The sequence below is a fragment of the Bacillus sp. BSL6 genome, from assembly GCF_052928345.1.
This window is the reverse complement of sequence record NZ_JAVGCW010000008.1, coordinates 115344-173014: the sequence shown is the minus strand read 5'-3', so window position 1 is coordinate 173014 and position 57671 is coordinate 115344. Positions and strand designations below refer to the sequence as shown.

The following is a 57671-nucleotide window of genomic DNA, read 5'->3' as shown; positions in this document are numbered from 1 at the left end:
TAATGCATCTTCAAATTCATTCCAATTAATATCACGAATACTTTGTGCCATTAAACTACCTACAATAATTAATGAAGGAGCTGTAATAGCGGCTACACTTGATAAAGAAGCAATAACAGGGCTAAAGAATGCCGTTATAATCGTTAGGCCGACTACTACAATACCTGTTAATCCCGTTTTACCACCTGCAGCAATACCAGCTGAAGATTCAATCGTCGCTGCTGTTGGGCTTGTTCCAAAGATAGAGCCTGTAGTCCCACCAATTGCATCTGCAATAAATGCCTTACCAAAACGTTTCTCAGTATTATCCGTAATTAAACCCGCTTGTTTAATTAATCCAAGTAATGCACCTGTCGTATCAAATAAAAGTACAAGTAGAAATGAAAACACAACACCATATAAGCCGTACTCAATTACATCTGAAAAGGCATTGATTGGGTTTGAAACGATAATACCCTCTGGTAAATGAGGCATCGCAACAATTTTATCCGTGAACTTCAGTTGCCCTGTAAAGAAGGCGATAACTCCTGTCACAATCATACTAATAAATAATGCACCGCTCACATGCAATGCCATTAATACCGCCGCTAATATTAAACCAATTAGAGTTAAAATAACGGCTGGAGAATGAAAATCACCAATCGTAACTAAGTTAGATGGATGATCAACAATAATTCCAGATAGACGTAATCCAATAAAAGCAATAAATAACCCAATTCCACCTGCAATTGCATGTTTTAAACTGTCAGGAATTGCGACGATTAGCTTTTGCCTAAATGAAGTGAAAGATAATAAAAGAAAAATAATCCCTGTTACAAATACCGCTGAAAAGGCAATTACATATGTAATCCCTTCTGCTTTCTGTACAACAGAATACGCAAAGTATGCGTTCATCCCCATAGCTGGAGCAATAACAATTGGATAATTAGCAAAAATTGCCATACCAATTGTTCCAACAACAGTTGCAATAATTGTTGCTGTAAACGCTTGGTCAAATGGTACACCTGCATCAGATAATATTTTCGGATTGATGACAAGAATATACGCAAATGTAAAAAAAGTTGTGATGCCAGCTAAAAACTCTTGCTTCACAGAAGTGTTATATTTTTGTAATTGAAACATGCTTATGTACCCTTCCTACACCTGAATTATTATCACACATTCTCTTCTTACTAGTATGCGAGAAAATATAATACTTAATCTTAACAATCAATAAAAAGAAGAGTCAATATATTCTCTAATAGTTCGAATTTTAAGTTTAAGTCTGACAAGTCTAGATGTAGTACAGTTCATTATGATTATTTTTGTAGCATAACAGATAGAAATGTTTTATAATTTGAAATAGTTAAATATTTAGTAAACGCATTCAAACATCGTTCACTCTACAAGGGGGATTCTTCTTATGCAACACTCAAACAAATCTGGAACTTTAAACCGCGGTTTAAAAGAACGACATATTACTTTAATGTCACTCGGTTCAGCTATTGGCGTTGGACTATTTTTAGGATCTGCTTCTGCTATTAAACTAGCTGGGCCCTCTATTTTACTAGGATATATGATTGCTGGACTCGTTATTTTTTTCATTATGCGAGCGCTCGGAGAAATGGCAATTGAACAACCTGTTGCCGGCTCTTTTAGTAAATATGCATATGATTATCTCGGACCGCTAGCTGGTTATATTACAGGTTGGAACTACTGGTTCTTATGGGTTGTTACTTGCATGGCTGAAATTACAGCAGCTGGAATTTACATGCAGTACTGGTTCCCAGATATTCCGCGTTGGACTTGGGCATTACTCGCTCTATTATTAATGAGTGCTTTCAACTTCTTATCCGTAAAAGTATTTGGAGAACTTGAATTTTGGTTTGCTCTCATTAAAATTGTCACAATTATCTGTATGATAGTAGTTGGAGCTGGTATTATTTTATTCGGATTTGGAAACGGTGGTATCGCTACTGGCATTTCAAACCTTTGGTCACATGGTGGCTGGTTTCCAAATGGATTTTCTGGGTTACTACTCTCCATGCAAATGGTATTATTCGCTTATTTAGGCGTTGAATTAATCGGTGTTACAGCTGGTGAAGCTCAAAACCCGAAAAAAACACTCGCAAAAGCAATCGATAACGTATTTTGGAGAATATTACTGTTCTACGTTGGAGCTCTATTCGTTATGATGGCAATTTATCCATGGAACGAACTGGGTGAGAAAGGAAGTCCATTCGTATTAACATTTCAACAAATCGGTATTGCAAAAGCAGCAGGGATTATTAACTTTGTCGTATTAACAGCAGCCCTTTCATCTTGTAATGGTGGTTTATTTAGTACAGGCCGTATGCTGTATACATTGGCTCAGCAGAAGAAAGCACCTGAAAGATTCGGTCGTTTAAATAAAAATGGCATTCCAAGTCAAGGAATTGTAGCAACTGCGATCGTTTTACTCATTGGCGTTATATTAAACTATCTCGTACCTGCAAAAGTATTTACATGGCTCACTAGTATTTCCACTTTCGGCGCGATTTGGACTTGGGGAATCATATTAGTCGCTCAAATTAAATTCCGTAAAAGTTTGCCAACGCAAAACAGACAAAAGTTATCGTATAAAATGCCCTTATACCCATTAAGTTCATATTTCTCACTTGCTTTCCTTGTACTAGTATTAGGTATAATGGCGTATTCAGAAGATACACGAATCGCATTAATCGTCGGTCCTATTTGGCTTATCGGCTTAGCTATCGTGTACTACATGAAAGGGTTTCATAAGATTGATGAAACACCTAATTCAAAAATTAGTTAAACAAAACATCCCTTCCTTATTACTTGGAAGGGATGTTTTTATATCTATATAAATATTTCTCAACAAAATTCACGGTATTTTTACAAATTTTTAATATTTTTTATGTTTTCCGTCTTTATTTTTACAGAAAAATAAATTACATTATTAAAGCACATATATTTATTATTAGGGGGATTCTTCTATGAAGAATAAAAAATGGATTACATTTTCTTTAGCAACAGCAATTACACTAAGTATAGGGGCTTCGTTCATACCATCTACTTATGCCGAAAGCTCTGTAGACCCAGCTCCTGAAATTGCTGCAAAAGTTGTAAATCAAAACAATGGGAAGAAAGTATTATTCGATAATACACACGGTCAAACGGCTGGGACAGCTGACTGGGTTATTGATGGTGGCTTTTCTGATTTCGGAAATGGTATCGCTCAAAACGGCTATCATGTAAAAGAACTACGTAAATCAACACCAATTACATACGAAGATTTAAAAGACTACAATGTGTTTATCGTTCCAGAGGCAAATATTCCTTACAAAAAATCTGAGCAAGATGCTATGTTACAATACGTGAAAAATGGCGGTAGTATTTTCTTCATTGCCGATCATTATAATGCAGATCGTAATAAAAATCGCTGGGACTCTTCTGAAGTATTTAACGGATATAGACGCGGTGCTTGGGATAATCCAGCAAAAGGAATGTCTAACGAAGAAGCCAATTCACAAGCTATGCAAGGAGTAGAAAGCTCTGATTGGCTATCTGACAACTTCGGTATTCGCTTCCGCTATAATGCAATTGGCGATGTTGCAGCTAAAAATATTGTGTCGCCTGAACAATCATTCGGAATTACAGAAGGGGTTTCATCTGTAGCAATGCATGCTGGTTCTACTTTAGCAATTACAAATCCAAAACTAGCAAAAGGACTTGTTTATCTTCCAGAAAACCCGTCAAAATGGAATAACGCTGTTGATAGCGGTGTTTATAACGGCGGTGGTGTTGCAGAAGGTCCTTATGCTGCTATCGCAAAAGTCGGACTTGGAAAAGCTGCCTTTATCGGTGATTCTTCTCCTGTTGAAGATGCTACGCCAAAATACGTTCGTGAAGATTCTGGTCAAACAAAGAAAACTTACGATGGATATAAAGAAGAAAACGATGCTATTTTACTAGAAAACATCGTAAATTGGCTATCGAATAAAGAAACATTTACAAGTTTAGACCAAGTAAATGGTTTACAACTTGATTTACCTACCACTTTACAAACATTTGAACAACCAAGCTTATCAACTGAGCCACAACCTGAACCTTGGAGTGCGCCAAATGCAGGTTATCAATGGTTTAATACAAATACTTTTAAACCTGGTTCATATGGCTATAACGGTGCAGTAACAGCAAATGACTACGTAGTTACACACCCTAGCACTCTACCAAACAATGAAGTGTTCCAAATCAAAATTCAAGTAAATAACTTATTACCAAACACAACATACGATAATTATTCTTTAGGTATCTTCACTACTGGCGGTACACAAGTAGCAAAAGTTCAAAATACAAATGGTACTTGGCCATCTACTTTCGGATATAGCAGTGCTTTTTCTTTCACAACAAACAGCTTAGGTTCTGCTGAAAAAATTGTGAACGTACAAATCAATCCAAATACAACTGGACAAGCAACACTTCGTCTACGCCAAAATACGACAGCGAAATATAGTGAGACTGTAACGATTAATAAGAAATAATGAAAAAGGCAATCCGGATATGGATTGCCTTCTTTTCACTTCTCTTCTTTTGAGAAAAACATTCTTGAAATAACGATACCTATACTACCTACGATTAAGAATAAAACTGCCCTAATCATCATCGATACTTCTGGTAAGTCTAGAAGAAATAGCTTCCCTATCGTTACGACTAACACGACTAATCCAGCATACAATATTTCATTCATATTTTTATTTCGTCCAAACCACACTGCAAATAACGCATATACCATCCATAATAATGATACAGATACGCTTATTATACTTCCATCTGTGGACAAAACTTCACCGATTCTAGTAATTGTAATAAATACAATCACCATAAACCAATAGAGTACTATAGAATACACATACTTGCCAAAGCTCGCTAATACTTCTTTCGCTTGTCTCATGCAATAATAGAGCGTGCCAATTAAAATAAGATGAGCAACAAAGCCTGCCGAAATAAATTGATCAAACGGGCTAAAAATCGTCTGTATCATTCCAATTGCGTAAACCGTCGCACTAACATACAATTTTATCTGTTGTTTTACTTTAATAGAAGTCACCATACCGAGGAAGCCTTGTAATAATAGTACAATCGCTGCATTCACTAAACTATACTCATATAAAATCGCTAAACTAAAGGCCCCCATTGCGAAACCAAATAAAAGATTGGTAAATGTAGAATGTCTATTCTTCCTATATTCAAACACGAACATAATAGCGTGCACGAGTGCACTTATCATTAATCCCCATGTTGTAAATTCGTGTATTTTTGAAATGGCTAATATAAAGAAGACTGCATTCGCACTAAATATCGCCAAGCGTGGCTCTACTATAAAACTTCTCTCCGTAAACATATGCCAAAATAATAGTAAGTGAATTAAACCATAAACTACTGTTAACTGGACTTGCAAATCCTCTACTAACATTGACATAACAGCAAAGAAGACAAAAAGAACAATAGCAGCAACAACATAAGAAATCATATATAAATACTGATAACGATTTTTCAACGCATACCATAATAAGCTGAGCGTTAGTATCGTCTCATATCCAAAGAAAATATACGGATTAGGAGTCGTACTATTTAATAAGAACGGCACGAAGAAAGCTCCTACCGCTACAAAGATAGTAAGATATTCCGATTGATACCTCTTCGCTATATAAATACCTAAAATGACCCATGCGATATTACATAGAAACGCGACACTCGCTGGAATAAATCCATATAAATAATGTGCCGCAAATGTCGTTAAAACTATACCTGTAATGCTTCCTCCTGCTAGTACTAACCCTAATGCTTGCCGCTCGCGTTTAATTTGAATATCCCCTATATAATAAAAACCGATTGATAGGACAATACCAAACACAATTCGTATTGCTGGTGTTAATAATCCCGCATCTACCCCTGCTTTAAATAACCAAATTACTCCAAGCAACATAATACCGACAAATATGCGCGGTAACCACGTTTGGCAAAACTTAATAATATTAAATGGTTCTCGTTTAAAAGCGGATATATCCACTTGTTTTACCTCACGTTCTTGAACAGGTTCTTTTATTGTAACTACTTCTTCTTTTTGTTTTTCTTCCGTCACCGTTTCAATATATTCTTTCTTTTCCTTACTAACATGTTGCTTAGCATTTTCTGCTTCTATTTCTCTTTGTTTTGCTTTCAATTCAAAAAGTGCTTCTTGAATCGTTTCAATTGCCGTTTCGAGTGCTTCTATTTTCTTATTCAAATCCTCTTTCATGAGCTCCCTCCTCATCATCCGTTCGAAACCTATATATTACCAATTACCTTTATCATACTCTTAGTCTATTCATTTTCAATACTATTTTTCCAAAAAAGAAAGGTGTTTTCCGAAATCGGAAAACACCTTTTACCTATTTATTCTTATTTATAACAATACTCACGATAACACCAATACAAGCACCTATAATAGCTGGAACAATCCATCCTACACCTTCTGTATAAAACGGAATGTACTTTAATACTGATGTCCATTGATTCAACATTACATTTTTATTGAAAATATCAACTGCACTAAACACCGCTACAATTCCAACAGTTACTGTATATACGTATGCATACTTTCCAATATACTTATGGAATAACCCTAAAATAATAAGCGTTAGTGCAACTGGATAAATAAATCCAAGAATTGGTACTGATACTTTTAAAATTTGTGTTAATCCTAAATTAGCTAAAATCATACTAACAAAACTTAAGATAAATGCCCACACTTTATACGCTACTTTTGGAAATGCACTTGCGAAAAATTGACTACACGATGTAACAAGTCCGATTGAAACACATAAACATGCGATTGTAAAAATAAGTCCTAATAAAACGACTCCGCCTTGTCCAAATAATGTAGTCATCACTTGTGCTAACACTTGCGCGCCATTATCAAATGTCCCCAATGAACCACTCATTGAACCGATATATCCAAGTATGACATAAATAATAGATAATAATAGTCCTGCACCAATTCCAGCAATACTCATATATTTCGCTAAACCTTTATCATCTTCAATACCTTTTGCACGAAGAGCATTTGCAATCACAATCCCAAAAATTAAAGCTGCTAATGCATCCATCGTTAAATATCCATCTAAAAACCCTTGGAACATAGGCGCTTGTCCATAATTTCCAGCAGCCTCTTTCACACTACCTATTGATGTAAACATGCTTTTTATAAAGATAAGAGCAATCATACCTAATAATAACGGTGTTAAAACTTTTCCGAACAACCCCATTAATTTAGACGGTGATAAACTTAACCAGTACACAATACTAAAGAAAATAACTGTGTAACATAATAAGACTACGCTACCCGCTTCTGGAAATAGTTGACCCGGTCCCATTTCAAAAGCTAGACTTCCTGCACGCGGAATACCAAGGCCTGGTCCAATAAATACATACACGATACACGGAAAAATAATGGCGAATGAAGAATGAACTCTACCCGCTAGCGTTTGAAAACTTCCTGCTTTTGCAATCGCAATAACTCCCAATATCGGAAGACCTGTTGCTGATATAATAAACCCTACTAATGAAATCCACACATGTTCTCCTGCTTCATACCCAAGGAAAGGTGGAAATATAAGATTCCCCGCTCCAAAGAACATCGAGAATAACATAAGACTAATAAGTAAAATTTCTTTTTTTTGTAACAATTTCATTTCTTTCTCCTTCTTTAATTTCATCTTTTATGAAATCAATTTCACATATAAAAAAGTGCAATAAACCGCTTCTTTACAAGGAAAACATAGTCCATAGTCTAACATAAAAGAAACACTCATTCTATAGCTATATCCCTTTTCCAATTTCTTCTGAAAAATCAACCTTTATTGACTTATAATAGTTAATAAAGTAAAATATTAAATGTACAAAATTATTAACTTTGTTTTTGTTTGTGTCAGGAGGAAAATAACATGGAATCAGCGATACAACTAGAAAGAGAACAACAAAGAAAAAAGAAACATCCTCCAGGTTTATACTTACTCTTCTTTACAGAAATGTGGGAAAGATTTAGTTACTATGGATTACGAGGATTATTAACATTATATTTAACGACAGCTTTAGTAAGCGGTGGTCTTGGGTTTAGTCCTGCATGGGCACTCTCCATTTACGGATTTTATACTGGAGCCTGTTATTTCACACCAATGATTGGTGGATACTTAACAGACCGTTTTCTAGGTAGACGAAAAGCGATCACAATTGGTGGTATAACAATGGCAATCGGTAACCTTACACTATTTGCCTTGCAAAACCAAGTCGGCCTATACCTCGGATTAGCGCTTATTATTATCGGTAATGGATTCTTCAAACCGAACATCTCTACACTGGTTGGGGAATTATACGAAGAGAACGATCCAAAACGTGATAGTGCATTTACCATCTTCTATATGGGTATTAACGTTGGGTCATTTTTAGCTCCACTCGTTTGCGGATTTTTATCAGAAAATTTATTCAAAACAACGGTTGATGGCGTTGTACATTACGGATTCCGTTACGGATTCTTAGCCGCTTCAATCGGAATGATCATTGGACAAATTTTATTTACAACACTATCCAATCGCTTCCTTGGTGATATCGGTAAAAAACCAACTCGCGATTTACAAACAACAGATGGACAACCATCAGTAGGAGATACACCTTTAACAAAAAAAGAAAAACAACGTACTGCAGTTATCGTCATTTTAACATGCTTCGTTGTCTTCTTCTGGGCTGGCTTTGAACAAGCTGGTAGTTCATTAACATTATATACAAACAAATTTGTAGACCGCTCTGTGTTCGGATGGGAAGTTCCAACATCTTGGTTCCAATCGGTCAATCCATTATTTATTATTTTACTTGCTCCAGTTATTTCGGCATTATGGGCAAAACTTGCAACTCGCAAGCGTGGAGATTTAAAAATCCCAACTAAAATGGGACTTGGTATGATCTTGCTCGGTATCGGTTATATCATTCTCGTTATTGCTACATTAAAAACAGGTAGTGATGAACATAACATTACAGAAAAAGCAAACTTACTATTTATCGTCTTTACGTATCTTTTCCATACGTTAGGTGAGCTATTCTTATCACCTGTTGGACTATCAATGGTTAGTGCGCTTGCCCCAGTAAAACTTGCTTCTTTATTAATGGGAGTATGGTTAGCAAGCTCAGGAATCGCTAACATTTTAGGTGGACAACTTGCAAGCTTCACAACTTCACTTGGATATGCTGAAGTATTTACAGTAATTGGCGCTGTAGCAATTGTATTAGGCTGTGTTTTATTACTAATTTCTAAGAAGTTAGTGAAATGGATGGATTAAAAAAGATGAGGGGAAATCCCTCATCTTTTTTATGCATTCTTACCTTTTTCTATCGCTTGTTCGTACAGATTTTTATGTTCTTTATATTCACTTGGCACAAAATTCTTATAGAAGAATGCAAGCCAACTGTCTCCTTTTTTATATCCTTCTTCTCTAATTTCTGCTGCTTTTTTATTTGATTTAAATCCTTCAATAAACCATTTCTTTAACGATTCATTTTTTTCATATTTAGCAGGAACTTTCAAATCATAGTTTTCAAATGCATACTTATAGCCAGCCTTTTCTACTGCTTTTTTTGTAGATTTATAACCCTTTTCATAAGCTGTTTCATACGCCTTCACGTACACATCTTTCTCTCTATTTCCAGGGTTCTTTCCGGCTAATTCCTTACCTGCCTTTTCCCCTAGTTCAGCTTGCTCTTTTTCAATTTTTTCTGTTCTTTCTTTATTCCCTACTTGGAAACCTTCTGCAAAATTCGGCTTAAACTCTGGAGCAATTTGACTATCTTCCATCGTCTCTTGTGCTAAACCTTGCTCTTTTCCTTTTTCAAAATGCGTTTTCTTCTGCTCTTCTAAAGACCAAGATGCAGCATAAGCAGTTTTGAATGCTTCTTTATATGTATCTGATTTCCCAGCTAAATGTGATTCCGCATCATTTTTTCCTGCTTTAAAATCAGTCTCTCCACTTTTTTGTCCCCCAAACTGCCCTTTTTCCATATCAGCTTGACGCTGTGCTTCCTCTCGTTTACGTGCCTCTTCTGCTTTTCTTTGCTCTTCCGCTACACGCTGTCTTTCTTCTTCAGCTTTACGCTGCGCCTCTGCGGCACGTTGTTTTTCAGCTTCAGCATTGCGCTGCGCTTCCGCTTGTCTTTCAGCTTCTACAGCACCATTATTATTTTGACTAGGAGCTGGACTTGTTGCACCACTACTAGAAGCTGGCTTATTGTGATAATGATATTCCCCGTACTGCAATCCCCATTTTTCACAATTTGTACGACACGTATGTCCCCCATTAGCATCTGTACGTCCTGGATGCGCATAGGCTGAAATTGGAGCTACCAATAACGCTACACTTGTTGTTAAAAGAAGTTTCTTCACCTGTTGTTTCACTCTTGTTCCTCCCAAAACCTTGAATTCTAACTTTATTATACATAAATAGAAAAATACTTAAATACCAACTAAAATATTCTATTATTTCTCAACATTAGTAAAAAAGAAGGTCAACTCTTTAGAGAGTTGACCTTCTTTTTTATTTCTTCGCCTTTGTTCCTACTAAATCACCAGCAACAACATAACGTTTAGAATTATCTTTTACAGATACACATGTAATAAGCGTTATCTCATCTTTCCCATGATCTTCAACAACCTCCCATTTATCAGGAGTTACTTCAGATACACCAGTAACCGCATATTCATATTCGTTTTCATTATCATACAAATAAATTTTATCGCCTTTTTTTAGAGACGCTATATCACTAAATAAAACACCTTTTTTAGACATGTTATGTCCTGCTAATGCATAATTCCCTTTTCCCATTACTTGATTTTCTTTTACTGTTGCTGCACCTGATAATAGGTTTTTCTCAGTAGAAGACTTTAAAACAGGAAGTTCTAATGAAACACTCGGAATCGAAATACGACCAATTACTTGTTTCTTATCTAAAGATGCGTTCGCTACTTCTGCCAAGTCTGGTTGATTAATTTTTGAAGCATCTACAAATTCCGTCTCATGTTTTTCATAATCCATTTTTTGAACAGCCTGTACATTTTCAGTCTGTTTCTTTTCAGCTTGATATCCATCATAAAATGGTTTGCCGATTAATACACCACCTACAACAAATAGGAGGATTGCTACTATACTATAAATTCTTTGCTTATTCATATACAATTCCTTTCCGTTACAAAATCTTACTCTATTTAAAATGATAAGATAATATTGCTATATGTACAAGTGTAAGCTGAAAAGAAACCTTCTTGCTGATGCAAGAAGGTTTCTTTTTAAGCGATTTTATTTCGATATAAAGATACGTGGAAAATTGTCATTTGAATAAAGAAAATACTAAATGCAATATATATTGGATATGCAGGAACATATAGATTAGCAATTGGAGAAAGCGTTAAAAAACCAACCGCACAAGGCAACACGTACCATAGTGACATAAATGTAGTACGACAAGCCTTTTCTGTAATCGCCTTTTCCCGCTCGTCTTCTTGAGGAAATAACAGTGGAAACATCCAATATGATAGCTCTTTATATTTTTTCTTTTGAATTTTATAAAGAACAGTCGATACAATACCAAATATTAAAAGCAATCCTATTGGCATTAAACTCACCGAAACTTCAAATGGTACCCTCTTCGTTTGAATAAAATTAGCAACTTCGATAGTAAAATAATACAACTCAATAAATGCCCAACCTGCTAATACCATTAAGAGTACATTCAACATATAGGAAAATACAAGTCTATTCATCCTCTTCCCCCTCCTTATTTAAAACAAACACATCTTCCATCTTGAGCTCGAACACATCGCAAATCGTAAGCGCTAATAACAATGAAGGAACATAATCCCCTTTTTCAATTGCCGCGATTGTTTGTCTCGTCACTCCAACCTTTTCTGCTAATACACTTTGCGAAAAATTAAATCGAGCTCTTAATTCCTTCACTCTATTTAAAATGGTCAAATTTACCACCTCTCACCATCATTGTATGCTATCCTTAACAAAATGTAAACTCAACTTAACATTGTTTTTATAAAAAATCCAACTCTACGTATTGTAAAGTTGGATTACGTGTTAGTTTAAAATTGTAACTTTAACGATTTTTCTTCCCCATTGACTAGAAGACCCTTTATCAGGCATTAACACATCAATTCTGTTACCTTTAATCGCTCCACCAGTATCTGCTGCAATTGCGACTCCATAACCTTCAACATTTACAGTTTTACCTAATGGAATAACTTTTGGATCTACAGCAATTAATTTCATTCCTGGATTTGCAGTTAAATTATAGTGTCCCCATGCAGAGAATACTTGTTGACCTGGTGCATAACCATTTTCCGCTGGATCAGCTGTATAAGCTGTAGCTTCTACATAAATTTCTTTCCCACCAGCAGTTGGCTTAGGAGATGGTTCAGGTTGTGGAGGTTCTACCTTCGAATTATTATTAGTAACTGGTTCAGCTGGTTTATCAGCTGGTTTACTAGCTTTTGCTTGCTTTTGCTTTTCAGCAATTTCCGCTTGCGCTTTCGCTAAAGCTTCTTGCTCAGCCTTTGCAGCTGCCTCCGCTTTTGCACGCTCTTCTGCTGCAATTCTTGCTGCTTCTTGCTCACGAGCAATCGTTTCTTGTACTGCCTTCATGTTTGATTCGATTTTAGCCTTTTCTTCTGCAGCTAAATTAAGTTGGCTTGCAACCTGATTATATTTAGCTTGAACTGTTTGTAAGTTAGCTTGACGCTTTTTCAAGTTATCTTGCAAATCAGCTTGTGCTTTTGCTAATTTTTGTTTGTCTACTACTAAAGATGCTTCTTTTTCGTCAATTGTTTTCTTGTCTGCTTCAATTTGACGAAGATCTTGTTCCTGTAGACGTAAAATTTCTTTATCAGCTTCTAAAATAGTAGAAACTGCGTTCATACGTTGTAAGAAATCTGCAAAGTTTTTTGACTCTACTACAACTTCTACTACTAAACTTGTATTTGAACTGTTTTGAACAGAAACCATACGTTTTCTCATAATATCTTTACGAGCAAGGACTTTATCCTCTAAAACGACAATTTCTTCCTTTTTTTGCTCAATCTGCTTATGTGTTTCATCAATTTTACGTTGAATAGCAGCTTGATCCTCTTTATTTTTTGCAATTGTATTATTTAAATTATGTAGTTCGTTTTCGATACCTTGAATTTCTTTACTAACAGCTTGCTTCTCTTGCTCTTTCTTTTGCATTTCTGCATCGTTTTGCTGCAATTGCTGTTGCATGTTGTTAAGTTTCTCGTCGTTTGACTCTGCTTTAACAGCGACTGTACTAGAAAGACCTATAATTCCTGCTAATACTAGACTACTGATTCGCTTAAAATAGTTCATAATCCGACTCCCTTCTTATACAGTTATACATGATTTATTTTACAGTTTGTTTACAATACCATTAAATACAGTTTATTTTTCATGACGAAAAAAAGGGAAGTATGCATAAAATGTAATAGATTCTTAAATATTTAACAATTCCTATATTTAAAAATTATAAAAGATGCTAAAATCCAAATATAGAGAAAATATAACTTCTAAAGGCGGTTGAAATAAATATATGTTTACTCAAAAGAAATCACTCCAACATAAAATTGATCAATTAGAAAGTCGTATACAAGAACTAGAAGCAGAATTAAAACAAAAGGATATCGAACAACAAGAGACTATTTCTTCTATCCACGATCGTGTACAAAGCGTTGTTCAAGAGCATCAACTTGTAAATAACCAGCACAATACACTTCAAAATTTAGTTCAACAATTAAGCTCATGTTTCGAAAATGTTTCAACGCGTACGACACATTCCAATGAATTAAATAATGAAATGTTACAAAAAGAACAAAGCTTAATTCAATCTATTGAAGAAATCATTGACTGCTCTAATGAAGGAAAAGAATCTGTTCACCGTTTACTTATTGTAATTAACAAATTAGGCGAACAATCTCAACGTACGTCTAATAGTATGAATCATTTAAGTGAACGCTCAAAAGAAATTGAGCAAATTGTAGAAGTCATCCAAAACATTGCAGCACAAACAAATTTACTTGCTTTAAATGCAAGCATTGAAGCTGCACGTGCTGGTGAACACGGTAAAGGATTCGCTGTCGTTGCCAATGAAGTAAGAAAATTAGCTGAAAGTACAGCTGAAAGTACAAAAAACATTGGCAACTTAACGAAAAAAATTCAAGAAGAAATTGAAAAAGCATACGATAATACAAAAGATAATTTGCATTTAGTCGATGAAGGTGTAGAAATGAGTGCCGATACAAACGCTAGAATTGAAAATATTTTAATTATGATTCAAACGTTACAAAACGGTGCTACTAATGTTATTAAAGCTATTGAAAACCAAAAGTCTTGTAATGATGATATATTACGAGAATTCGCTACTACACAACAAATGTTCCAAAAGTTAAATACTACTATTATGAATCACATTCATGATGCTGAGAAAGTCGATGTTCAATTAACGAAAAGTCTTGAAGAAACAGCAGTTTCTCATTAATAATAAAAATCCCTTATACTGCTATAAGGGATTTTTATTATATTTCGAATATTTATTTCTTCTCAATATTCATCCGTATCTTTGTTATAATGGACAAGTTGTTTCTTTCGACTATTAAACAAGGAGGTTATTATGGAACAATTTTACTACATTTTAAAATATTTAATTCTTGGTCTGTTCCAAGGACTAACAGAACCGATTCCGATTTCTTCAAGTGGTCACCTCGTTTTAGCACAGCATTTGCTAGGACTAAAAATCGAAGGGTTTAGCTTTGAACTACTTGTTAATTCAGCTTCATTATTAGCTGTATTACTTATTTATAGAAATGATTTAATTCGTCTAACGAAGAATGGTCTATCTTATATATTTACAAGAGCAGAAGATGCAAAATCAGATTTCTTCTTTATTATTTATCTTGTTATTGCGACCATTCCAGCAGGTGTTATTGGTGTTTTATTTAAAGATTACATCGATCAATACTTAAAAGGTGTGAAAATGGTTGGGATTTCCCTTCTTATTACCGCTGTCGGTCTTTGGATTATTAGAAACTTGCGTGGACGTAAAAATGATGGCGACCTTTCTATGAAAGACGCAATTATTGTCGGCCTAGCACAAGCTTGCGCACTAATTCCTGGAATAAGCCGATCAGGTGCAACAATCGTAGCAGCGATGTTACTTGGTATGAAGCAAGAAACGGCTCTTCGTTTCTCATTCTTACTATATATCCCTGTTAGCTTAGGTGGTTTATTACTAAGTATTACAGACATTGCAAAAGATCCAAATCTAGATACACTATTCGTACCATATATCGTTGCATTTATCGCAACATTTATCATGACGTATATTTCATTAAAATGGTTTATGAACATTATGGCAAAAGGAAATTTAAAATATTTCTCTTTCTATTGCATTATCGTAGGTGTACTTACTCTTATTTTCTTATAAGGTGAAACTTACAAATCAAAAAGCGAGTCATTCTATTACAATTACACTAGAACGACTCGTTTTTTTATGCATATACTTTCTTTTCTTGACAATACAAACGAATAACATGTTTATTTTGTTGAAATACATCATGCGTTAGGCGGATAATAATAAAATTTCGTTTTATTTGATCATCATGAACAAAAATCTGTTCTCCCTCTTGAAAACGCCATGCACTTTCAAAAGTTGTAATATGATCCCCACTTACAGAAAAAAGCTCATATCGCATATTTTGTACCCTCTCTCAACTTATAATAATCATAATATCATTATATTAAATTTAGTATAACTTAATTCCGTTGAAATTTGTAATTTTTTCTATTTCGAAATATTTTAATTTTGTTTTACGCTTCTTTTAACGTTATAATGATAAACGAATTTTCATTGAAAGGAGCTACATTTTGACTGCATATATATTTCCAATAAAAACAGCATTTATTTTATTTCCTATTTTAGCAATGTTCCTCTTAATACCTTTTTTAATATTTAACTACCGAAAGTACGGTTATTTAAATAAATGGCGTTCATTTATTTTGTACTCATTATTACTTTACTTATTAAATGCCTATTTTCTTGTGATTTTGCCGTTACCACAAACATATGATACTTGTAGCCTACAACCGGCTAATACACAACACATGCAACTATCACCATTTTATTTCATACAAGAAATTAGTAATCATACTTCGGCAATTTTAACGAAACCAGCTACTTATTTCTACCTATTAAAAGAATCTGCGTTTTTACAAGTAGCATTTAACGTTCTATTAACCGTTCCATTCGGTATTTACTTACGGTATTATTTCCGACGTAGTTTCTTACAAACAATTTGTATTTCTTTTTGTCTTTCACTCTTTTTCGAGCTAACACAAGTGACTGGACTATACGGTATATACAATTGTGCGTACCGCTTATTTGATATAGACGATCTGTTTTTAAATACATTAGGCGGCGTAATCGGCTTTATCATTGCACCAATTTTTACGTACTTCCTTCCGAAAGCAAGCGAATTAGATAGTCATATTGATTTGGAAACGAAACCAGTCGGATTCGTTCGTCGCTTTATCGCGATGCAAATTGATTGGATTTTCTTATCCATCGTTGTACCTGTCATTAAAAACAAAGGAAATTCTTTCTTTGTTTCTAATATTCAATCTTACACTAACATATACGAACTCATTTTCATAACGTGTTCGATCTTTATTTACTTTATTATCATTCCATACTTTACGAATGGAAAGACAATCGGTAAAGCATTGCTTCGTATTTACGTGAAAGGACAATCAGATCGTATTACGTTGAAGGAACTATTCATCCGTTATGGTATATTCTATTTCGTTTTAGGTGGAATCAATTATATTCTTTCTAGTAGCTCTATCTTAAATCTTAAAGAGCCTTTAGTATTAGTAGTTATATTATTATTCCAACTCGTAATTAACGGTCTATTTATTATTCATGTTTTATTACATGTATTTAGTCGTGATAAGTTACTATTTTACGAGCGAATTAGTCAAACAAGAAATGCGATCGTACTAAAAAAAGCTGACAAGTAATACTTTGTCAGCTTTTTTTCATAATCGTAAATAACTTTTCTGTGTAAGGATTTGAAAACATTTCTGCTTCATCTAATAATTTCCTCACCTTTAGAAACGAATGCAATTCTGGATATATATTTTGTAATTTTTCATACGTTAACGTATGCATTTTCCCCCAATGCGGGCGTCCTTCATACTTTAGAAAAATTTTCTCCACCTCACCAAAATATGCAGCATACTTCATACCTTTATACATATGAACAGCTATATACGCAGAATCTCTTCCATACGCTGGACTGAGCCATATGTCATCCCTTTTCACATAACGGCATTCAATTGGGAAGTGTACCTTATACTTTTTCTTTTCAATAAGATTTGAAATTTCTTCTACAACGGCCTGCATATACTTTGAAGGAACACTATACTCCATTTCATAAAATGGAACCGCACGCGATGTAGCAAATACTTCATAACTCGGACCAATTATTTTTGTATTCGGTACAGCTTTAGCTGATAATCGACTTACTCCTTTACTTATAGAAGGAAACCATTTACATCCTTTAGATAACAAAGAAAACATCTTATTTTCTATTAACTCTACCTTTAGTTTATGCCATTTCAAATCACCTTTTTTGCCCGTTGTTTCGTTTGTGACTTTCACTTGCACTTCATCTGAATAAGGAAAAACAAAAAATTCAAAGTGGCGATTCTTCTTATATTCTTCTAGCTTGTTCATTACAGTAGATAATGACTTTTTTTCACTTTTATAAACGAGTGAATAGGCTGGAATAACCTTCAGTTTTATTTTTACAATGATACCTAACATTCCAAGCGACAACTGAAAAGCTCTCCAATATTGTACATTCTCCGTTTCCGAACAAACTATACTCTCACCTGTAGATAAAACTGCGGTAATCTCTATAACTTGTGTTGATAAACTTCCAAAGGTAATACCCGTTCCATGCGTCCCCGTACTAATTGCTCCTGCAATAGATTGCGAATCAATATCCCCTAAATTTTCTTGCGCATAACCTTTTTCCTCAAGTAACTTCCCTAGCTCATGTAACTTTGTTCCTGCCCATACTTCGGCAACCATCTTCTCTGCATCAACATTCACAATACCTTTCAATTCATCTAAAGAGACTAAAATTTCTTCCGTCTGCACAAGAGGGGTAAACGAGTGTCCTGAACCGACAACGCGAATTTTCTTCCCTTCTTTTCGTGCAAGCTCTATAACTTCTACTACATCTTGTATACTTTCTGGATACATCGTATAATGCGGTGTTCCTTCTACATTCCCTGTCCAATTTCTCCATTTTTGTCCCTTTATAGAAAGCATTGGCCATCCCCCCGATATGTTGAATACTCCCCAATAATCTCTCCTTCTTTCACACGATATAAAAACGGAAACCGCTCACATAATTCTCCAGCTTTACTATGGCGAAACAAGATACAATCTCCTATTTCTACTCGTTCCTCACCGTTATAGAAAATTGGTGTTTGCACTTCACCAGCGCCTTCTAAAGCTAATAGTTTTGCACCACCCGGCCTCCAAATCTCAGGTTCTTTATCTTTCCCAATTGCGCCTGAGGCCATATATCCACCACCTAGACAAGTGTAAATTGTTGGGGCTGGTTTACGCACAACTGGTAAAGCAAATCCGACAGCTGGATGAAATTGCACCTCTTTATAATAATCAAACAGCTTCGGGGCATAAAAAGCCGAACCTATTGTAATCTCTGAAACTGAATGATCTTGCTCAGTTGTTTTTATACTTCCTGTGCCTCCCCCATTTACAAACCTTAGTTCAATACCTAGATTTTGTATTTCTTTTACGATATGTCCTCTTCTTTCTTTAACTTCTAACACTGATTTCTTCTTTAAATATGAAATCACTTTACTTTTCGCTCGTTGATTCGGTATGTGATCTCCTACCCCAGCAATTTGGGCTTCATATCCCATTACACCATCTAGTATTAAAAATGATGATTCTTTCAACCTTTTTACTATTTTCAAAGCACCTTGCACATCTTTTACCGGTGATCTTTTGACCCCAAAATGGAACTTAAAAAAAAGACTACTCATATCAATATCTAAGCAAACACGAAAACATCCTTTAGACTTCTCAGCAATTTTTTCTAAATAAACAATATGATCTTCACAATCCACCATACAAGTTATAATGAGCCCTTGCTTTGTTAGCAAACTTATTTCATGTAACGCTCTTTCATCATAAGCAGGATATCCGAGCAATAAATCATTGAATCCTTGTTCAATTAAAAACAAAGCTTCCCTAGGTGAAAAACACATGATACCTTGAAATCGATCACTTGCAGCCAAAATCCTTTGCATAACCGGAACAGAACGTAACGATTTACTCGCTATACGAATCTTCTTATTTCCACTTAATTCTATAATCGATTGAATATTTCTATCTAAAGCCACTTCATCCAAAAATGCACACGGTAATGGAACTTCTTTAAAAATTCCTCGATCCACATTTTTTCTCTCCTCTTCTCTATATGTCTTATACATATTGGAAAGAAAGTTGGAATCTCCTCTACAAAATAAAAAAGTTTCTTCCTATTTAAGAAGAAACTTTTTTAGGACTACTTCATAGAAATAGTTGCTGCTACTGGATAATGATCAGAATAATCATCATACGTATATTTTTTGAGCCATGATGTAACAGTCCACTGTGGAGATTTCGGCTGTAACACTTTATTCTCTACAAATGACGGGTTCGCATGGTCTTTACTTGCAATAATATAATCTAAATACTCGGCAGGGCTATCAGGGAATTTATATTTCGCAATACTGTTTGTCGTTGCATCCCAAGTTGCTGTATGTCCTGTATAAGATGGAATAGAAGCGTGCAATGTTTTGAACATTGATGCGTATTCTGAGTCACTATTGTTCTCAGCATTTATTTTATTCACATTCATATCACCACCAAATAGGACGTACTCGTCATTTGGTATATTTTTATTTTTAATAAAATCTTGAATTTCTTTTAACTGGTTTGTACGTACAGATGCAGGTGAAGTTTTTCCGCACATACTATCTTCAGCCTGCAAATGCGTCCCAATTACATGAACGAAACGATCATTTTTCTTAATTTTCGTGTATACAAATCCTTTATTCGATAAATTATCCGGCCCGCATCCATTTGCAAATACATATTGAACCTTTTCAACGATCGGCCATTTGCTCACAATTGCAACGCCCCCATCTTCAGGAGTTGAAGATGAATAACTACCTAACGTTTTATCCCATTCATTTCCGTTACTACGACCTAATACAGCTGTTTGATTTGGGTATTCTTTCTTCAAATTTCCTAAAAGGCGATCTGAAGCACTATTATCAAACACTTCATTTAATATGACAATGTCTTGATTCTTAATATAATCTGCCGCCCCAATTAAATCAGCACGCTCACTTTGTCCCCAATTCGGATATAAGTTAGTTGATAGCATGTACACGTTATGCGTCATCACTTTTAAAGTGTTGTTTTGATCTGTAGACGTATCTGCTTGAGCTGAAGATCCTCCGTATAAAACTCCTAAACCAATCCCAAGGCTAAGTACACCTTTTAGCAATTTACCTTTCACGTTCCATACCTCCATGTGTATATTAATAAAAAGGTCAAATACTCTATTGTGAGATTTGACCTTTTTTAAATACTTAACGATCTCCGTACGTATCAAACCAAAGCTGAATGTATCCAGCAGTAACACGTTGTGCATCCATTAATCGCTTACCTGTCATTGGCGTAACTTCAGCGCGCCATTTATCTGCATATTCTTGTGACACAGCTGCTTTTACGAACCAATCTTTCGTATTATCATTTACAATTCCAGAGTAATCTTGTTTCGCCACTACTGCCGCTCCATGGATCCAATCTTCTGGATTTGCACCTTTCCAATTCCAATATCCATTTCCATCCGTTACTTTATAATTATCTTTTATCGTATCTACAAAGTTTTCATATTTAGAATGGAATCCTTGTGGATACGAAAGATTTGTAAAGTTTGCTGCATGCATCGGTTGGTTTACATCTCCTAAATAATGAAGAGATAATCCTAAATAGAAGAATGCTTGTTTCATATCTTTATTTTTATATGATTCACCAGCTAATTTAAAATATTTAGCTCCAGTTTCTTTTGCCTGCTTTGCAAATGGAATATATGTTTTTCCATTGTCTGGATCATAGAAATGTGAAGCAAATGTGCTATTATCATAATAAGGATTTTCATAGTCAGCAGCATAAATACCGTTCTCTAACTCCGTACGCCATTCATTTAATTGTGCAACTCGATCTTGTTTTACAAGTGTTGTATTGCGAGACATAATATCAATCGCACGGTTTACAATCCATAAATGAGAATTTACACCTTCTTTATGTTTATCTTCAGCAGACCAGCGGTGAACTATTTTTATTTTACTTCCCCCATCGTTTTCATGAGCAAATGCAACGCTTTGTAACGGAGCTACTACTGTAATAGCTGCTGCTAAAGCAAGTACTTTCTTTTTCATCTGAAATCCTCCATTTTATAATCGAATTATTGTAAACTTTTTGTTAGGATCCTATGATGTCGTCCGGTTAACCTATGACTAGAATATCCCACCTTTCACGAAATTTCTATCACTAAATTAAAATATGCAAATGTTCATATCATTATAACTTTATACACAGTGAATATAATGAATGAATACACTTTCATTTTAATAAACTATTATTAAGGCTTATCTAAACTAATGTAAAAAAAGAGTAAAGCATCCACATGCTTTACTCTTTTTTTCTATTCGATAATATACTCGGCAGTTGTACATTAACTGCCAACTTATGAATAAATCCAAATACTAATCCAATCCCAATAAATATGTATAAGATTGTAAATATCTTTCCAAAGTCAGTTTGCGGACTAAAATTAGCATCACCGACAGTCGTCAACGTAACCACACTAAAATATAAAGCGTCAAGAGGACGTAATCCTTCAACTGTACTATAAAAAATCGTACCAGATGTTAATGTTAAAAATGTTAATACGAATAATACTTGAAATTCTTTATCTTTCCACGCTCGTAAACAAGCTTTTAGCATCCGTTTCAATGTCAACATAAATGAAAGCATTAGACTTCCCCTTCCAAACAAAATACCTGTAGTTACAGGAAAGTCTATCACCTTTCTGTATAGAAAAAAAGTAGCCCTCTTCTATTTCTAGAAAAGAGCTACTTTTTACTATTCTATATTATTTAGGTGAAACAAGAATTTTCACTTGTGTTTTATCTTTTACAAGTGCTTCAAATCCTTCTTCAACAACTTGATCCACTGTGATTTTTTTCGTAATTAATTTCTCTGCTTGAATTTGACCAGAGCTAATTAATTTAATAACAGCTGGGAAGATATGACGGTATCCTAAAATACCAACCACTTCTTTTTCTTTTAGTACAAGATTGTTTGGAGTAATTGTTGCGTCTTTTTCCCATACACTAACAATTACAGTTTGTCCTTCGAAACTTGTACTTTCAATCGCTTGACGAAGTACTACTTCAACGCCTGTTACTTCAAAGCTCACATTTACACCTAAACCATTTGTTAAGTTACGAATTTCTGCTAATACATCTTGAGTAGCTGGATTTAATACGTAATCCGCACCTGCTAATTTTGCTAACTCTTGACGCTCTTTAGAAAGTTCAACTGCAATAACAGGAGTTGCTCCTGCTGCTTTAGCTGCTTGGATAACAAGAAGTCCAATTGGACCACAACCAAATACTGCTACTGCTTCCCCTTCTTTTAATTTACTTTGACGTACTGCATGAACCGCTACTGCTGCTGGTTCTACAAGAGCACCTTGTTCATACGTCATTTCATCTGGAATATGGTGAACCATATCTTCTGGTACTACTGTATATTCAGAGAAACCGCCGCCTTCTCCGCCAAGACCGTGGAAAACAAGTTGTTCACAAACATTGTAATGTCCATGTTTACAAGCTTCACATTTACCACAAGAATAAATTGGTTCTACAACGACGCGGTCTCCCACTTTATGAGATGTAACACCTTCACCGATTTCAACTACCTCACCGCTAAACTCATGACCTAAAATAACCGGTGCTTTTACATGTGTTAATGGATGCTCTTCTGTCGGAATAAAAATAGGTCCTGCTAAATATTCATGCAGGTCTGTCCCGCAGATACCACACCATTTAACTTTAATCTTAACTGCTCCTGGTTTTACAGTTGGTTCTGGTACTTCTTCTACTCTTACATCACGTTGATTATGCCAAAGTAATGCTTTCATTTTATACATCCCTCTCTATGTATATACTTAACCTGGTGAAGTTTACAAATCTATTATAATACTTCTATCCATATATTTCAAAAAAACAATCTCATTTCCACTAAATTTTAACAAATAACGTTCAATATTTTGTCACTTTGTACTTTTTTCCACATCTGTTAATTCAATTTCATTGCGGTTGAAATTAGCATTATGCCATAATAGCATAGGAGAGGTGAATATCGCTTGAAATATTTTATTTACTTTATTGTTATCGTAGCGTTTCTAGATACATTTTCACAATTACCTATTATGAGTACGTTCGCTCAAAGTCTTGGAGGATCCCCTCTTATTATTGGGCTAGTTGTCGGCATGTACTCATTTGCTAATATGATCGGTAATATTATTGCTGGCGCTGCTGTCGATAAATTTGGTGCAAAAAAAATACTTTATATAAGCATGGGACTTACGAGTTTCATAGTCTTGTTATACACTGTTGTTCAAAGTGGTGAACAACTATTAGTTGTGCGCTTTATGCATGGCTTTAGTGACGGATTTTTAATTCCTGCTGCCTTTACGTTTTTATCAAAACAAACAAATGTAGCAAAGCAAGGTAAGGCAATGGCTCTATCTGGGGCTGCAGTTGGAACAGCGGCAATTGTAGGACCTGCTTTCAGTGGGATTATGAAAGCAACTGCCGGTATAGAGTGGGTGTTCATTACCATTTCTATTTTAATGGTTCTTGGTACAATCGTATCTCTCTTCTTCTTACCAAATAACGTATCAAGAAAAGATACTTCAAGAACACAAATGATGAACAAAGAAGATATGTTTGAACTATTGAAATCAGAACCTTTATTACAGGCATATATTGGTGCTTTCACACTCATGTTTTCACAAGGAATTGTCACGTATATGTTACCAGTGAAAGTTGAGGCATTGGCACTTAAAGCATCTACAACAGGCATGATGTTAAGTGTATTCGGCATTACCGCTATCCTCTTCTTCTTACTGCCAACAAATCGTATTTACGATCGATTTAATCGTTCAAAACTAATGTTAATTGGTATTGCAGTAATGGCATTAGCATTATCTTTACTTGGATTATTCGCAACAAAAGGCATGCTCTTTATCGTTATGATGATTTATGGCATTGGATTCGCTATCCTTTTCCCATCGATAAACGCATTACTGGTTGAAAATACGACAGATGATAAACGTGGAAAAGCATTCGGATTGTTTTATGCTTTCTTCTCATTAGGAGTTGTTGCTGGATCCTTTACAGTTGGAGCAATCGGGGCATCCCCTAGCGTCAGCTTCGTTATTGGAACTGCATTCTTATTAACATTTGCCGGTATGATTTACGTAAGAAGCAAAGTAAAAGGCAAAGACAAAATAAAAAAGACAATGATAGGATAATTCCATCATTGTCTTTTTTTAATGATAAACTTCTATTCAACTTTTAACTTTCAATAAGCCGTATTTAATAAACAAAATGGCATTATATTTTTCATAGAGATAATACAATGGATAACAAAACAAGAAGAAAATAAGTACAGTTGGTACATCGTCTATAATAGAAAAATACTTTACTAATAATTCCTTAATACTCTCTCCAATTATAATAAACAGTGGGATTATACAAATTGCTGCTAATATTAAGCACGGTGTGATCCTCATTTCTTTTAGCCTCACTTTACAATGTGGACACCTGAATGAAAAAGGATGCGGGAGATCCATAATATGTTGCGCAGTAATATTCCCTTCACACTGTGGACATTCAATTACTTCTTTCATTTTACTCACTCCTTTCTATTCATAAAAAGAGCACTATCCAAGTAGCGCTCTTTTATTGCCGAATATATTACTTTTGTGTATAGCCAAGTAACAATGTAAATAAATTAAACTGTAAAGGCAATACTACATTTCTTCTTTTACAAAAAAAGTGTATCAATACCAACGATACTTCGACAATTTCCTCGGAAATATTTCCTTTCCCTACATAATTTGATACACTACATATAAACAGACACTTGTATTACATAAGCTAAAATAATAACTTACTGTACAAATTCAAAAGCACATTCTTCATATGAAGAATGTGCTTTTCTGTTATTAACGTTTAATCCAAACAGCGCCTGCTGATTTATCCTCTGCCTGTCCAACAACTTGGAATTTAAGTCCAAGATTCGGAACTTTTCTTCCTGCGTCTGCAATTTGTTTGTTACTATATACTTTTGAATCATCAAAAGTTGTAACGCCTTGTAATTCAGAATAGTTAAACTGTCCACGTGTTAATGAATTTACACTCCATGCTGGTGTTTGATCAAATGAAAATGCTGCGTCTGCAATTTGCATACCTGTATTACCGTAAGTTGGTTTTCCGTTTAAATTGCCAACAAGTGCCTCTGGATGCGAATCTACAACACCAAGGAATCCTTCACCTGGATGCACCCCAACCCAGTTATCTTTAAAGCTATCATCTGCATACCAAACGACAAGACCTGTATTATACACTGGACCTTTTCCTGCTTTTAATCCATTATCTGACCCTGCATAATTTCTCCACTCTAAGTAGTAATAATGAGCTTTTTTCTCTGTCCCATCAGAAACAACAAAACCATTTACATTCATTTTAGCTGTTCCTTCTGCATCATCAGAAAATACTACTTGTCCATCAACTGTTACATTTACATTGTCCATCGCAAAACCTTTATATGTTACAGCCGGATCTGTAATATAGTCGAATTGTAGTTTCACTTTTTTCCCTTTAAATTGACTTAAATCATATGATTTATCAATCCATTTTCCATCTGTTGTATCTTTATCTCCTTGGACTACTTTTTCTCCAAGTCTATCAATTAATGTTTTCGTTCCATCTTCTGTTACTGCATGAACTTCAACAAAATCGCACTCTGCTTCTAACTCATAATTTGCTTTATAATCAAACTTTGCATTTGTTCCTTTTGTTAAATCAAAGAACGGTGTTTCTAATGTTGTATGCATATCATCGCCTCTTGTACTATAATATGCATGCTTTCCAAACTCCGGTTTAATCGTTTCAACACTTTTGCCTGGTAAGTTAACACGTACAACGCCTGGACGATTTGATTTCGTAACACTTTGATCAATATATGTAGGAACTCCTACACCACGCTTAATTTTATCATAATCTACTTCTAAAATTTTTGCCCAGTTGCCCCCCATATTCTTTTGTAAGAAATCTTTATTTTGTGGTGAAAAACTAGTTGGCTCTGTTCCTGCAATTTTCCCTGTCCAACTACCTCCACTCATTAATGACCAAGCTTCGACAGGTGAACCAGTTCCAGTATATTTCGTATCATATTCATCTGGTAAGCCAAGATCATGTCCAAATTCATGCGCAAATACACCTACTGCTCCATCTTCTGGTTCAATTGTGTAATCATGTGCTGCTACTTTGCCACCAAAGTAATCTACCTTTGATTTTGTCCCTTCAATTGCTACTGGATCTATTGCTAATTTTGAACGATGTGACCAAATAGCATCATCGCCTAATTTACCACCACCAGCTTCTTGACCAACACCAGCATGGATTACCATTAAATGATCAATTACACCGTCAGGTTCATTTTGATTTCCATCACTATTTGTATCATATCTATCAAACTGATCAAATTGAGATAAATCTAAACCTTTCTCAGCAGCTGCATGTAAAGCTTCTTTCACTAAATCACGTGCGCCTTTTGGACCTTTGTTATCATGACCACTGCTACCATCAGCACCGTAGTCAGATGCTTTTCCTGGAACAGTTAACCATTCTGTTACATATCCATCAGTCGTATAACTACCGCCAGACTGCTCTTCATAATATTGTTTAAACGTTTTTACTTTTGAACCATCAAATAATGTGTACGGCTCATTACCAAATAACATCTTTTGATAATGCTCTCTACTAAAGTCATTCGAATACATATACCCTGGTGTTTGATCGATATTATTATGTTTATAATCACTAAATTCAACGAGTAATACTAATACTTTATCCGTTCGAACAGACCCCTTATATGGCGCTTGCTTTGCTTTAGATGTTGGAACTTGCCCATTTAATTGCTTTTTATTTGGTTCTGGCTTTTGCTCAGGGCTAACATTTTTTTCAGGTTTCTTTACTTTCTCCTTTTCTTCCATTTTTTTCTCTTTTACTTTTTTCACGAAATCAGATGCCTCTTTAGCAGTATCAGCTGGAAGAATTTCTTTATTTGCCTGATCTCCTTGTTTCTTTTCAATATATTTCTCTACAGCCTTTTTCGTCTCTTCTTTAGAAGATGCTGGATTAATTGTTCCTCTTTCTTTCAGAGCTTCCGCTAGACGATCTTCTTGAATTAAATTGTAATCAATTGGTGTTGTAGACACATTTTCTTTCTCTTTTGCTGGCGTTTCTGCATACGCTAATGGAGCACTCATTACAGATGTACATCCGATAATTGCCGCAATTGCTAATGACGATAACACTTTAAGTGGCGCTTTTCTTCTCATTCTATTTCTCTCCTTTTATAAAACTTAAAATTCAGATAAAGTGAAACTTAAATCAGTGGGGTTTTCTTCATCCCCCACTGATTATTAGTTGAACCAATCGGACTTTTATGGGCAGTTGATCCCTCACCTAACTTTTTTGCTTTCGCTGAATTTTGAGGTGGGGGTCTTACTGCCCATTAAAGTGGGATAAATAAGTGCATTTAAATCAAAAGCTCTACTTTCTGCCCTCCCTATATAAAAAGGCATAATTCTATAAACATTAAGCTTTCTGTTATAGAATCATGCCCTCCAGTTTTCTGGTCAGACTCTCTATCTGTCTATATCAAAATATGAAAAATAAAGAGTGATTTGTATATATTAAATAGTTTATATAACAAATTTAAAAGACAATATGCAAAATTGCATGAAAATTCTTTTAAATGCAAAAAAAGAATCCTAGTCACTTAAACTAGGATTCTTGATTTTCTATTATTTCTCTTGTGTTTTTTCCCAATCAGCTAAGAATTTCTCAATTCCTTGATCTGTTAGTGGGTGCTTCACTAATGAAGCAATTACGTTTGCTGGGATTGTTGCAATATGTGCACCATTTAATGCTGCGTCAGTTACGTGAACACTGTGACGTACAGATGCTGCGATAATTTCTGTTTCGATGCCATGAATTGCAAAGATTTCTGCGATTTGGCGAATTAAGTCCATACCGTTATGACCGATATCATCTAAGCGACCTAAGAATGGTGAAACATATGTTGCACCAGCACGAGCTGCAAGTAATGCTTGAACTGCTGAGAACACTAATGTAACATTTGTACGAATTCCTAAGTCAGAGAACGCTTTTACTGCTTTTAAACCTTCTGTCGTCATCGGAACCTTTACAACAACGTTTGGAGCAATTTTCGCTAGCTCTTTTCCTTCTTCGATCATTTTATCCGCTTCTAAGCTAATTACTTCTGCACTTACAGGTCCTTCTACAACGTTGCAAATTTCACGAATACGCTCGTGGAAGTCTACGCCTTCTTTTGCTACAAGTGATGGATTTGTCGTTACTCCAGCTAATACGCCTAATGCATTTGCCTCTTTAATTTCGTTAATATTTGCTGTATCAATAAAGAATTTCATTTGTTATTCTTCCTTCCTAATTTTCAATTTATATTTATTTATTTTTCTTAATAAGCTCTAATTCAATCGGAATAGATTTGTCCACTTTTTTACCTTGCGTGATCTCTTTTGCTGTTTGCATCGCCTTCTCTCCGATTAATTCCGGTTTTTGAGCAACTGTTGCAGCCATACGCCCATCGTTAACCGCTTTCACAGCATCTTCAGTTGCATCAAATCCAACCACCACTACATCTGTTTTTCCAGCAGACTTCAATGCTTCAAGTGCACCTAATGCCATCTCGTCGTTATGGGCAAACACGGCTTTAATATCACCATTTGCTTGCAAAATGTTTTCCATAACAGATAATCCTTTCGCTCTATCAAAATCAGCCGCTTGTTTAGCAACTACTTTTAAAGACTTATCGGCTACGTTATGGAATCCTTTCCCACGTTCACGAGCTGCAGAAGAACCAGGGATTCCTTCTAACTCAGCAACGTTTGCTCCTTCGCCGACTAATTCACGAATGTAATCACTAGCCATTTGACCACCTTCAATATTATTAGAGGCAATGTGAGAAACAACTTTACCCGAATTCGCAACGCGGTCTACTGTAATAACAGGGACATTCGCTGCATTTGCCGCACTTACTGCTGAAGCAACAGCATCTGAATCGGTTGGATTAATAACAACTACATCGACACCTTTTTGAATTAAATCTTCAACATCATTTGTTTGCTTTGCTGCATCATTTTGTGCATCAACAGCAATCAATTCAATGCCGCTTTCTTTCGCTTTCTTTTCTGCCCCTTTTTTCAAAGTTACAAAAAATGGATTGTTTAAAGTTGAAACAGAGAATCCAACTTTAATAGTTTTATTTCGACCTTTATCGCTAGAATCCTTTGCCCATTCTGGTGGTTCCATTGAACAACCAGCAGTAATGACCATCATACATGCAACGAGTATAAGTAACCATTTCTTCATAAACTGTCCCTCCATTACGCTTCTTTTCGACGATCAATTAATACAGCTAGTAAGATTACAAGTCCTTTTACAACTTGTTGGAAGAAAGAAGATACACCTAATAAATTTAAACCGTTATTTAGTACACCGATAATAAGTACACCGATGAATGTACCAACAATCCATCCTCTTCCCCCAGAAAGACTTGTTCCACCTAATACAACTGCTGCAATTGCATCTAATTCGTAAGAAGTACCTGCAGTCGGCTGTGCAGAATCTAGTCGTGATGTTAAGACAATACCTGCAAGCGCTGCCAAAATTCCGGAAAGACCGTAAATCATTACTTTAATTCTCGTAACATTAATACCTGATAATGCTGCTGCTTCTTCATTTCCACCAATTGCAAATGTACGGCGACCAAATGTCGTTTTCTTCAAAATGAAGTACAGTACTGCGAAAGCGATCATCATTGTAACAGCTGGTACTGGAATACCGAGAAAATAACCGCGGCCAAACATTTGGAACATTAAATGATCACCAAGACCAGTGATCGGACGTCCGTCCATATAAACAAGCGTCAACCCGCGAAAAATAGTCATTGTTGCTAAAGTCGCAATAAATGGAGCTACTTTTCCCTTCGCTATGATGATACCGTTTACAATTCCCATTACAAGACCAGCTAATAATCCAACTGCCATCGCAAGGAACGGGGCCATGCCACTTGCCATCATTCCAGCAACAAGTGCACTTGATAATGCTAAAATAGAACCTACCGATAAGTCAATACCCCCTGTTAAAATTACAAAGGTCATTCCGAATGCAATAAGCGCATTAATCGATACTTGACGCAGTATATTAAATAAATTTGGAATTTCAATAAACGCTGGATTCAAAGCCGTAATTACTACAATAATTAGCGCTAGTCCAATTAAAGACCCAAGTTGTTGTAATACATTCCCCTTCTTAGCCATCCTTACTCTCCCCCTGTAGCTAGTGCCATAATAGACTCTTGCGATGCCTCATCTTTCTCTAAAATGCCGCCGACTTTTCCTTCATGAATAACAAGAACGCGATCACTCATCCCTAAAACTTCTGGAAGCTCAGATGATACCATAATAACGGCATCTCCTTCTTCGGTAAGCTTATTCATAATAGAGTAAATTTCTTTTTTCGCTCCAACATCAACACCCCTTGTTGGCTCATCTAAAATGAGTAATTGCGGGTGGATACCTAACCATTTTGCAATAACAACCTTTTGCTGATTTCCACCAGAAAGAGATTTCACAGCTTGCTCTCCACTAGATGCTTTCACATTAAGAAGTTTCATCATGTCCGCTGTAAACTGTTGTTCTAGTTCGTTACTTAAGACGCTTCCCTTTGAAAGACTTTCTAAATTCGGTAAAGCTAAATTTTCTCGAATTGAGAAATCTAGCACTAACCCTTCAGATTTTCTATCCTCTGTAATGAATGCGATTCTTTGTCTAATCGCATCTATCGGACTATCAATCTTTACTTCTTGCCCATTTATCAAAATTTGGCCAGAATCTAAAGGTTCGTATCCAAATATCGCTTTCATAATATCTGTACGGCCAGCTCCCATCAAGCCAGCTACACCAAGGATTTCACCTTTTCTAACTTGAAACGAAACATTTTCAAACTTCCCTTTTTTCGTTCCATTACGCATTTCAAAAATCACATCGCCAATTTGACTATTTCGTTCTGGGTAACGTTCACCAATACTGCGCCCCACCATCATACTCACTACCTCATCAAACGATGTTTCCGGAATGGATCTCTTTCCGACGTATTCCCCATCACGTAAAATCGTAATGGCATCGCATATTGAAAAGATTTCTTCCATTCGGTGTGAGATATAAACGAACGAAACGCCTTCTTTACGTAATTTATTAATGACGGTAAACAACGTTTCAATTTCACGATCTGTTAATGCAGCTGTAGGTTCATCCATAATAATAACGCTCGCGTTTGTCATTAATGCTTTTGCAATTTCGATAATTTGCTGTTGTCCAACCGATAACTCTCCTGCCAACATAGCGCCTTTTACATGTAATCCTAACTCCGCTAGTTGCTGCTGCGCAATCGCGTTCATTTGACGCGTACGTAAAATACCTGTCTTTCCATACATTAACTCTTTACCGAGAAACATATTTTCAGCTACTGTTAAATTCGGTAATATGTTCAATTCTTGATGTATAAATGCAATACCGTACTCTTCAGCTTCTTTCGCATTTTTAAAAGTTCGTTCTTGTCCATCAATCGTGATCGTTCCACCATCTCTTTTGTATACACCTGTTAAAATCTTCATGAGCGTTGATTTACCCGCTCCATTTTCCCCCATCAATGCATGGACTTCTCCTGTTTCAATCATAAACTGTGCATTTTTCAAAACAGGATTGCCATTGAACGCCTTTGAAATATTTTTCATTTCAATACGCATTCCCATCACTTCCCTTTATTAAAAAATCACGCCTGCATGTAAAATTACATTAGCATAAGGCGTAGCCTCACCTGTACGAATAATAGCTTTCGCTTTCTTTGTATGCTCTTTAAATTGTTCATGACATACATATTCAAACACTGGTTCTATTAATTTTAGTTCAATTTCTTTATTTATTTCCGCATTGTTGTTAATGACTTCTTCTGCTAACGTCACTTTTTCAATTGCCATATCATCCGCTACCACTTGCAATACATCTAAAAAGCTAGGTTTTCCTATTTCAACAGCTAGATCAATTCTCTTTACTCCGTCAGGAATTGGTAAACCGCAATCAGCGATTACAATCGTATCCGTATGCCCAAGTGAAGCAAGCACTGCTGCAATCTCACTGTTTAATACGCCGTGCTTTTTCATCCGACAATCACCTGCACTTCACGTACTCTATCTCTCGTTGGCATACCGCCTTGCGCCCCGAGCTTCGTTACAGAAAGACCACCAGCAATATTCGCAAAACGAATTGCTTTTTGAAGTGTTTCTCCTTCAGAAAGCGCAACTGCTAATGCACCATTAAATGTATCACCAGCTCCAGTCGTATCTACTACATCAACAGCAATGCTAGGAACACGTACAATCTCCGTACCATTATGGAAACGTACACCGTTAGAACCTTCTGTCATCAATAGTTTATTTGGATATTTAGCCAGTAAATCTTCAATTGGCGATGTGAAATCATCTAATACGATGCGGCACTCATGTTCATTTGGTGTAATATAAGTTGCCTTTTCTAAAATATCTTCTGATAACACTTGTGCTGGTGCTGGATTTAACATAACCGGGATTTTGTGTTCCTCACAAATAGCCAATACATATTTTACTGTTTCAAGCGGAATCTCTAGTTGAAGCACAACCATATCAGCTTTTATAAGAAGATCTTTTGAACGATTTACAACCGACTCATTTACAAGAGCATTCGCCCCTTGTACGACAACAATACTGTTATCCTCTTCTGCTAAAACGATATGAGCAATTCCTGTCGCCGCATCTGTAACCGGTACCACATAGTCGATAAAAACGCGTTCGTTCTCTAAATTTTTCTTCACTACAGTTCCATAATTATCGTCTCCTACCGCTCCAACCATCGCTACATTTGCGCCTAATCTAGCTGCAGCAACTGCCTGGTTAGCTCCTTTTCCTCCTGGAATTGTATGAAATGCTTCACCAATTACTGTTTCTCCTGCTTTCGGACGTTTTTTTGAAACGGCCACTAAGTCCATTGAAATACTACCTACTACTGCAATATTTGGCATCTATTTCATCTCCTTACTTCGTTGTATTTCGTTCTATAATTTCAATCGGTAAACGATAGTGTTTCTCTTCTAATACGTTTCCTTCCATCTGCTCTAACAACAGTTCTGTTGCAACTTTCCCCATTTCATAAATTGGCTGTGCAACAGTTGTAATAGATGGATACATCATTTCTGTTAAAGAAATTCCATCGAATCCGATAATTTGTAAATCATCCGGAATAGAAATCCCCTTTTGAAGCGCAGCCTTTACGATACCTATTGCAATTAAATCATTCCCAGCAACAATTCCATCAATATGCGGGTATTCTTCTAATAGTTCCACCGCTACACGCTCACTATTAGCTGGATCAAATGTACTCTCTGCAATCATATAAGAAAGATTATTTTGTGTAATAACGTCTACAAAACCTTCAAAACGTTCATTAGCCGTGCTTACGTCACGCGGTCCACGAATATGTGCAATATGTTTACAGCCCTTATCTATTAATAACTGTGTCGCTCCCTGACTTCCCGCATAGTTATCTGCATACACAGCAGGTATACGCTCATTAAACATACGGTCAATTGCAACGACTGGTACTGACAAGTTCATGTAATTCACACTATTTTGTGGATTTGTCGCTACAATAAATCCATCTACATTATTTTGCCTAAGTACATCAATATATTGCTTTTCTTTCTCTAAACTTTCATCAGAGTTACAAAGTACAACTGTATACCCTTGCTTATGCGCTACATCTTCTACGGCACGTGCAACTTCTGGAAAGAATGGATTCACGATATTTGGAACAACTAAGCCAATTAAACGAGATTTTTTATTATACAGTGAACGCGCTACTGTACTAGGCTTATAGTCTAGCATCTCAATCGCTCGTTCTACTTTCTTTAACGTATCTTCATGAACATATCCATTTTTATTTAACACTCTGGAAACGGTCGCAACAGATACTCCCGCTAATTTTGCAACGTCTTTAATCGTACTCATTCTCTTCTCTCTCCATTTCATGTAACCGTTTACAGAAAATAATATAACGTATTTCTAGAAATACGTCAATCATTTCTCACGAAAAAGCTTTTAAGGTTATACTCAAAAAAGCATCGCCATAAGGCGATGCTTTTTCATTACGAATAGGATACAGTTTGTTCTTTTTCCTCTGCAGCTGGCTCTTCAGCATCCTTTTTACGATCTGACAGTTTAATCTTCTGTAAGAAAATCGTAAAGATAGCACCCACTACAATGAATACTAATCCTGTTAAGAATACAGTATGAAGAGAGTCTACTAAAGAGTTTTTCAAAATTGGTACAATGCTGTTAGCGAATGCTTCTGGCATTTGTTTTAATGCCTCTGGGCTAAATAGCATTGAATATAAGCCTTGCGGATCTGTATGAATCATATCTTTAAATTTCGTTACCATTTGTCCCGCTTCTTTCGGGAACGTATCTAATACAGGTACTAAATTTTTTGTTAATGTTGTACCTGAAGTGTTATTCATAATTGATCCTAAAATTGTAATACCAAATGTTCCACCGATTTGACGGAAGAACTGACTTGATGATGTTACGACACCAAGATCTTTTTTCGGGAAGCTTTCTTGTAACGCTAACGTTAATGTTGGCATTACAAGACCCATTCCTAAACCGATAACCATCATATAAGAAGTAGCAGTCAATTTAGTTGTGTGCATATCCATCGTTGTTAATAACCAGAATCCTCCAGCCATTATAAGCATTCCTGTAATAATTTGTGGTTTTACACCCACTTTTAATACAAGTTGCCCGCCGATAATACTCATCACAATCATTGTAATCATCATTGGCGTCATGATCGTTCCTGATTCAGCAGCACTTACTCCTACAATTCCTTGCATGAAGAATGGGACGAACATAATCGCACCGAACATTCCAATACTCATAAAGAATCCAATCGCATTTAGTAATGTAAATATACGATTTTTAAAGAAATGCATCGGTAAAATGGGTTCTTCTGCTTTCGTTTCAACGATAACAAAGCTAACTATACCAATTAGAGCTAATGCAAATAACCCGATAATTTGCCAAGAATCCCATGCGTAATCTTTCCCGCCAAACGTTAATGCAAGTAATAAACTTACAACACCGAGAATCATCGTAAAGATCCCAGCGATATCAATTTTAATTGGTCCTGTTTGTTTATGTGATTTTAATCCCATTGCAATAAAGATTGTTGCTAAAATACCAACTGGTAAGTTAATGTAGAATACCCATCTCCAGTTTACTGCGTCTACAATCCAACCACCCACTTGTGGCCCAATTACAGAAGCAAGACCGTATAACGCACCAAAAATACCTTGCCATTTCGCACGTTCTTTCCCCGTGAACATATCTCCAATAATAATCATAGCCATCGGCATCATAATACCGCCGCCAAGACCTTGAATACCACGGAAAATAATTAATTCTGTCATACCATTTGCCATACCACATAATGCTGAGCCAACCATAAAGATAACTAGCCCTGTTATATATACGTTACGACGGCCAAGTAAATCCGCTAATTTACCTGCGATTGGTACAACTGTCGTTGATGTTAACATATAAGCTGTTGTTAACCACGTCATTAAGCTTAATCCGCCTAGTTCACCGACGATACGCGGCATTGCTGTACCAACGATTGTTCCATCTAAGGCAGCAAATAGCATCGCAATGATTAAACCGATTAACAACAACTTTCTATTTATATTTTCTTGTTGCTCCATGTAATCTCCTCAATTCCTCTTAGTTATTCTCTTTTTTCTCTTGTGTCCCGCAAATAATTGTTTCTAACTTCTCAAAGAGGCGTAACAAATCTTCTCTTTCTTGTAACTCTAAATGTGAGAAATATTTTGCAATGTGCTCATTACGAGCGGTCATTGCCTCTTCTACTCTAGCTTTCCCCTTTTTTGTTAACTCAATGACGACAACACGACGGTCCTCTTTGTCGTGATAACGCTCTACAAGCTCTTGGTCAATTAAGCGATCGATCATCACTGTAATTGCACTAGGCTTTACATACATCTTTTTTGCTAATTTTGTCGCCCTTGAAGCTCCATAATGATCTAAAATCTTTAAAATATAAAACTGCGGTGGTGTAAGTCCTGTTGCTTGCATTTGTTCTAATAACTCTGTCTGCATTTTCTTTCCAATCGAAAAGGCAAGAGCTTGAATTTTATCGATATGCGTCATATCATTTGGCATGTTATCCACCTCTTATTTAAACAATAAAATATTTAACGTATTTAAATATTAATCCGACGAACAAAATCCGTCAACACTTTTTATTTATAAAAACGTTTACATTTTTGTCACAAAGTTGTATAATTTTCGACGAAGTTAATATTGACAGTCACGGAGAATCGGAGTATACGGCTATGAATCATAAAAAAGGAAACTTTTTTATATTTCATGGCCTTTTTATATTCTCTCTGACTTACGACACTTCGAATTAATTTGGGGAGGATTTTCATTTTATGTTTTTTACACAATTCTTTAAACCCGCGCCCCACGCGGAACGCTTACCAGCTGACCGCGTTGATAGTGAATACCGTAAATTACGTTTACAAGTATTCTTAGGTATCTTCATCGGCTATGCAGGTTACTACTTTGTTCGAAAAAACTTTTCACTAGCAATGCCATACTTAATTGAACAAGGCTTTAGTAAAGGGGAGCTTGGGGTTATCCTTTCAGCAGTTTCTATCGCTTACGGATTAAGTAAATTTCTTATGGGTATCGTATCCGATCGTTGTAATCCTCGCTACTTTTTAGCAGCTGGGCTATTTTTATCAGGTATCATTAATATTATTTTCGGCTCATTTTCTTTCATTACAACGAGCATTATACTTATGTTTGTACTTCAGTTTTTAAACGGATGGGTGCAAGGTATGGGATGGCCTCCTTGTGGGCGTACGATGGTTCACTGGTTCTCTATTAGTGAACGTGGTACAAAAATGTCTATTTGGAACGTCGCTCATAATGTCGGCGGTGCACTTATGCCTTCCCTTGTAACATTAGGGTTATATTTCTTTGCAAATGACTGGAAAAGTATTTTTTACTTCCCAGGTATTCTTTCAATTTTAGTTGGTATTTATGTATTAATTACGATGAGAGATACACCTCAATCTTGCGGATTACCTTCTATTGAAGAACATACTGGAGAATATCCACCAGATGAAAAAGTACAAGATCGCGAACGCGAACTTTCGGTAAAAGAAATTTTATTTACATACGTACTAAACAATAAATTTTTATGGTACATCGCGATTGCGAACGTTTTCGTATATTTCGTACGTTACGGCGTTGTAGACTGGGCTCCTACTTATTTAGTAGAAGAAAAAAGCTTTACTCATAGTAGTTCACGTACAGCTTATGCTCTATATGAATGGGCCGGTATTCCAGGTACACTTCTTTGCGGCTGGATGAGTGATAAACTATTTAAAGGACGCCGCGCACCTGCTGGTATTTTATTTATGGTTGGTGTATTTATCGCCGTTCTTGTGTACTGGTTAAACCCTCCTGGTAATCCAATGGTTGATAGTATCGCACTTGTTGCAATTGGATTTTTAATTTACGGACCTGTTATGTTAATTGGTCTACACGCTCTTGACTTAGCACCAAAGAAAGCGGCTGGAACTGCAGCGGGCTTAACTGGCTTCTTCGGTTACTTAGGCGGAGCAGCTTTCGCTAGTGCTGCTATGGGCTTTATCGTCGATGCATTTGGATGGGATGGCGGATTCATCTTATTACTTGCATCTTGTGTACTTGCAATGTTCTTCCTTGCTCTTACTTTAAAGACAGGATCTGCAAAAACAAAGCAAGCTTAAGCACTAATATTATTCTTATCAAAAAAAGAGAGACTGTTCTTTCGAGAACACCTCTCTTTTTTCTACATATAATACTTTTTTCTTACAAAAGATTTATTTCCCTCTCTTATATATGTTAGCGTTTTCAAAGCACTTCAACTACTTATATACATGCATCCAATCTCTATATAAAAAGATTTTTGAATATTTTCTCAACTTATGCTTGTCAAACATTGTCAATTTATATTAAAATAACAACAACATACAAAATATTTAGTCTTTTCAGAAAGATGGAGGGATAGCCATGAAGAATCCACTTCTTCGCATTGAAAACTTACAGACTTCCTTTCGCATACAAGATCAATATCATGCCGCAGTTGATGATGTTTCGTTAACTGTCCATGAAAATGAAATTGTCGCGATAGTTGGTGAATCAGGTTGCGGAAAAAGTGCACTTGCCCTTTCCATTATGCGACTGCATAATGAAGCAAATACAAAATTACAAGGGCAGCTTAACTATAGAGATAAGGATTTACTAACGATGTCAGCCGCAGAGATGAATAAAGTACGCGGATCAAACATCGGTATGATTTTCCAAGAACCTCTTACAGCACTCGATCCTCTTATGACAGTTGGAAAACAAATCGAAGAAAATTTAGACTACCACACAAGCCTTTCAAAAGTTGAAAAGAAAGAACGCACCTTAGAACTACTTCATCAAGTTGGTATTCCAAAACCAGAACTTACATATAAACAATACCCACACGAATTATCTGGCGGAATGAGACAAAGAATTGTTATCGCAATTGCAATTGCTTGTAACCCAGCACTTATTATTGCAGATGAGCCAACAACGGCTCTTGACGTAACCATCCAAGCACAAATTTTAGACTTACTAAAATCTATTCAAGAACAAACGAAAATGGGCATTATTTTAATTACTCACGATTTAAGTGTTGTCGCAGAAACAGCTGATCGTATCGTCGTTATGTACGCTGGACAAGTTGTAGAAACAGGAAAAGTTGAAGAGATTTTTAACAACCCTCTTCACCCATATACTCGTTCTCTATTAAACTCCATTCCATCTGCGTATGCTGAAAAAGAAAAATTGCATGTAATTCAAGGGGTGGTTCCTTCGTTAGCGAAGATGCCTCGCACAGGTTGCCGCTTCCAAGCTCGAATTCCATGGATTAGACCTGATCAGCACGAGGAAAATCCAATTTTACATGAAGTAAAACCAGACCACTGGGTGCGTTGTACTTGCTACAAGCATTTCAACTTCCAAGATAAGAAAGGAGATGACGTAACTCATGGCACTGCTTAAAGTAGAGGATTTAAAAGTACATTTCCCAATTAAAGGTGGTTTCTTCGGTCGCACATTAGATTACGTGCGCGCTGTCGATGGTGTAAGTTTTGAATTACAACCGGGTGAAACATACGGGATTGTTGGTGAATCAGGAAGTGGTAAATCAACAACGGGTAAAGCAATTATGCATTTAACGAAAGCAACAGAGGGTAGCATTCATTTTAATAATAGAGATTTAACAAAGTTAAGTCGCTCTGAGTTACGTGAACAACGAAAAGATATTCAAATGATTTTCCAAGACCCATATTCATCATTAAATCCGAAGAAACGTGTTCTCGACATTATTGCTGAGCCTCTTCGAAATTTTGAGAAGTTCTCACCTGATGAAGAACGTAGAGCAGTTCAAGAATATCTTGATAAAGTTGGTCTAAATCCAGAGTCTATTTATAAATATCCACATGAATTTTCCGGTGGTCAAAGGCAGCGGATTGGTATTGCACGAGCTCTTACTTTAAAACCGAAGCTTATTATTGCGGATGAGCCAGTATCTGCGCTTGACGTCTCTGTACAGGCACAAGTATTAAACTTCTTGCAAGATTTACAAGCTGAGCTCGGACTAACATACTTGTTCATTAGTCATGATTTAGGTGTAATTCGTCATATGTGTGACCGTATCGGTGTTATGTACCGGGGACGCATTGTCGAAGAAGCAACTAGTACAGAAATTTATAATAATCCGCAACATATTTATACGAAGCGCCTAATATCAGCAATTCCTGATATTCGTCCTGAAAACAGAGAGAGACAGCGCAAGCTCCGTCAACAAGTAAGCTCTGAATACGAGAAATCATACGAAAATTATTTCAATGAAAACGGTCGGGCTTATGACTTAAAAGCAATCTCGCCAACGCATCGGGTGGCATTACCATAAGGGAGTGATAAAACATGTGGAAGTTTATATTACGGAGATTTTTAGTAATGATCCCGCAATTATTCGTGTTAAGTGTACTAGTCTTTTTACTAGCTAAAGCGATGCCCGGCGATGCATTAACAGGCAGAGCAATGAATCCGAAAGCGGATCCAAAGGTGATTGAAGAACAACGTGAAAAGCTTGGATTAAATGACCCAGTTACAACACAATATGTTCGCTGGATTAAAAATGCAGTGCAAGGTGACTTCGGTATTTCCTATGCACATAAAATGAAAGTAACTGATTTAATTGGAGAACGACTTGGAAATACAGTATCTTTAGCACTTGTTATTCTTATTCTTACTTATTTAATTGCCATACCACTGGGAGTTATAAGTGGGCGTTGGAACGATACATGGGCTGATCGACTCATTACCATTTACAACTATCTAGGTTTTGCTACACCACTATTTATATTTGCATTAATTATGCTCTTCCTATTCGGATTTAAGTTTGCAATATTCCCAACTGGTGGTAGCGTAGATCCTCAAGTTGCAACAGGTACATTCGCTTACTATTTAAGCAAATTAAATCACATGCTACTACCAGCTTTATCTGGCGCACTTATTGCAACAGTTGGTACTGTACAATATTTACGAAGCGAAATTATTGATACGAAACATAAAGATTTTGTACGTACAGTACGAGCAAAAGGTGTTCCAGAATCAAAAATCTATTCTAGACATATTTTACGAAATTCATTCTTACCAATTGCAGCCTTCTTAGGTTATGAAATTACAGGATTGGTTGGCGGTGCCATCTTCTTAGAAAGTATTTTTAGCTATCCAGGAATTGGACAACTATTTATACAATCTATCTCTCAACGCGATTTTAGTGTAATAACTGCACTCGTTATGTTTACTGGATTTGCAACGTTACTTGGAACTCTCCTTTCAGATATTATTCTAAGCATCGTCGATCCACGTATTCGTATTGATTAAAGAAAGGAGCAGACGTTATGTTAGCAAACCCTGAAAAACAAACTGAAGTTGTTCATTACGAAAAAAGCCCTTCTGGTTTCTCTATTATGTGGCGAGAACTTCGTAAAGATAAATTAGCAATGTTTTCACTTGTTTTCCTAGCAATCTTATTACTAGCGGTCTATGCAACATCTTTTATTATGAAACAAGAAGATATTGTACGAGTTGATTTATTCGCTATTTATGCTCCTCCCTCTGCTGAACATTGGTTAGGAACAGATTATGGAGGACGCGATATTTTCGGCCAACTTATTATTGGTACACGTAACTCTTTTACAATTGGATTAGCAATTACTATTCTTTCTTGTTTAATTGGCCTTTCAATTGGATTAATTGCTGGTTATTTTGGAGGAGCAATTGATAATATGATTATGCGCGTTATCGACTTCGTTATGGTTTTACCATTTTTAATGCTTGTAATTGTATTTATTACACTTGTTCCTACATTCAATATCTTTACTTTCATTTTAATTATGAGCGTGTTCTTATGGACAGGAAAAGCAAGATTAATTCGCTCAAAAGTATTAACTGAAAAAGAACTCGATTATGTCTCTGCATCAAAAACATTAGGAACACCAAACTGGAAGATCATTCTTTTCCAAGTACTACCTAACTTAAGTTCCATTATCATTGTTAGCGTTACATTAAACCTTGCTGGAAACATCGGTATTGAATCTGGGCTAACTTTCTTAGGATTTGGTCTACCAGAAAGTACCCCAAGCCTTGGCACACTTGTTAGTTATGCTAGAAATCCAGATGTATTACAAGAAAAATGGTGGATTTGGTTACCCGCATCAGTCATGATTTTAACATTGATGCTGTGTATAAATTTTATTGGTCAAGCGCTACGCCGTTCGGCCGACGCAAGACAAAGAAAAGGATAAGGGGTGGAAGAAATGACAAATAAGCCAAAGTTTTTCAAAGTATTAAGTACACTTGCAGTTTCAACATTACTACTTTCAGCATGTGGGGGCAGTGGTGGTAGTGAAAAAACGAGTAGCACAAAAAAAGTAGATACAAATAAATTTAGTACAAATGTTAAAAATGATAAAAAGGAAGTTAAAGATGGTTCATTAACATATGGTCTTGTTTCTAACACACCATTTGAAGGACTTTTGAACTTTGCTGTATATGAAGGAGATCCTGATAACCAAGTCATTACCATTTTCGATGAATCTTTATTATCAAATGACGAAAACTGGGAATATACGAATGATGGCGCTGCTACATATGAAATTTCTAAAGATAAAAAGACAATTACATTAAAAATTAAAGATAATGTAAAATGGCATGATGGAAACCCTGTTACCGCTGAGGATTTAGAATACTCTTATCTGGTGATTGGTAGCAAACAATATGCTGGTTCTCGCTATGATTCTCAAATGCAAATGATTGAAGGTATGGAAGATTATCATAATGGAAAAGCCGAAAAAATTTCAGGTATAAAAGTAACGGATCCAAAAACAATTTCGATTACGTTTAAAGAACCAAATCCTTCAGTGAAAACTGGGCTTTGGACATACCCTCTTCATAAGAAATACTTAGGAGATGTACCAATCGATAAATTAGCAGAATCTGATAAAATTCGTAAAAATCCAATTGGTTTCGGACCTTTTAAAGTGAAGAAAATTACTCCTGGAGAATCCGTTGAATTCGAACGTTTTGATGACTATTATGGCGGAAAACCAAAACTGAAAAGCATGGTTTTAAAAGTTGTTAACCCTTCTGTTGTTAACGCGTCCTTAAAAAATGGTGATATTGACATTGCTGAAGTAAGTGCAGATCAATATCCAAATGTAAGTAAATTAAAAAATGCACAATTAGTCGGTAAAACCGATTTATACTATAGTTATATCGGCTTTAAATTAGGCCATATGGATAAAGAAAAAGAAGAAGTAGTAATGGATAAGGATAAATTTAAAGATGTTCGTGTACGTCAAGCGATGGCGTATGCTATTGATCGAAAAGAAATTGGTGAAAAATTATATCATGGCCTACGTTATCCAGCTAACTCACCAATTCCACCATCTCTACCAAAATATCATAACAATAAAATTGGTGCCTATGATAAAGATGTAGAGAAAGCTAAAAAGTTATTAGATGAAGCTGGCTATAAAGATACGAACGGAGATGGATTCCGTGAAGATCCAAATGGTAAAGAATTTAAAGCTAATTTCTTATCAATGAGTGGTAGCGATGTAAGTGAACCACTTGCAAAATTCTTTATTCAATCTTGGAAAGACATCGGCCTAAAAGTAGAACTTCTTGATGGTCGCTTACACGAATTCAACTCATTCTACGATATGATTAAAAAAGATGATCCAAAGGTTGACCTTTTCGCTGCCGCTTGGGGAACTGCATCTGATCCAGACCCTTCTGGTATTTGGGCTAAAAACGCACCGTTCAATTACACACGTTGGGCTACTGACAAAAACACAGAATTATTAAAACAGGGTATTTCTAAAGAAGCTGCTGATGAAAAATACCGTAAAGATGTATACGATAAATGGCAAAAATTAGTTCACGATGAAGTACCATTAATTCCACTTCATTATAAATTTGACTTAAAAGGTGTAAATAATCGCGTAAAAGATTATAAATACACACCAGAAGATCAATACAAGTGGGGTAAAGTTAGCGTAACAAGCGATAAAGCAGAAACAGAAAAATAATAAAATAGCTCCTGGCACTGAGATACATGCCAGGAGCTATTTTTTATTTACAATCCTTTTCTGACTATTTATAACAACCAATTCCTTCCCTACTCTAAGGTTAAAATATTTGATGAATCATCTTTATTAAAACAGCCAACGTAACAGATGCAGCAAATCCCCCTAAACAAATAAGACTGACACCTTGGCTATATGATAAATTTTGAAGTGCTTTCATCTTTTTCATCCTCCCTCTCTCCCCTTCGATATTTTTATTTTACCAATGGAATAATTGTCATAACATCGATTTTCCTAACAACAAACTTACAAATTTGTAAGTTAATATTTTCTAAAACTTATGTATCTATTATGTCCACACTCTCCCCTTTTATACGTCAAAAAAGACCTTGAATTATATCAAGGCCCTGCTTACACTACAGAATATCTCACTCAATTTATTTGATAATCATCACTGGACATTTCACACGCTTTGCTATTTTATGACTCACACTACCAAGCACCATCTCTTGCAGTGTATTTAGCCCTCTACTCCCAGCAATAACAAGATCTATATCTCCTGTATTTACATATTGAACAATCGTATCTCCTGGATCGCCATGTAATATCGTAATTTTATAAGAAATGTTCTCTTTCTTTAATAAACCTTCAATCTCTTTTAATTTATCTTTTCGACTAGCTGATACTGTTTCTAAATCTGTCTGACCTTGTATAATATCTGACTTTGCCGTTCTATTATCTACTACGTACACAACTTCAACATTTGTTTCTTCGTTAAATTTTGCAATATGTGTCGCGTGCTCTGCTGCTCGAAGCGCATGTTCAGAACCATCACATGCTAATATAATTTGTTTATACATATGCTGAATCCCCTTTTCGTTATCCTACCCGTATTATATAATAAAGCCCCCTAAAAAGGAGGCTTCTAACTAGCAATTCTTTTATTATACGTAGCTAAATTTGTAACAAGTTTTGCGCTACGTTCATTTAATCCTGTTATACTTACTTTCACACCACTTTGTTCATACTTCATGATAACTTTATCAATTGATGCCACTGCTGAATCATCCCATACATGTGCGTGAGTAAAGTTCATCTCAATTTCTTTCACATCTTCATTAAATGAAAAAGCATTTATAAAATCTGCCGTAGATGCAAAGAAAAGTTGACCGTGAATTTCGTATATTTTCTTATTTTCAATATATAAATGTTTCACGTGAATCTTTGCCATATTGAATGCAAATAACACAGCACTAATTACTGTCCCAATGACTACACCTAATCCTAAATTGTGAGTAATAAGAACGACCACTACTGTTACGATCATAACGAATGCATTCCCTTTTGGTACTTTATGAATCGTTGCTACAGAGTTCCAATCAAATGTTCCGATTGAAACCATAATCATAACTGCAACTAAAGCTGCCATCGGAATATGAACCACATAATCACCTAAAACGAATAGTAATACGATCAAAAATCCGCCCGCTACAAACGTCGATAAGCGACCTCGTCCACCTGATTTAATATTAATAACAGATTGGCCAATCATTGCACATCCTGCCATACCTCCGAAGAAACCAGCCACAATGTTTGCAATACCTTGACCGCGTGCTTCCTTATGTTTATTACTTTCCGTATGCGTCATATCATCTAAAACTGAAGCTGTTAATAATGACTCTAATAAACCGATAATTGCAAGCATAACTGCGTACGGTAAAATAATCCCTAATGTCTCAAGTGTAAAAGGCACGTCTGGAATACTAAAGAACGGTAATTCTTTCGGCAGGCTTCCCATATCCCCTACTGTTTTTAATTGTAATCCACTCATAAGTGCAATACTTGTCACGATGATAATTGCAATAAGTGTGGACGGTACAGCCGTCGTAATACGTGGAAATAAATATATAATTGCAAGTCCTAATGCGACAAGCGCGTACATTTGCCAAGTTGCATTTTTAAATTGTGGCAATTGTGCTGTAAAAACTAAAATCCCAAGTGCATTTAAAAATCCACTCATAACTGATTTCGGAACAAACTTCATAAATGAGCTCAGTTTGAACACGCCAAAAATAATTTGGACAATACCTGTTAATATTGTTGTAGCAAATAAATATTGTAAACCGTGATCTTTAACGAGCGTTACCATTAATAATGCCATTGCACCTGTTGCAGCTGAAATCATCCCAGTTCTTCCGCCAACAAATGAAATGGTAACTGCAATACAAAAGGCTGCGTATAGCCCAACGGTCGGATCCACGCCTGCAATAACGGAGAAAGCGATCGCTTCAGGAATTAATGCTAAAGCAACGACAATTCCTGATAACACGTCCCCTTTTACATTGGAAAACCAGTCATTTTTTATCGTCTGAAACAAAGTACCACTCCTCTACTCTTTTATCATTTGATTTTCTCCGTAAGAAAATCAAGGCCGACTGCACGAAGGTTATTATATAACGAGTAGAGGATTTTGTGCTATGTAAAAGTTTCCTAAAAAAAAGACACTACCTTAGTAGCATCTTTTCTCATTTCATTAATGTCCACCGTGCCCTTGACCACTTTCTTGTACAATCTCTAACCTCTCATCCAATATACCTTGTGTTTCAAATGAAATATCACTCGTACTTCCTAATAGGAAGCCGTGGTTATACGGTCCAAGTGTTGGGTCATCTTTAAACTTCGGTTGAATACTTGCAAGGAAGTCATACACTAGTTGTGAAGCTTTTCCTTCCTCTAAAAAGATAACAGGTGCATGTTTACCCATATGTGAAAATGGTGCTCCTGCAACTGCTAAATCTAGTGTTTTGCTTGAAACAAATGATACACCGTGGCCTGGTTTTGTGAACCCCCATCCAAATTTTGTTTTTTCATCTTTAAACTTTGCAAATGCAATAGAATTTTCTACTGGAGTCTCTCCACTAATACGCGTTACTTTCCCGTATTTGCTTAACTCTTTTTCTACTTCTTTTGAAATGATTTTTTCTGGTCCTAGTACATATATATTTGCTTTATCTTTTCGCATCTTTAATGCCTCTATCGTCGCTTCTGGCACTTTATTCTTTTCTGCATAAAGTAGTGGTTCTGGCATATGAGAAATCCAGTTTACAGCTGGTGTTGTATATAAACGTCCTTCTTCTTCAGATGAACCGATAATAACACTATTCGGATAACTACCTGTTATATCGGCATATTCTTTATCCACATCTTTTGCAAATGTAGCTGGATCCGTTTCTTTTATTTGCTTTACTTTATACTCTTTTAATTGCTCAAGGATAGATGCATCGACATCCCCCATCACCATAATTTGTGTTCCATCTTTCGTTCCGAGCGGATTTAATCGTTTTATTTCTTTTAACGTCATTTCGGGTACCTTTTCTTTTTCTATAAATAGAATCGGTCCGTTATTCGGATGATGAATAAGGTCTGCACTTGCAATACCTAATTGCCACTCATTTACTGGTACTAAAATAATAGCACCGGGTTGATTCTCTTTATGCATTGCTGGCCATATCGTTTGCGAAGTTAATACTGCCATTTGCAAAGGATCATTTGTGTTTAATCTCGTTACATTTTTTAAACTTGTCGTTAATAAATCATTTGATGCCCCTTTGTTCATTTCTTTCGGCGCAGTTACCTCCTGATTCATTTTCATTTCCTTCTGCTCTGTTTCTTTCTCTTTTTTAGGTTCATGTTTTGTATGATCCATATTATTCGTTTGTCCACATGCGGCAAGACCAACTGCTGTAATTATCGTTACACCCAAAATGCAGGTTGCTTTTTTCATTATATCGCCTCCGTATAAATCGTTTTTGAGCCAATATCATTACCTAAAATGGAATTTCAACTTTACAATAACAAGCAATTCTGAAGAAATTATGCAGACACATTACAATCTGCACCATTTCTTCATGATTTTGCATTACAATTTAAGTAAATATTATATATGGAGGGCTCTCTATGATTGATATACTGCTCGTAGACGATGAACCGAGAATGCTTGAATTATTAACGCTTTATCTTACTCCAATTGGATATAACTGCATATGTGCACGATCAGGAGAAGAAGCGATTTCACATATAGAAAATCAAAACTTTAAATTTATTTTACTCGATATTATGATGCCAACGATGGACGGATGGGAGACGTGCAAAAAAATCCGCTCATTTAGTAACGTTCCTATTATTATGGTTACCGCTCGTGATCAAACAGTAGATGTCGTCCAAGGGTTAAAACTCGGAGCGGATGATTACGTAACAAAACCTTTCCATGAAGAAGAGCTTTTCGCAAGAATTGAAGCTGTTTTAAGACGAACGAATCAACACGCGCAAATACAATATCATGGCATTTTATGGGATGAGGCAAAGCACTCCGCTTCTGTTCATAATGAAGAGCTTCTTCTTACACCAATTGAATTCTCTTTACTCGGATTATTTTTACGCCATGTAAACTACGTACTAAGCCGTGATCAGCTCATTGAACGAATTTGGGGATTAAATACAAATACAGAAGATAGAACAGTCGATTCACATATTCGTAATTTGCGTGATAAATTACGAAAAGTAAATTTCCCTATTGATGATCATTTAAAAACTGTTTACGGAGTCGGATATCGATGGGTTGATACTTTAGATTAAGGAGCAAAACGATGAAGCGAATTTCTATTCAGCTCGGATTTTATTTTTTGATTGTTACACTTTTAATCGAAAGTGTTCTATTTGTCTCGCTTTATTATAGCCTTGTCAACAATAGAGTAAATGAAGAAATGACAGCTTTATTAAAGCGCGGAAATAGTCACAGAGATGTTCTTGAAAAGTATTTTAATAAGCAAACAATCTCTCATGTTGCACTAATGGAATCCGAAGCCGAAACCACTGTTGTTATTACAAATGCAAATAAGGATGTACTAGCCAAATCCAACGAAATAAATACTACTATAAAAAAGCATATTGAAAAGATGCAAACACGGACAGATCATGAAGGTGCAATTATAGAGAATCATTGGAAAACATCTAGTTATATATGTACAGTTAGTCCCATTGTAGTAGATGGAAAACATGAAGGCTATGTGTACATGTTTCTTGGGACAGAATCTATTGAAAAAATGGTGAATGGGCTAACAAGACAATTTATTATTGCTGGAGTCATTACTTTTCTATTAACAGCCATCACAATCTTTCTATTATCACGTTTGTTAACAAAACCATTGTTACACATGAAACATGCCACTGAAAAAATGAGTAAAGGAGATTTATCAGTTTCATTAACGACTACTCGAAATGATGAAATTGGTGAACTAGCCTCATCTATTCAAACGCTTGCTAATGATTTACATTATATGAAAACAGAGCGAAGTGAATTTCTAGCAAGCGTTGCTCATGAATTACGAACACCTTTGACATACGTAAGAGGTTACGCTGACATTGCTTTAAAAGAAACCACATCTCCCAAGCAACGTTTACGATATTTATCTATTATAAAAGATGAGTCTGATTACATTACAAACTTAGTTCAAGATTTGTTTTCACTTGCACAAATGGAACAACATAACTTTTCTATTCAAGTAAAGGGAGTACATTTACACACTTTCCTTACTCGCATATATGAAAAAGTAAACGCCATGTATAAAGAAAGATACATTACAGTTTCTTTCTCTTGTCCTCCTACACTGCTAGTAAACTTAGATGAACAACGATTCGAACAAGTTGTGGTGAACATTTTAAATAACGCTTATAGACATTCAAAAGAATATTCTCATATCCGCATTTCTGTTATAGAAGAAAATAAACGTATCTCCATTACAATGGAAGATGAAGGTGAAGGTATTCCTCCTGAAGACCTCCCTCACATTTTCGAACGCTTTTATCGAGTTGATAAAGCAAGATCACGAGCTACCGGTGGAACTGGGTTAGGGCTATCTATCGTGAAAGAAATTGTAGAACTACACGGCGGGAATATTACTGTAACGAGCGAAGTTGATCGCGGGTCTTGTTTTACAATTTCATTGCCATCTATAAAGAAACACGACTACCATCAGTAGTCGTGTTTCTTTATCATTTTACTTTATAATATAAGTTTACAAATTGCCCAAAACGTTTCGTATCCGTTAAAGTTAAATCAATTTCTGGATTCTTGTCTTGAAATAACGGCACTCCAGAACCTAATATATGCGGTGTAATTGTAACAACATATTCATCAATTAGATTATTCTTAAAGAACTCTCTTAAGAGACTCCCTCCACCGACCATCCATATTTTAGATCCTTCTTGTGCTTTTAACCTTTTTGTAAACTCCACTACATCTTCATTTACAAACCCCACGTGTTCGTTTGAACCTTTTTCTGATTTAGAAAAAACATAACATTTTTTATTTAAATACGGGAATGGTTCTATATGCTCTACTACATAATCGTACGTTCTTTTTCCCATAATTATTGTATCAATTGTTTCATACATTTCTGTATAACCGTTATCTCCCTCTCCTTCCGTTTCCATTAACCACTGTAAATCATCATTTTCTTTCGCAATATATCCATCTAAACTCGCCGCAATAAATAAAACAATTTCACGTGACATATCTTTTCCTCCTTGCATCTCATCTTGATAACATATGATGTAAACAATATACTAACAATAAAACATGACAATTTATGTCACGTTAAAAAGAAAAAAGGTGATACATTTGTCAAAAGCTAAACGCTTATTAGATATTCTTATATTTGCTTCTGCCAAAAAGACATTTACAGCGCAAGAAATAGCTGATGAATTTAATATTTCCGTTCGTACTGTCCATAGATACATTGTAGATTTAAGTGATATGGGTTTACCTATTTATGCAGAACAAGGTCGCAACGGAGGATATAAAGTATTAACAAATAGAGTCATTCCTCCTATTTTATTTACGGAAGAAGAAGCAGTCTCCATCTTTTTTGCATTTCAATCTTTAAGCTACTACAGAAACTTACCTTTTAACACAGAAATCACTTCCGTTACACATAAACTGTATAGCTCTCTACAGCATGATGCGAAAGCAAAAGTTGATAAAATACGTTCTTATATCGCTTTTTGGAATCCGAAGAGAACGATTGATACACCTCTTTTAAATGAAGTACTAACCGCGGCTATTGAAAATAAAAATTTACACTTTCAATACGAATCTAAATCGGGGTTAAAAACAAAACATGTTCATCCTATCGGTGTATATGCTCATGACGGGCTATGGTACTTACCATCCTATGACTTCAGTAGAAAAAAAGTATTACTGTATCGCGTTGATCGTATTCTTTCTATATTATCAACGGAAGAAAATGAAGATACATTCATGAATTTAGAAGAGTGGTTTGCCTCTAACTCTAACGTAATACATAGTCCTACTCAGTTACATGTTTTACTAACAACAGAAGGTGTACGCCAATGTAAAAGCGTTCCTTACCTTGAAGAATTCGTAGTAGTAAACGAAGACGGGACAGGATATATACATTCAACAATTGATAAAGGTGAAATAAATTTTATTATCCCTTTATTTTATAGACTTGGAAAAGATGCACGAGTGTTAGAACCGAAAGAATTAATAGATGGTTTACGTATACGTGCGAAAGAAATTTTACATATGTATGAAGACGAAAAAAGCTGCTAAATATAAGCAGCTTTTTAGTCTCTTTGTTACTATTGACGAATATCAATCCACCAACGATTTTTCGCATTCATATTTTCAGTTCCACTAAAACCACTATAACGGAAAGCATCAAGGAAGATTGAATCTAGTTTATCCTCATCTACAAAATAGCCTAAGTTAACTTTTACCGTTTCTCCTGGTCGAATACTGCCAATATTGTAGAAGCTTTTCCCATCTCCATGAGGCTCTAAATAATCAACTTCGCCTGTCATAATATTTTTTTCCGCAATCCCATCTCTTTTAGCATAGTTCCATGCATTCCCTTCAGATTTAAGCAACTTTATGGATGGATGCATATAGATTTCTTCTGTCGACTTTTTCCCAATATTTTTCACTGTTGTTGTTAGGTAGACAAATTTAGGGTGAACTAATTTCGAATCTACTAATTTATCAATAGAATCTTTACCATTTCCAAGTTTATATTCATCCCTTCTATATGGTAACAATTGTCCAGCTTGATCCAAAGCCTGATTCCTGCTTAGTATTCCTAAGCCCATTTCATAAAAGTTCTCTTTTTTAAAATCTTTGATTGAATCAAAAACTTCAACTTTCTCTATCACATATTCAACTTGGCTGTCATCCATCGTTATCGTTACTGGAATCTTTTGTCCTATATGAAATAGTCGTTTACTATCTTTTTTCAAAGGAATAACCTTAGTTTCTTTAGGTTCATCTGCTTTGCTAAAACGATTTTCATCATAATCTACTATATGTGATGCCTTTTCTTTTGACGTAGGCTCAAGTGAAATACTCCCTAACACATCCATCATTTGTTCTTCGTTTACATCGGATCCAATATAACTTTCTAACATAATCCCTTCTTTCTCAAAAAAGAGAAAGACCTTTCTGTCAAACATTACATTGTTGTTTCCTGTTTCTTTATGGACAATTACTGCTTTCCTACCGTTTATTTCTTTTTCTTCATAACTTTTAGAGTACAGCGTTTGAAAATCTGTATTCTCCCCTACTCTCCGAAGAGCGAATGAAAATCCCCCCATTGCGTAGTTATCTTTAAATGAATATTTCATAGCAGAGTCATCAATTGCTTCCATATTGTCTGGTAATTTATCGATTTTCAACTTATACCACTTATCAGCCTTTTTCGATCCCTTGTTTGTTACCGAAACATTTACTTCGTAATTTTGTTTTTGGACAATCATATTATAGACTTTCACTGCACCAAAAACGGTTGTCGGCATACCAATCAATAAGCAAGCAGCAGCGATTAACATACGATGTTTTTTACGCTTTTTCTGTGGCTTCTCGTCTTTCAGCTTCATTTCTTCCATAAACAATTTCTTTTTGCGCGTATATGTATGTGAAAATTCATGTTGTTCTTCGAGTTTATCAAAATCATCTAAAGCAATTTTTTCAGCAAGTTCATATATTTCTTTGGAGTTCTTTGAATTCGTCATGTTGTATACCTCCTATCATATTTTGGACTCGTTTTCGAGCACGCTCAAACTGCTTGCGAACATTAGCCTCCGTTATCCCCATGACACTTGAAATTTCTTGATACGTTAAGTTATAGAAGACTTTGTACTTAAACACCTGTCTATTAGACTCATTTAACTCTTTTAGCAATGTATCAATTTGCACTTCAGACATTTTCCGTTTTTCCCACTCTTCAATATTTTCATCTACTGCTTCTGCTGATTCTCTTTCATATTCTTCTAAAAATGTTTCATGTCGTCTATTTTTCCGGTAGCTATCAATCGCCTTGTTTTTCGCGACCCTCAAAATGTAGCGTTTAAGCTCTTCAGTAGCCAAGCTATGGAGCTTTTCCAAGTTCTTATAAAGAGTAATAAACGTCTCTTGAACCGCATCTTCCGCCTGTTGAATATTATTTAAAATAGAATAAGCTACATAATAAACTTTTTGTTCGTACAACTCATATAGCTCTTCCATCTTTTCATAATCGTTGTCTGTAACTTTCATATAATTCCTCCTCTCACTCTATATAACGAATGAACCATATACTTTGTGACACTATAAAATCTATTTATAAATAAAATTTAATAATAAAATAAATAAAAGCCCAATTTCTCTATTTTAACTGAGAAACTGGGCTTTTTAATATTAGAATTTTCCTGACTGCTACGCCTTTTCAGTAAGCAGCATATGCTCTATCGCTTCTGTTAACAAATTCTGTGTCTCTTCCAATTTATGATTCTGCTTTTCTCCCGGTTGTACCGTATAAAATTCAGCAAACGAGCGCTCTTTATATCTTGGTACGACATGCATATGGTAATGTGTTAACTCGTTAAATACTCCACCATTTTGACAAACTGTAACTCCATCTGGTTTGTATAATGCCTTAATCGCTTTTGCAATAAGCTTAGAAGCATCCATAACGGATTTTGCTACAACATCATTTAATTCATCTACTTCTACAACATGCTGCTTCGGCACAATTAAAGTATGACCTGGATAGAAAGGTTCATGATCTAAAAAACACGTTACATACTCATCTTCGTATACTCTATAAATTTTTTCCTCTTCGTTTGCTAATTTACATCCTAAACATTCCATCATATTTCTCCTCTCTCTAAAACAGAAAAACGTGAGAGCCGTATTCTCACGTTTTTCTGTTTTACTTTATTAGTTCAATTGTTTCCGTAACTTTTATACTACCTTTTACTGATTGAACAATCGTACAATTTTTCACTGCAAGCTGCAGCGCCTTGTCCAACTGCTCTTCTGTAATGTTTTGTGCTTTAATTTTATAGTGCAAATGAACACTTTCAACTGGTTTTGATAAAGCTTCACTTCTACCAATTTCCGTTTCAATTGTAAACGTATCGTATGTAATACGTTTCTTTTCTAAAATTGTTCGAAAGACAATTGCACTACATCCTGCGATAGAAGAAACGAGTAATTGTAACGGTGAATACCCGTTTTCTTTTCCAATCGCTAATTGACCATACGATAAATCTGCCTCAATATCATCGTGTTTGATTGTTAGTTTCATTAGTTGTCTCCACCTTCATCGGTTTCTGCCGTTTCTTATTTATATAATAATATATGTAGCAGAAAATGATAAATGGAATACCACAATATAACGCCATTCTTTGTTCTGGAATAAACGCTAAACTAATAACAACGATACTATTTGTAATTAAAGCTAAAATTGGAACGATTGGGTATAGTGGTGTTCTATACTTTAAGTCCTCTAACTTTCCTCCGCCTTTTATATACTGACTTCTAAAGCGAAGTTGCGATAAAGCAATAATAATCCAACTTGAAACAGCCGATAAACCAGCTATAGATAATAAGTACATGTATACTGTATCTTCTGCAAGGAAGCTTGTTAATAAAGATAACGCAGCTACAGCAATTGTTACAACTAACGCTGTAATTGGAATACCACGTTTATTTACTTTCTGGAAAGACTTTGGTGCCATTCCTTCATTTGCAAGTGACCATAGTATACGAGTTGCCGCATATAACCCTGAATTCGCCACAGATAGTAACGCAGTAATAATAACGAAGTTCATAATATCTGCTGCATACGGAATACCGATTTTATCAAATACGACTACGAATGGACTTTCGATTACCCCTGCTTCTTTCCAAGAAATTAATCCTACTAAAATCGTCATTGTTAAAATGAAGAATAACATAATGCGCCATACTGTATTACGGATCGCGCGTGGAATTGTTTTTTCTGGATTTTCACTTTCTCCCGCTGCAATCCCGATTAACTCTGTTCCTTGGAACGAGAAGTTAACTGTAATCATCGTAAGTAATACGGCAGCTAGTCCATTCGGGAATAATCCACCATCGCTTACAAAGTTAGAAAAAAGAGGTGCTGCTTCTTTTCCGTCATATGATATAAACCCTAATAATGCACTACCACCAAGAACAACAAAGGCAAGAATGGTAACTACTTTAATACTAGAGAACCAAAATTCTAATTCAGCATAACTTTTCGCCGAAATTGCGTTTGACGCATATAAAATAATGCCGAATACGAGACACCATACCCAAACATCAACATTCGGAAACCATCTTTTCATCATTAAACCGATTGACGTTAATTCTAGTCCTACTGTTACTGCCCAGCCAAGCCAATATAGCCAGCCAATCATAAAGCCCGTTCCTGGCCCAATAAACTTCGTCGCATACTTTTGGAAAGAACCTGAAACTGGCATCGCTACCGTTAACTCTCCAAGACAAAGCATTGTTAAATACATAATAAATCCGCCCACTAAATAGGAAAGGATGGCTCCCCCTGGTCCAGCCTGATTAATGGTGTAACCTGAACCTAAGAAAAAACCAGTCCCGATTACACCACCTAGTGCGATCATAAATAAATGTCTACTCTTCATCGTACGATGTAATTTCTCATTCGTTGGTTGCTGCATCTAAATCCTCCCCCTACCAATACCCCTATATCTTGTTAAAATTTTCTGATAATAAAAATATACACGAAAGCGATTACATTTTCTATATAAAATTAAAACTTTTCTGATAAAATAATATAAAAAATCGAATTATCGTGAAGTTTAGATTCTAATTAGAGGAAAATAAGGATAAACAAGGAAAAAACCCTTACATATATTGTAAGGGTTAATGAAGTTCTAACCTTCTGGATAAAATTGATAAACTATAGTTTACAATAAAGTACATACAAGCTACTACTATAAACGTTGGAATCATATAATTTACATTTTGTCCGCTAATAATTTGAGCATTATGCATAAGCTCTGGCAGTGATATAACAACCGCTAATGCTGTATCTTTCAGCAATGAAATAAACTGACTAACAAGCGGCGGAACCATTCTTCTTAATGCTTGCGGTAAAATAATATGCCAAAGCGCTTGCACATACGTTAACCCTGAAGATCTTGCAGCCTCAATCTGTCCTTTCTCAATAGATAATAGGCCACTTCGAACAATTTCAGATATCATTGCTGCTTCAAATATTGTTAAAGCAACAATTACAGCTGTTATAATTTCTAATTTCAAGCCTGCTTCTGGAAGTGCAAAATACGTGAAAAATATAATTAAAAGTAGTGGTAAGTTTCGAATTACTTCAACGATAATTCCTAATATTTGTGAGACGATAGGGATTTTCATGTAGCGCAATATCCCTATTACACTACCAATAATAAAACTAAGTACAATTGCTATGAGTGCTACCTCTAGCGTTATAAGTAATCCTTTTAATAAAAATAGAATATGATCACCTGTTATTGCTCCCTTAAAATCCATTTACACCGCCTCCTTTGCTAAGCGTTTTTCTAAATAACGCACTAGCATACTGAGCGGAATTGTTAATATTAAATAAAACATTCCGACAAATATATACACATCGAACGTAACAAATGTCTTCGTTGAAATTAAGTCTCCTTGATACATTAAATCAGCTCCAGCGATAATTCCGAGTATGGAAGAGTTTTTTACTAAGTTGAGAAATTGGTTTCCTAGAGGAGGGATTACAATTTTCATCGCTTGGGGTAAAACGACATGGTACATCGCTTGCGTATACGTCAATCCTGAAGAACGTGCTGCCTCCATTT

53 protein-coding genes and 1 pseudogene (2 of these 54 cut by a window edge) are annotated in these 57671 nt (G+C 35.6%); 16 read left to right on the top strand and 38 right to left on the bottom strand.

Annotated features, from left to right (window positions below; all coding sequences use genetic code 11):
• Positions 1 to 1122: the 5' portion of an NCS2 family permease gene (locus tag RCJ96_RS22765; protein ID WP_416504394.1), read on the bottom strand. 171 nt of this gene lie to the left of the window's left edge; only the first 1122 of its 1293 coding nucleotides appear in the window; it begins with the start codon at positions 1120 to 1122; its stop codon lies beyond the left edge, outside the window.
• 280 nt (positions 1123 to 1402) lie between these two features.
• Here RCJ96_RS22765 and RCJ96_RS22760 point away from each other — a divergent pair, with 280 nt between their 5' ends.
• Positions 1403 to 2794 carry an amino acid permease gene (locus tag RCJ96_RS22760; RefSeq protein WP_001164821.1) on the top strand — a complete coding sequence of 464 codons (1392 nt, stop codon included), beginning with the start codon at positions 1403 to 1405 and terminating at the stop codon, positions 2792 to 2794.
• Positions 2795 to 2975: 181 nt separating this feature from the next.
• Positions 2976 to 4523, top strand: coding sequence for a DNA-binding protein (locus RCJ96_RS22755; RefSeq protein WP_074607334.1), 1548 nt, complete (start codon positions 2976 to 2978; stop codon positions 4521 to 4523).
• Between the two features lie 35 nt (positions 4524 to 4558).
• Here RCJ96_RS22755 and RCJ96_RS22750 read toward each other — a convergent pair whose 3' ends face one another.
• Both RCJ96_RS22750 and brnQ1 read right to left on the bottom strand, forming a co-directional pair.
• Complete coding sequence (locus RCJ96_RS22750; protein ID WP_416504393.1) at positions 4559 to 6280, bottom strand: DUF2339 domain-containing protein; 1722 nt, start codon at positions 6278 to 6280, stop codon at positions 4559 to 4561.
• Between the two features lie 133 nt (positions 6281 to 6413).
• Positions 6414 to 7715 carry a branched-chain amino acid transport system II carrier protein BrnQ1 gene (gene brnQ1 / locus RCJ96_RS22745; RefSeq protein WP_074607343.1) on the bottom strand — a complete coding sequence of 434 codons (1302 nt, stop codon included), beginning with the start codon at positions 7713 to 7715 and terminating at the stop codon, positions 6414 to 6416.
• Positions 7716 to 7967: 252 nt separating this feature from the next.
• On the opposite strand from brnQ1, the gene RCJ96_RS22740 reads away from it, so the two are divergent.
• Positions 7968 to 9353, top strand: a complete 1386-nt coding sequence (locus tag RCJ96_RS22740) for a peptide MFS transporter (RefSeq protein ID WP_000443147.1) — start codon at positions 7968 to 7970, stop codon at positions 9351 to 9353.
• A gap of 29 nt (positions 9354 to 9382) precedes the next feature.
• Here RCJ96_RS22740 and RCJ96_RS22735 read toward each other — a convergent pair whose 3' ends face one another.
• The 5 genes from RCJ96_RS22735 to RCJ96_RS22715 all read right to left on the bottom strand — a co-directional run bounded on the left by RCJ96_RS22735 (position 9383) and on the right by RCJ96_RS22715 (position 13430).
• On the bottom strand, positions 9383 to 10462 hold the full coding sequence (locus RCJ96_RS22735) for a YHYH domain-containing protein (protein WP_446699847.1): 1080 nt from the start codon (positions 10460 to 10462) through the stop codon (positions 9383 to 9385).
• Between the two features lie 139 nt (positions 10463 to 10601).
• Positions 10602 to 11234 (bottom strand): class A sortase, encoded by a 633-nt coding sequence (locus RCJ96_RS22730; RefSeq protein WP_001041721.1) that lies wholly within the window; start codon positions 11232 to 11234, stop codon positions 10602 to 10604.
• Positions 11235 to 11350: 116 nt separating this feature from the next.
• Entirely contained in the window at positions 11351 to 11824 is a 474-nt protein-coding gene (locus RCJ96_RS22725; RefSeq protein ID WP_001081111.1) for a hypothetical protein, read from the bottom strand.
• Positions 11817 to 12035 carry a helix-turn-helix transcriptional regulator gene (locus RCJ96_RS22720; protein WP_000154009.1) on the bottom strand — a complete coding sequence of 73 codons (219 nt, stop codon included), beginning with the start codon at positions 12033 to 12035 and terminating at the stop codon, positions 11817 to 11819. The genes RCJ96_RS22725 and RCJ96_RS22720 overlap by 8 nt, the downstream gene beginning before the upstream one ends.
• Before the next feature lie 111 nt (positions 12036 to 12146).
• Positions 12147 to 13430, bottom strand: coding sequence for a 3D domain-containing protein (locus tag RCJ96_RS22715; RefSeq protein ID WP_001105811.1), 1284 nt, complete (start codon positions 13428 to 13430; stop codon positions 12147 to 12149).
• Positions 13431 to 14061: 631 nt separating this feature from the next.
• Between RCJ96_RS22715 and RCJ96_RS22710 the strand changes: the two are divergent.
• Both RCJ96_RS22710 and RCJ96_RS22705 read left to right on the top strand, forming a co-directional pair.
• Positions 14062 to 14595 (top strand): annotated as a pseudogene (locus RCJ96_RS22710) (methyl-accepting chemotaxis protein); the annotation flags it as partial.
• A 132-nt stretch (positions 14596 to 14727) separates the two neighbouring features.
• Positions 14728 to 15540: an undecaprenyl-diphosphate phosphatase gene (locus tag RCJ96_RS22705; RefSeq protein WP_000434782.1), complete on the top strand. Its 813-nt coding sequence runs from the start codon at positions 14728 to 14730 to the stop codon at positions 15538 to 15540.
• 64 nt (positions 15541 to 15604) lie between these two features.
• On the opposite strand, the gene RCJ96_RS22700 is transcribed toward RCJ96_RS22705, so the two are convergent.
• Positions 15605 to 15808 (bottom strand): hypothetical protein, encoded by a 204-nt coding sequence (locus tag RCJ96_RS22700; RefSeq protein ID WP_001268330.1) that lies wholly within the window; start codon positions 15806 to 15808, stop codon positions 15605 to 15607.
• A gap of 172 nt (positions 15809 to 15980) precedes the next feature.
• On the opposite strand from RCJ96_RS22700, the gene RCJ96_RS22695 reads away from it, so the two are divergent.
• Complete coding sequence (locus tag RCJ96_RS22695) at positions 15981 to 17132, top strand: VanZ family protein (RefSeq protein WP_000127970.1); 1152 nt, start codon at positions 15981 to 15983, stop codon at positions 17130 to 17132.
• A 7-nt stretch (positions 17133 to 17139) separates the two neighbouring features.
• Here RCJ96_RS22695 and RCJ96_RS22690 read toward each other — a convergent pair whose 3' ends face one another.
• From RCJ96_RS22690 to bdhA, 6 genes are all read right to left on the bottom strand, one after another.
• Positions 17140 to 18453, bottom strand: a complete 1314-nt coding sequence (locus RCJ96_RS22690; RefSeq protein WP_416504391.1) for a D-arabinono-1,4-lactone oxidase — start codon at positions 18451 to 18453, stop codon at positions 17140 to 17142.
• Positions 18441 to 19613 carry an amino acid deaminase/aldolase gene (locus RCJ96_RS22685; RefSeq protein ID WP_270795564.1) on the bottom strand — a complete coding sequence of 391 codons (1173 nt, stop codon included), beginning with the start codon at positions 19611 to 19613 and terminating at the stop codon, positions 18441 to 18443. The genes RCJ96_RS22690 and RCJ96_RS22685 overlap by 13 nt, the downstream gene beginning before the upstream one ends.
• Positions 19614 to 19723: 110 nt before the next feature.
• The gene (gene sph, locus RCJ96_RS22680; RefSeq protein ID WP_270795562.1) at positions 19724 to 20740 is read right to left on the bottom strand and encodes a sphingomyelinase C; all 1017 of its coding nucleotides are present in this window, start codon (positions 20738 to 20740) and stop codon (positions 19724 to 19726) included.
• 58 nt (positions 20741 to 20798) lie between these two features.
• On the bottom strand, positions 20799 to 21650 hold the full coding sequence (gene cerA / locus RCJ96_RS22675) for a phospholipase CerA (protein ID WP_270795560.1): 852 nt from the start codon (positions 21648 to 21650) through the stop codon (positions 20799 to 20801).
• 253 nt (positions 21651 to 21903) lie between these two features.
• Positions 21904 to 22248: a potassium channel family protein gene (locus RCJ96_RS22670; protein ID WP_000948234.1), complete on the bottom strand. Its 345-nt coding sequence runs from the start codon at positions 22246 to 22248 to the stop codon at positions 21904 to 21906.
• Between the two features lie 118 nt (positions 22249 to 22366).
• Entirely contained in the window at positions 22367 to 23419 is a 1053-nt protein-coding gene (bdhA, locus tag RCJ96_RS22665; RefSeq protein WP_000645822.1) for a (R,R)-butanediol dehydrogenase, read from the bottom strand.
• A gap of 225 nt (positions 23420 to 23644) precedes the next feature.
• On the opposite strand from bdhA, the gene RCJ96_RS22660 reads away from it, so the two are divergent.
• Entirely contained in the window at positions 23645 to 24817 is a 1173-nt protein-coding gene (locus RCJ96_RS22660; protein WP_074607354.1) for an MFS transporter, read from the top strand.
• Between the two features lie 36 nt (positions 24818 to 24853).
• Here the strand turns inward: RCJ96_RS22660 and RCJ96_RS22655 are convergent, their stop codons facing one another.
• The 11 genes from RCJ96_RS22655 to RCJ96_RS22605 form a co-directional block, all read right to left on the bottom strand.
• Positions 24854 to 25195: a hypothetical protein gene (locus RCJ96_RS22655; protein ID WP_061131319.1), complete on the bottom strand. Its 342-nt coding sequence runs from the start codon at positions 25193 to 25195 to the stop codon at positions 24854 to 24856.
• Between the two features lie 318 nt (positions 25196 to 25513).
• The gene (gene inhA2, locus RCJ96_RS22650; protein ID WP_416504389.1) at positions 25514 to 27913 is read right to left on the bottom strand and encodes a M6 family metalloprotease immune inhibitor InhA2; all 2400 of its coding nucleotides are present in this window, start codon (positions 27911 to 27913) and stop codon (positions 25514 to 25516) included.
• Between the two features lie 468 nt (positions 27914 to 28381).
• Entirely contained in the window at positions 28382 to 29029 is a 648-nt protein-coding gene (fsa, locus tag RCJ96_RS22645; protein WP_000667661.1) for a fructose-6-phosphate aldolase, read from the bottom strand.
• A gap of 34 nt (positions 29030 to 29063) precedes the next feature.
• Positions 29064 to 29990 (bottom strand): ribose ABC transporter substrate-binding protein RbsB, encoded by a 927-nt coding sequence (gene rbsB / locus RCJ96_RS22640; protein WP_000759002.1) that lies wholly within the window; start codon positions 29988 to 29990, stop codon positions 29064 to 29066.
• Positions 29991 to 30004: 14 nt separating this feature from the next.
• Positions 30005 to 30940: an ABC transporter permease subunit gene (locus tag RCJ96_RS22635; RefSeq protein ID WP_446699846.1), complete on the bottom strand. Its 936-nt coding sequence runs from the start codon at positions 30938 to 30940 to the stop codon at positions 30005 to 30007.
• Positions 30941 to 30942: 2 nt separating this feature from the next.
• Positions 30943 to 32427 carry a ribose ABC transporter ATP-binding protein RbsA gene (rbsA, locus tag RCJ96_RS22630; RefSeq protein WP_074607443.1) on the bottom strand — a complete coding sequence of 495 codons (1485 nt, stop codon included), beginning with the start codon at positions 32425 to 32427 and terminating at the stop codon, positions 30943 to 30945.
• A gap of 18 nt (positions 32428 to 32445) precedes the next feature.
• Entirely contained in the window at positions 32446 to 32841 is a 396-nt protein-coding gene (gene rbsD, locus RCJ96_RS22625; RefSeq protein WP_416504388.1) for a D-ribose pyranase, read from the bottom strand.
• Positions 32838 to 33734: a ribokinase gene (rbsK, locus tag RCJ96_RS22620; protein WP_074607360.1), complete on the bottom strand. Its 897-nt coding sequence runs from the start codon at positions 33732 to 33734 to the stop codon at positions 32838 to 32840. Before rbsK ends, rbsD begins: the two co-directional genes overlap by 4 nt.
• 13 nt (positions 33735 to 33747) lie before the next feature.
• Positions 33748 to 34740 carry a ribose operon transcriptional repressor RbsR gene (rbsR, locus tag RCJ96_RS22615; protein ID WP_074607362.1) on the bottom strand — a complete coding sequence of 331 codons (993 nt, stop codon included), beginning with the start codon at positions 34738 to 34740 and terminating at the stop codon, positions 33748 to 33750.
• A gap of 116 nt (positions 34741 to 34856) precedes the next feature.
• Positions 34857 to 36470, bottom strand: coding sequence for an MDR family MFS transporter (locus tag RCJ96_RS22610; RefSeq protein WP_074607364.1), 1614 nt, complete (start codon positions 36468 to 36470; stop codon positions 34857 to 34859).
• A gap of 19 nt (positions 36471 to 36489) precedes the next feature.
• Positions 36490 to 36948 carry a MarR family winged helix-turn-helix transcriptional regulator gene (locus tag RCJ96_RS22605; protein ID WP_001132364.1) on the bottom strand — a complete coding sequence of 153 codons (459 nt, stop codon included), beginning with the start codon at positions 36946 to 36948 and terminating at the stop codon, positions 36490 to 36492.
• A gap of 272 nt (positions 36949 to 37220) precedes the next feature.
• On the opposite strand from RCJ96_RS22605, the gene glpT reads away from it, so the two are divergent.
• From glpT to opp4A, 6 genes are all read left to right on the top strand, one after another.
• On the top strand, positions 37221 to 38570 hold the full coding sequence (glpT, locus tag RCJ96_RS22600) for a glycerol-3-phosphate transporter (protein ID WP_267580585.1): 1350 nt from the start codon (positions 37221 to 37223) through the stop codon (positions 38568 to 38570).
• 283 nt (positions 38571 to 38853) lie between these two features.
• Positions 38854 to 39873: an ABC transporter ATP-binding protein gene (locus tag RCJ96_RS22595; RefSeq protein ID WP_000795374.1), complete on the top strand. Its 1020-nt coding sequence runs from the start codon at positions 38854 to 38856 to the stop codon at positions 39871 to 39873.
• Positions 39860 to 40786 (top strand): ABC transporter ATP-binding protein, encoded by a 927-nt coding sequence (locus RCJ96_RS22590; RefSeq protein ID WP_074607368.1) that lies wholly within the window; start codon positions 39860 to 39862, stop codon positions 40784 to 40786. The genes RCJ96_RS22595 and RCJ96_RS22590 overlap by 14 nt, the downstream gene beginning before the upstream one ends.
• 14 nt (positions 40787 to 40800) lie before the next feature.
• Positions 40801 to 41766, top strand: coding sequence for an oligopeptide ABC transporter permease (opp4B, locus tag RCJ96_RS22585; RefSeq protein WP_000265439.1), 966 nt, complete (start codon positions 40801 to 40803; stop codon positions 41764 to 41766).
• Between the two features lie 17 nt (positions 41767 to 41783).
• Complete coding sequence (locus tag RCJ96_RS22580) at positions 41784 to 42689, top strand: ABC transporter permease (protein ID WP_000880741.1); 906 nt, start codon at positions 41784 to 41786, stop codon at positions 42687 to 42689.
• Positions 42690 to 42701: 12 nt separating this feature from the next.
• Positions 42702 to 44477 carry an oligopeptide ABC transporter substrate-binding protein gene (opp4A, locus tag RCJ96_RS22575; RefSeq protein WP_000182630.1) on the top strand — a complete coding sequence of 592 codons (1776 nt, stop codon included), beginning with the start codon at positions 42702 to 42704 and terminating at the stop codon, positions 44475 to 44477.
• Positions 44478 to 44577: 100 nt separating this feature from the next.
• Here the strand turns inward: opp4A and RCJ96_RS22570 are convergent, their stop codons facing one another.
• The 4 genes from RCJ96_RS22570 to RCJ96_RS22555 form a co-directional block, all read right to left on the bottom strand.
• Complete coding sequence (locus tag RCJ96_RS22570) at positions 44578 to 44703, bottom strand: DUF4027 family protein (protein ID WP_081101944.1); 126 nt, start codon at positions 44701 to 44703, stop codon at positions 44578 to 44580.
• Between the two features lie 208 nt (positions 44704 to 44911).
• Entirely contained in the window at positions 44912 to 45334 is a 423-nt protein-coding gene (locus tag RCJ96_RS22565) for a universal stress protein (RefSeq protein ID WP_000277989.1), read from the bottom strand.
• Between the two features lie 65 nt (positions 45335 to 45399).
• On the bottom strand, positions 45400 to 46851 hold the full coding sequence (locus tag RCJ96_RS22560; protein WP_000487877.1) for a SulP family inorganic anion transporter: 1452 nt from the start codon (positions 46849 to 46851) through the stop codon (positions 45400 to 45402).
• 156 nt (positions 46852 to 47007) lie between these two features.
• The gene (locus tag RCJ96_RS22555; RefSeq protein WP_416504387.1) at positions 47008 to 48258 is read right to left on the bottom strand and encodes a cell wall-binding repeat-containing protein; all 1251 of its coding nucleotides are present in this window, start codon (positions 48256 to 48258) and stop codon (positions 47008 to 47010) included.
• A gap of 173 nt (positions 48259 to 48431) precedes the next feature.
• Here RCJ96_RS22555 and RCJ96_RS22550 point away from each other — a divergent pair, with 173 nt between their 5' ends.
• Positions 48432 to 49109, top strand: coding sequence for a response regulator transcription factor (locus tag RCJ96_RS22550; RefSeq protein WP_074607371.1), 678 nt, complete (start codon positions 48432 to 48434; stop codon positions 49107 to 49109).
• A gap of 11 nt (positions 49110 to 49120) precedes the next feature.
• Positions 49121 to 50512 carry a sensor histidine kinase gene (locus RCJ96_RS22545; RefSeq protein ID WP_416504386.1) on the top strand — a complete coding sequence of 464 codons (1392 nt, stop codon included), beginning with the start codon at positions 49121 to 49123 and terminating at the stop codon, positions 50510 to 50512.
• Positions 50513 to 50525: 13 nt separating this feature from the next.
• Here the strand turns inward: RCJ96_RS22545 and RCJ96_RS22540 are convergent, their stop codons facing one another.
• Positions 50526 to 51047: a dihydrofolate reductase family protein gene (locus tag RCJ96_RS22540; protein WP_074607381.1), complete on the bottom strand. Its 522-nt coding sequence runs from the start codon at positions 51045 to 51047 to the stop codon at positions 50526 to 50528.
• Positions 51048 to 51111: 64 nt separating this feature from the next.
• Between RCJ96_RS22540 and RCJ96_RS22535 the strand changes: the two genes are divergently transcribed.
• On the top strand, positions 51112 to 52107 hold the full coding sequence (locus tag RCJ96_RS22535; protein ID WP_416504385.1) for a helix-turn-helix transcriptional regulator: 996 nt from the start codon (positions 51112 to 51114) through the stop codon (positions 52105 to 52107).
• 29 nt (positions 52108 to 52136) lie between these two features.
• Here RCJ96_RS22535 and RCJ96_RS22530 read toward each other — a convergent pair whose 3' ends face one another.
• The 7 genes from RCJ96_RS22530 to RCJ96_RS22500 form a co-directional block, all read right to left on the bottom strand.
• On the bottom strand, positions 52137 to 53561 hold the full coding sequence (locus RCJ96_RS22530) for a DUF4367 domain-containing protein (protein WP_074607385.1): 1425 nt from the start codon (positions 53559 to 53561) through the stop codon (positions 52137 to 52139).
• Positions 53527 to 54084, bottom strand: a complete 558-nt coding sequence (locus tag RCJ96_RS22525; protein WP_074607387.1) for an RNA polymerase sigma factor — start codon at positions 54082 to 54084, stop codon at positions 53527 to 53529. Before RCJ96_RS22525 ends, RCJ96_RS22530 begins: the two co-directional genes overlap by 35 nt.
• Positions 54085 to 54243: 159 nt before the next feature.
• Positions 54244 to 54678: an HIT family protein gene (locus RCJ96_RS22520; protein ID WP_074607389.1), complete on the bottom strand. Its 435-nt coding sequence runs from the start codon at positions 54676 to 54678 to the stop codon at positions 54244 to 54246.
• Between the two features lie 61 nt (positions 54679 to 54739).
• Positions 54740 to 55117, bottom strand: a complete 378-nt coding sequence (locus RCJ96_RS22515) for an OsmC family protein (RefSeq protein ID WP_074607391.1) — start codon at positions 55115 to 55117, stop codon at positions 54740 to 54742.
• The gene (locus RCJ96_RS22510) at positions 55092 to 56513 is read right to left on the bottom strand and encodes an amino acid permease (RefSeq protein WP_074607392.1); all 1422 of its coding nucleotides are present in this window, start codon (positions 56511 to 56513) and stop codon (positions 55092 to 55094) included. Before RCJ96_RS22510 ends, RCJ96_RS22515 begins: the two co-directional genes overlap by 26 nt.
• Before the next feature lie 205 nt (positions 56514 to 56718).
• Entirely contained in the window at positions 56719 to 57363 is a 645-nt protein-coding gene (locus tag RCJ96_RS22505; protein WP_074607394.1) for an amino acid ABC transporter permease, read from the bottom strand.
• Positions 57364 to 57671: the end of an amino acid ABC transporter permease gene (locus RCJ96_RS22500; protein ID WP_074607396.1), read on the bottom strand. It continues 349 nt past the right edge of the window; 308 of the gene's 657 nt are visible here — the last part of the coding sequence; its start codon lies off the right edge, out of view; it ends in the stop codon at positions 57364 to 57366.

Bases quoted from the DNA above. Each gene is read 5' to 3' on its own strand.
- RCJ96_RS22760 (WP_001164821.1), top strand. From the start codon at position 1,403: ATGCAACACTCAAACAAATCTGGAACTTTAAACCGCGGTTTAAAAGAA.
- RCJ96_RS22755 (WP_074607334.1), top strand. From the start codon at position 2,976: ATGAAGAATAAAAAATGGATTACATTTTCTTTAGCAACAGCAATTACA.
- RCJ96_RS22750 (WP_416504393.1), bottom strand. From the start codon at position 6,280: ATGAAAGAGGATTTGAATAAGAAAATAGAAGCACTCGAAACGGCAATT.
- brnQ1 (WP_074607343.1), bottom strand. From the start codon at position 7,715: ATGAAATTGTTACAAAAAAAAGAAATTTTACTTATTAGTCTTATGTTA.
- RCJ96_RS22740 (WP_000443147.1), top strand. From the start codon at position 7,968: ATGGAATCAGCGATACAACTAGAAAGAGAACAACAAAGAAAAAAGAAA.
- RCJ96_RS22730 (WP_001041721.1), bottom strand. From the start codon at position 11,234: ATGAATAAGCAAAGAATTTATAGTATAGTAGCAATCCTCCTATTTGTT.
- RCJ96_RS22725 (WP_001081111.1), bottom strand. From the start codon at position 11,824: ATGAATAGACTTGTATTTTCCTATATGTTGAATGTACTCTTAATGGTA.
- RCJ96_RS22715 (WP_001105811.1), bottom strand. From the start codon at position 13,430: ATGAACTATTTTAAGCGAATCAGTAGTCTAGTATTAGCAGGAATTATA.
- RCJ96_RS22705 (WP_000434782.1), top strand. From the start codon at position 14,728: ATGGAACAATTTTACTACATTTTAAAATATTTAATTCTTGGTCTGTTC.
- RCJ96_RS22700 (WP_001268330.1), bottom strand. From the start codon at position 15,808: ATGCGATATGAGCTTTTTTCTGTAAGTGGGGATCATATTACAACTTTT.
- RCJ96_RS22690 (WP_416504391.1), bottom strand. From the start codon at position 18,453: ATGCTTTCTATAAAGGGACAAAAATGGAGAAATTGGACAGGGAATGTA.
- sph (WP_270795562.1), bottom strand. From the start codon at position 20,740: ATGGAGGTATGGAACGTGAAAGGTAAATTGCTAAAAGGTGTACTTAGC.
- cerA (WP_270795560.1), bottom strand. From the start codon at position 21,650: ATGAAAAAGAAAGTACTTGCTTTAGCAGCAGCTATTACAGTAGTAGCT.
- RCJ96_RS22670 (WP_000948234.1), bottom strand. From the start codon at position 22,248: ATGCTTTCATTTATGTTGACATTGAAACGGATGCTAAAAGCTTGTTTA.
- bdhA (WP_000645822.1), bottom strand. From the start codon at position 23,419: ATGAAAGCATTACTTTGGCATAATCAACGTGATGTAAGAGTAGAAGAA.
- RCJ96_RS22655 (WP_061131319.1), bottom strand. From the start codon at position 25,195: ATGAAAGAAGTAATTGAATGTCCACAGTGTGAAGGGAATATTACTGCG.
- inhA2 (WP_416504389.1), bottom strand. From the start codon at position 27,913: ATGAGAAGAAAAGCGCCACTTAAAGTGTTATCGTCATTAGCAATTGCG.
- fsa (WP_000667661.1), bottom strand. From the start codon at position 29,029: ATGAAATTCTTTATTGATACAGCAAATATTAACGAAATTAAAGAGGCA.
- rbsB (WP_000759002.1), bottom strand. From the start codon at position 29,990: ATGAAGAAATGGTTACTTATACTCGTTGCATGTATGATGGTCATTACT.
- RCJ96_RS22635 (WP_446699846.1), bottom strand. From the start codon at position 30,940: ATGGCTAAGAAGGGGAATGTATTACAACAACTTGGGTCTTTAATTGGA.
- rbsA (WP_074607443.1), bottom strand. From the start codon at position 32,427: ATGCGTATTGAAATGAAAAATATTTCAAAGGCGTTCAATGGCAATCCT.
- rbsD (WP_416504388.1), bottom strand. From the start codon at position 32,841: ATGAAAAAGCACGGCGTATTAAACAGTGAGATTGCAGCAGTGCTTGCT.
- rbsK (WP_074607360.1), bottom strand. From the start codon at position 33,734: ATGCCAAATATTGCAGTAGTAGGTAGTATTTCAATGGACTTAGTGGCC.
- rbsR (WP_074607362.1), bottom strand. From the start codon at position 34,740: ATGAAATGGAGAGAGAAGAGAATGAGTACGATTAAAGACGTTGCAAAA.
- RCJ96_RS22610 (WP_074607364.1), bottom strand. From the start codon at position 36,470: ATGGAGCAACAAGAAAATATAAATAGAAAGTTGTTGTTAATCGGTTTA.
- RCJ96_RS22605 (WP_001132364.1), bottom strand. From the start codon at position 36,948: ATGCCAAATGATATGACGCATATCGATAAAATTCAAGCTCTTGCCTTT.
- glpT (WP_267580585.1), top strand. From the start codon at position 37,221: ATGTTTTTTACACAATTCTTTAAACCCGCGCCCCACGCGGAACGCTTA.
- RCJ96_RS22595 (WP_000795374.1), top strand. From the start codon at position 38,854: ATGAAGAATCCACTTCTTCGCATTGAAAACTTACAGACTTCCTTTCGC.
- RCJ96_RS22590 (WP_074607368.1), top strand. From the start codon at position 39,860: ATGGCACTGCTTAAAGTAGAGGATTTAAAAGTACATTTCCCAATTAAA.
- opp4B (WP_000265439.1), top strand. From the start codon at position 40,801: ATGTGGAAGTTTATATTACGGAGATTTTTAGTAATGATCCCGCAATTA.
- RCJ96_RS22580 (WP_000880741.1), top strand. From the start codon at position 41,784: ATGTTAGCAAACCCTGAAAAACAAACTGAAGTTGTTCATTACGAAAAA.
- opp4A (WP_000182630.1), top strand. From the start codon at position 42,702: ATGACAAATAAGCCAAAGTTTTTCAAAGTATTAAGTACACTTGCAGTT.
- RCJ96_RS22570 (WP_081101944.1), bottom strand. From the start codon at position 44,703: ATGAAAAAGATGAAAGCACTTCAAAATTTATCATATAGCCAAGGTGTC.
- RCJ96_RS22565 (WP_000277989.1), bottom strand. From the start codon at position 45,334: ATGTATAAACAAATTATATTAGCATGTGATGGTTCTGAACATGCGCTT.
- RCJ96_RS22555 (WP_416504387.1), bottom strand. From the start codon at position 48,258: ATGAAAAAAGCAACCTGCATTTTGGGTGTAACGATAATTACAGCAGTT.
- RCJ96_RS22550 (WP_074607371.1), top strand. From the start codon at position 48,432: ATGATTGATATACTGCTCGTAGACGATGAACCGAGAATGCTTGAATTA.
- RCJ96_RS22545 (WP_416504386.1), top strand. From the start codon at position 49,121: ATGAAGCGAATTTCTATTCAGCTCGGATTTTATTTTTTGATTGTTACA.
- RCJ96_RS22540 (WP_074607381.1), bottom strand. From the start codon at position 51,047: ATGTCACGTGAAATTGTTTTATTTATTGCGGCGAGTTTAGATGGATAT.
- RCJ96_RS22535 (WP_416504385.1), top strand. From the start codon at position 51,112: ATGACAATTTATGTCACGTTAAAAAGAAAAAAGGTGATACATTTGTCA.
- RCJ96_RS22530 (WP_074607385.1), bottom strand. From the start codon at position 53,561: ATGACGAATTCAAAGAACTCCAAAGAAATATATGAACTTGCTGAAAAA.
- RCJ96_RS22525 (WP_074607387.1), bottom strand. From the start codon at position 54,084: ATGAAAGTTACAGACAACGATTATGAAAAGATGGAAGAGCTATATGAG.
- RCJ96_RS22520 (WP_074607389.1), bottom strand. From the start codon at position 54,678: ATGGAATGTTTAGGATGTAAATTAGCAAACGAAGAGGAAAAAATTTAT.
- RCJ96_RS22515 (WP_074607391.1), bottom strand. From the start codon at position 55,117: ATGAAACTAACAATCAAACACGATGATATTGAGGCAGATTTATCGTAT.
- RCJ96_RS22510 (WP_074607392.1), bottom strand. From the start codon at position 56,513: ATGCAGCAACCAACGAATGAGAAATTACATCGTACGATGAAGAGTAGA.
- RCJ96_RS22505 (WP_074607394.1), bottom strand. From the start codon at position 57,363: ATGGATTTTAAGGGAGCAATAACAGGTGATCATATTCTATTTTTATTA.